The organism is Streptomyces sp. WM6386 (assembly GCF_000972385.1).
In the GTDB taxonomy this organism is placed as follows: domain Bacteria; phylum Actinomycetota; class Actinomycetes; order Streptomycetales; family Streptomycetaceae; genus Streptomyces.
The window spans coordinates 126,460-170,499 of the sequence record NZ_JXTE01000023.1; the positions used below are offsets into that span (position 1 = coordinate 126,460).

The window sequence follows — 44,040 nt, forward strand, 5'->3', positions numbered from 1 at the left end:
GCCGGGCGCGAGCCGGGGCCGAGCCGTGACATGGCCCGGAGGATGTGTTTGGGCGGGAGTTGCCAGCGAAGACGTGCGGGAACACAGCGCAAAAGGGTGCCTGTGGCACGCAACTGGCGGGTGACGGTGGCGGGTTTCGGGGCCGGTCTGCCGTACAGCTCGTGGGCGTACGGCGGCAGAGCGGCGTACGCCAGTTGTGCCACGCGCCGCCACAGCACTTCACGCGCCGGGACGAGGAGGGTGTGCGTCGGCGGGCGGAGCAGGAAGTCGTCCACGGCGCGTGCCTCGGGTCCGACGGCGAGTTCGGGGCGCACCTTCTCGAAGTAGACGGCCATCTCGGCCTGGTCGGCGGGTACGGCGTCCGGGTCGAGGCCCACCAGGCGGGCGCCGATCCGCTGTTCGGCTATGTAGCGGTCGGCCTGTTCGTCGGTGAGCCGGAATCCGGAGCGGCGCGCGACCTGCAGATAGGAGTCGACCTCGGCGCAGTGCACCCACAGCAGCAGCTCGGGTTCGTCGACGCCGTACCGCTCCCCCGTGTCCGGGTCGACGGCCGACAGCATGGTGTGGATCTTCCGGACGCGAGCACCCGCCTTCTCCGCCGCCTCGGTGGTGCCGTAGCTGATGGTGCCGACGAAGTTCGCGGTACGCATCAGCCGGCCCCAGGCGTCCCTGCGGAAGTCGGAGTTCTGCATGACCCCGCGCACCGCACGCGGGTGCAGGGCCTGGAAGTAGAGCGCGCGGACACCGGCGACCCACATCATCGGGTCGCCGTGCATCTGCCAGGTCACCGACTTCGGTGTGAACAGTCCGGGATCACCCATGTCTCGAAGGCTAACGCCGTACCCTCGGCATCCCCAGACCGATCCACGAGATGATCTCCCGCTGGATCTCGTTGTTGCCGCCGCCGAAGGTGAAGATCACGGCCGAGCGGTAGCCGCGTTCCAGCTCCCCGTGGAGCACCGTGCCCGCCGAACCCTCCTTCAGGGCGCCCGCCGCGCCGACGATCTCCATCAGCCAGGCGTAGGCGTCACGGCGGGCCTCGGAGCCGTACACCTTGACCGCGGAGGCGTCCTGCGGGGTGAGCGTGCCGTCCTGGACCGCGCTGACCATCTGCCAGTTGAGGAGCTTGAGGGCTTCCAGCCTGGTGTGGGTCCGGGCGAGAAGGCGGCGCACCCAGGGCAGGTCGACGACGCGGCGGCCGTCGGCGAGCTTGGTCTCGGTGGCCCAGCGCTGGACGTCGTGCAGGGCGCGGATCGCCATGGTGCCGTGGGCGGCGAGGGTGACGCGTTCGTGGTTGAGCTGGTTGGTGATCAGCCGCCAGCCCTGGTTCTCGGCGCCGACGCGGCGGGTGACGGGGACGCGGATGTCCTCGTAGTAGCTGGCCGTGGTGTCGTGGCCGGCGAGGGTGTTGATGACGGTGCAGGAGTAGCCGGGGTCGGTGGTCGGCACCAGCAGCATGGTGATGCCCTTGTGGGGCGGGGCGGCCGGGTCGGTGCGGGTCGCGAGCCAGACCCAGTCGGCGGTGTCGCCGTTGGTCGTCCAGATCTTCTGGCCGTTGACGACGTAGTGGTCCCCGTCGCGTACCGCCCGCGTCTTCAGCGCCGCCAGGTCGGTGCCCGCGTCGGGCTCGCTGTAGCCGATCGCGAAGTCGATCTCGCCGGAGAGGATCTTGGGCAGGAAGTACGCCTTCTGCTCGTCCGTGCCGAACTGCATGATCGTCGGTCCGACGGTGTTCAGTGCCATGAGCGGCAGCGGCACGCCGGCCTGGGCGGCCTCGTCGAAGAAGATGAACTGCTCGATCGCGCTCAGCCCGCGTCCGCCGTACTCCTTGGGCCAGCCCACGCCGAGCCAGCGGTCGGCGCCGAGCCGCCGGATGATGGCGCGGTAGAAGCGCTTCTGCTCCCGTTTCTCGCCATGGCGGGCGTGCGCGTCCTCCGGCACCAAGTCGGCGAAGTAGGCACGCAGTTCGGTGCGCAGCCGCTGTTGCTCCGGCGTGTATTCGAGGTGCACGGCGCCTCCAGGCTCCCGGGAGAGGTCCCTGACGGCGCACACGGTAGAACGTGTTTCAGAAATAGGGAATGGCGAGAGCACGCGAAAGGACCCCGGTGTACCGGGGCCCTGTTCATGGCGCGTCGATCAGTGCGCGACCGGGGTCGGCTGCCCGGTGGCGGCCGACTGCTGGGCCGCCTTGGGCGCCAGCAGCCGCTCCGCCAGCAACCCAAAGACCAGCCCGAAGGAGGTCCACAGGGTCACCTGGACGGCGAGGGCGGCAAGCCGGTACTGCCACAGGAGGCCGGCCGGGAAGTGCTCCGGGACCTCGTTGAACGACGGCAGGAAGGCGTACGCCAGACCGACAGCGAGGACGAAGAACGCTCCCGCCGCGAGGGTGGCGTTCCAGTTGCCCAGGCGCGGCGCGAGGCGCTTGCCCAGGATGACGGTGCCGATCGCCAGCAGCACGCTGAGCACGATCATCAGGAAGAACAGCGCGGTGCGCTGGTTGAGGGTGTCGGGGTCGCCCACGGCCGGCGGGTTGGCCGGGTACTTCAGGAACGGGACGACGTAGACGCTGACCAGTCCGGCGGCAGCCAGGAGCAGCGCGCTCGCGCGCGGCCCGAAGCGACCGATGCGGCCCAGCGCGAAGCAGTACGCGAGTGCCGCGATGCCGCCGAAGGCGACCCCGTAGACGAGGACGCCGGTGGACAGGCCCGCGGTGGACTGCAGGGTGCGGCTGACGAGTTCCTCGCCGCCGTGCTCGTGGGCGTGGGCCTCCTCGAAGGCGATGGCCTGGTCGACGCGCGGTTCACCCAGGAAGTACGCGACGACGAGGGCGGCCAGGCCCGCGGCGAGGCCCGCGAGCATGCCGCGGACCAGCAGGTTTCTGACAGTTGCGGAGTTCATGCGCAGGGGGCTTCCTCGTCGCTGTCAGTGGCAGGGGAAGCCGAGCAGGTGGCGGGCGTCGTGCACCCACTCATGGACACCCTCACCGGAGATGAGGGAGGTGGCGCCCTGTTCGGCGCCGACGAAGTAGAGCAGGACCAGCATCACAACGCCGAAGAAGACCGCCCAGGGGGCGATGGCGCCGATCGGCAGTTTTGCGGGTACCGCGGTGGAACCGGTGGTCGGCGGGGCGACAGACTGCGCCATGGCAGGTACCTCCTGGGGGAACTCGCGTCCCGTGTCAGTGGTGCACAGGACGACGGGGCGGGTCTGACTCACCCGGCCCGCACCCGAAGGGCGTTCCCGGCATACAGTGGCGCGACCGTGCCGGAATCCCACCGGCTTCCACCGAACCGTCGTCGATATCGACGAGAAGGTACCGCGTGGAAGAGGTGCGGCCAAGAGCGCACGGGAGCACCCCGAGCGCCCGCGCAGGGCCGTTCGGCCCGTCAAGTACCGATCTTGGAGGGGCTGTTGAGCGGGGGAACGGGCGTATGACGAGCCGAGTGACGTTGATCTCACCAGCGATCACCGAGGCGCTGCGCGAGGCCAGGTTCGACGACGGCTGCTCTCTCGACGCGTCCGGCCGCCGCCTCGCCCGGGCCGCCGCGGGCTCGCTCCCGGTGGTGGAACGGGTCGTCTGCTCCCCCACCGTGCGCTGCCGCGAGACGGCTGCCGCGCTCGGACTCGACCCCGCGGACGCCGTGTCGCTGGCGGCTCTGGACGCCGGACGGTGGCGCGGCTCGACGTTGGCCGATGTGAGCGCCGAGGAGCCGGAAGCGCTGGCGCGCTGGCTGTCCGACCCCGACGCCGCGCCGCACGGCGGCGAATCCGTGCGCGCGGTGTGCGACCGGGTCGGCTCGTGGCTGGCCACGATGGCCCAGGCGGAGGGGCGCACCGTCGTCGTGGCCGAGCCCGAGATCGTGCGCGCGGCGGTCGTCCGGGCGCTCGGCGCACCGGAGTCGGCGTTCTGGCGTACGGACGTCCCGCCGCTGACGGCGGTCGAGCTCAGCGGCAGGGCGGGGCGCTGGAACGTACGCCTGGGGCACGCCCTCGGCTGAGGCTGACCTGGTCGGTCAGTGCAGTGTGGCCATGAAGTCCGAGCAGGCCTGTGCGCACGTCCGGCAGGCCTTCGCGCCGTCTTCGCCGCCCGGCAGCGCGTCGAATGCGTGCGCGGTCTCCAGGCACACGGTCCGGCACCACTCCAGCTGGACGCGGATGCCGTTCTCGTCCAGGCGGTTCTGCTCGGACAGCAGCCGGCAGGTCGCGTCGCAGACCTCCGCGCACATGATGCCCTTGCGTCGTACGAGTTCCTGTTGCTCGGTCCCGTCCGGATCCACGAGGCTCGCCCGCAGCGCGCACGCCCGGGCGCACTCGGTGCACGCCTGCGCACACGCGAAGCGGTCCTCCAGGAATCGGAAGAGCTCCTGCTGTGTCGTCGTCGTTGTCACACCGCGCGGGTAGCCGCGGTGCATCGTGTCAAACCCGGTGTTCCCTGGGGTGCGGCCGGTTTTTCCGTTGTGGTTCATGCGGGACGCCAGGGGTACTCGCGTGCCATGACTACTGCATGGATGGACGTGGCCGCGGGCCGCGGCGCCCTCGGCGTCGGGCTGATCGTCGCAGGTGTCGTGGTCGTGACGTTGCTGATCGGTGCCTTCTGGATGGGTGCCCGCCTACGGCGGCGCGAGCTCCCTCCGCCGACCCCCGAGGAGCAGCCCCGGCTGCCGGAGGGCGGCCCTGTCCGTGAGGTCGTGGAGAACCGGGAGCCCGACGAGGTGCCCCGAAGCGATCGCCGGATGACCCCGCACGAGTCGCCCGCGTTCGGCAATTCCCCCACCCGGACCGGCCCGGAGAAGGAACGGCCCCAGTGGAGCGAGGGCAGCGGCGGTTCCTTCGGCAGCGGCGGACCCGGCGGCCGCTGACCGCCGCACCGCACGCCGTACGACGCACCCAGGACCATCCGCCCCCGTGACCCGCGCCTTCTGAACACCGATACTGCCAGGAGCAGCCTTTCGGTCACCAGGAGGTCCTCATGAAGATGTTGATCAACGTCCCGGAGAGCGTCGTCGCGGACGCCCTGCGAGGCCTGGCGGCCGCCCATCCCGAACTCATCGTCGATGTCGAGAACCGCGTGATCGTACGGCGGGACGCCCCCGTGGCCGGCAAGGTCGGGCTGATCTCCGGCGGCGGCTCCGGGCACGAGCCGCTGCACGGTGGCTTCGTGGGCCCCGGCATGCTGTCGGGGGCGTGCCCCGGTGAGGTGTTCACCTCCCCGGTCCCGGACCAGATGGTGCGGGCGGCGGCCGCCGTGGACAGCGGGGCCGGCGTGCTGTTCATCGTGAAGAACTACACGGGTGACGTCCTCAACTTCGACATGGCCGCCGAACTCGCCGAGGACGAGGGCATCCAGGTCGCCAAGGTGCTGGTCAACGATGACGTGGCGGTCACCGACAGCCTGTACACGGCCGGCCGGCGCGGCACGGGCGCCACGCTGTTCGTGGAGAAGATCGCGGGCGCCGCGGCGGAGGAGGGCCAACCGCTGGAGCGGGTGGAGTCGATCGCCCGTCAGGTCAACGAGAACTCCCGCAGCTTCGGCGTCGCGCTGAGCGCGTGCACCACGTACGCCAAGGGCAGCCCCACCTTCGACCTGCCCGACGGGGAGCTGGAGCTGGGCATCGGCATCCACGGCGAACCGGGCCGGGAGCGACGGTCGATGATGACCTCGGGCGAGATCGCCGACTTCGCGGTGAACGCGATCCTGGAGGACATGAACCCGCGCAACCCGGTCCTGCTGCTGGTCAACGGTATGGGAGCGACCCCGCTGCTGGAGCTGTACGGGTTCAACGCCGAGGTGATGCGCGTGCTCGCCGCCCGGGGCGTGGCCGTGGCCCGCACGCTGGTCGGCAACTACGTCACCTCCCTCGACATGGCGGGCGCCTCGGTCAGCCTGTGCCAGATCGACGAGGAGCTGCTGCGGCTGTGGGACGAGCCGGTGAGGACCGCGGGACTGCGCTGGGGCATGTGAGCCGACGGCAGGGGGCAGTCAACGTACCTACCACGCAAGGAGATCCAGTGCTCGACGCCGACTTCTTCCGCCGTTGGATGACAGCGACCGCCTCGTCCGTCGAACGTGAGGCGGAACGGCTGACGGACCTCGACTCGCCCATCGGGGACGCCGATCACGGCAGCAATCTGCTGCGGGGATTCCGCGCCGTGACGGCGGTGCTGGAGAAGGAGACGCCGGAAACGCCGGGTGCGGTGCTGACACTCGCCGGACGCCGGCTCATCTCCACGGTCGGCGGGGCGTCCGGGCCGCTGTACGGCACGCTGCTGCGGCGGACCGGCAAGGCGCTCGGGGAGGACGCGGAGGTGAGTGAGGACCGGTTCGCCGAGGCGCTGCGGGCCGGGGTGGACGCGGTGATGGCGCTGGGTGGTGCCGCGCCCGGCGACAAGACCATGATCGACGCGCTGGTGCCGGCTGTGGACGCGCTCGGCGACGGCTTCGCCGCGGCACGGGCCGCCGCCGAGGAGGGCGCGCTGGCGACGACGCCGTTGCAGGCCCGCAAGGGGCGCGCGAGCTATCTCGGTGAGCGCAGCATCGGGCACCAGGATCCCGGGGCCACCTCGGCCTCTCTGCTGATCGCCGGACTCTGCGAAAGCGCGGAGGCCGACGGTGAGTGACGGCAAGCTCGTCGGGATCGTGCTGGTCTCGCACAGCGCGGACGTGGCCGCGTCGGTGGCGGAGCTCGCCAAGGGGCTGGCGGGCCGTGATGTCGCGGTACCCGTCGCCCCGGCGGGCGGCACCGAGGGCGGCGAGCTGGGCACGAGCTCGGAGCTCATCGCCGCGGCCGCCGCCTCGGTGGACCGCGGTGCCGGGGTCGCGGTCCTGACCGATCTCGGCAGCGCGGTGCTCACCGTGAAGGCGCTGCTCGCCGAGGGCGACGAGCTCCCGGACAACACCCGCCTGGTGGACGCTCCGTTCGTGGAGGGCGCGGTGGCGGCGGTGGTCACCGCGGCGACCGGCGCCGACCTGGCGGCGGTGGAGGCGGCGGCCGCGGAGGCGTACACCTACCGCAAGACCTGAACCCGGACGTACGCGGGTGAGGCGGACCAGGAAGCCCACCGTGGCCCGTCCCGGCCCCGGCGCTCGGTCCGCACTTCGTCGACGTCGGCGGCTCGCCCGGCCCGAGGAGCAGGCCGCCGCGCTCGCCCTCCTCGCTCGGACGCGGCGAGCCGCGTCGACGACGGCTGGTCGGCGGTCCGACGCCGCCGGAGGTCAGCTGCCGCGCACGAAGAGGCGCGCCAGCCGCTCCCCCGTCGCGATGGCGGCGGCATGGTCCTCGATGGGTTTCACCTGCGAGTCCTTGAAGACGATGTAGGTGACCCCGGAGGCCGTGCCGCCGCCGCGCGGGTCGGGATCGATGCCGAGCGCCTCGGCGCTGGCGTAGGAGGCCTCGCCGATGATGTCGCGCGGACCCACGTCGCCGACCACCGCGTACTGCACCCGGTCCCGGTGGATGACGGCGGCGACCGAGCCGCCACGGACGCCGCTCGCGCGGTAGTCCCAGATGGCGCTCGGGGTGGGCACGACGATGTACGGGAGGCGCTCGGCGTTCAGCTGGCGGCCATTGGACTGCTGGTAGGCGGTGGCGTCGGTGTAGGCCGGGTCGGTACCGCGGTTGCAGCGGAGACCCGGCTGTCCGTCGCAGTCGATGTCCATGTCCGCCTTCCAGAAGACAGCCTCGCGGGTGCCGCAGACGGGGATGGTCGCGGGCCGGCCGTCGTCGCTGCGGTAGCGGCCCCGGGAGACCTGGGTGCAGTCACGCACCTTGGCCAGCAGGTCGGCGGCACGGACGTCGCCCTCGTGCCGAGCGGCCACCGGCTCCTGCCGGGCCGTCGGCTCGACAGGGGGCGACATCGTCGGAGCGGCGAGCAGGGCGGCGCCTGCCGCGACCAGCGTCAGTGACTGGACACGCACGATGGGGGACCCTCTCCTGGGGGACATTGACGGACACTCAGCCAAATCTGCTGCCGTTCCGATCAAGCGGCCACCGATAGGGGGCCGGACGGTGCACACCCGATGGCCGGTGGCACAGGTCCCCGAACTGGCGACAGGGGCCGGGCGCCTGAGCCCGCGTCGGCTCCGGCCGCCCGGCCGCCCGTGTCCGGCGCGGGAACAGCGACGACAGCGGCCCGCGCCAACGGCATGAACTCCCGATCTTTCCAGGGGAGTTCGGCCGTGAGGAGCTTCAGCATACGTAACCGTTCCGTCCGGTCACCCACGACGGCCCTCTTGATGTTCTCCCGCCGACGGCGCCATATTGGTCCGGACCAATACCGTCCCGGGGAGGCCGTCTCGTGCGCCGTGCCCTCGCCCTCCGCGGAATGCTCTGCGGAATGCTCTGCGGAATGCTCACGCTCCTCGCCGCCTGCGCCTGGAGCGGTGACGGCGAGACCCGCCGGCTCCCCGCGGCACCCGTGGGCATCACCGCCGCGGCCGGCAGCGCGACCAGCGTGCACGTGATGTGGAACGCGGCCGACGGAGACGTCAAGGCCTACGAGGTGTATCGCGGCACCACGAAGGTGAAGGAGGTACCGGGTTCCGAGCACATGGTGGACGTCACCAGGCTCAGGCCGTCCACCACATACGTCTTCACCGTGCGGGCTCGGGACACCTTCGGGCAGGTGGGCCCGAGCAGCCGAGAGGTCCGCACCACCACCCCGGCGGCCGTGACGGCGGACGGTTCGGCGCCGACGGCACCCGGGAGTCCACGGGGCCGGGTGATCGGCAGCCGGGCCGTACAGCTGTCCTGGTCCACGTCCTCGGACGACCGGGGTGTGCTGTCGTACGACATCCATCAGGGCGCCACGAAGATCCACAGCGTGGGCGGGAACCAGACGGCGACGGTGGTGACGGGGCTGCGGCCGGGCACCCGCTACGCGTTCACCGTGCGCGCCCGGGACGCGGCCGACAACGTCTCCCCGGCGAGCGGCACCGTCCGCCTCACCACCGCGCCGGGCACCGACGACGGTCGCGGCACCGCACCCACCGACTTCGGCGCGACGACGCGTCTCGCCGACGACGGGGCGTACTACCTCGGTCTCTCCTGGGTCCCGCCACGCGCGGACGGCGTGGTCACGGAGTACCAGGTCCACCTGGACGGCCGTCCGGCCACCTCGCTGGTGTTCGGCGGGAAGCCGCCGAGCGGCCGGACGACGTACGACTTCTATCTGGGCCGGGATGCCGGGGTCACCCATCGGGTGCGGATCCGGGCCAGGCTGCCCGACGGGACCTGGGGCGGATTCTCGGCCGAGCGGACGGTGACGACCGGCGCCGGGGAGCCGTGACGGCACCTCACGTCTGGGCCGAACGAAGGAATCCGTCACCTGCCCGGAGGCGGTCCGGGTGCGCGCCGGGCCGCGGGCACATTGGCTGCCCCTGAGGCGCACGGGCGATTCCCGACCTCGGCGGCGCTACGGATGTACCGCCAACCGTGCCGCCGGAGGGCAGTCCATGCGTACTACTCAGCTTCTCCTCCGCTCCGGCCCGACCGCTGCCGCCGCCATCGCGCTGGCCGCCGTACCGGCGGTCGCGGCTTCGGGGATTTCCGTCAGCACCACCGGATCCACGGTGTCCGTCACTACCAGTGCCTGCACCCAGGTCAACGGCAGCTGGGGCACCGCCTCGCTCCTGAACAGCGGCCAGGCGAACTTCGCCCAGGGCCGTCAGGTGACGCTGTCGGGGACGCCTTCCCTGCAGTCGGCCGCCTGGTCGAACGTGAGCCCCGGTACCTACACCGTCATCGTCATGTGCTCGAACAACAGCACGGCCGGCACCCAGTCGGTCATCGTCTCGACGACGACCACCCCCACGATCTCCGCCACGGCCTCCGCCACGGCCTCCCCCTCGCGCGGCGTCATGGGCGGCCTCGGCGGTGCCGCGAAGGACTACGGCCCGCTCACCCTGGGCGCCGGCGCCGCCCTCGTCGGGATCGGCGGTATCGCGGCGGCCTGGTTCCTGCGCCGTCGCGCCAAGCCCTACCGGCTCTGATCGGGCAGCCCGGCGAACTCCTCCAGCGCGTGGGTGAGCCACTGCGTCCAGAAGGTCTCCAGATCGATCCCCGCCCGCAGGATCAGGTGCTGCAACCGGTCCTGCGGGCTGTCCTTGCCCGGCGGGAAGTCCCGCTTCTCGATCTCCTCGTACTCGGCCAGCTGCTTGCCGTGCACCTCCAGATGGCGGCGCAGATCGGCCTCGATGCCCTCGGTGCCGACCACGGCCGCCGCCCGCAGCCGCAGAAAGAGGCTGTCGCGGTACGGCTTGGGGTCCTGGGACGCGGCCGCCCAGCGGGCCAGTTCGTCCCGGCCCGCCGGCAGCACCTCGTACCGCTTCTTCTGCCCACGCGCCGGCTGCTCCGACGCCAGGGCCCGAATGTGGCCCTCCGCCTCGAGTTTTCCCAGCTCGCGATAGATCTGCTGATGCGTCGCCGACCAGAAGTAGCCGATCGACCTGTCGAAACGGCGGGTCAGCTCCAGCCCCGAGGACGGCCTTTCCAGCAGGGCGGTGAGGATCGCGTGCGGGAGTGACATGGAGTCATCCTAGGGACGGCGGGGCGGCCCCTAGAGGGCGGCCGCCACCTCGGTGCCCTGCTTGATGGCCCGCTTGGCGTCCAGTTCGGCGGCCACGTCGGCGCCGCCGATGAGGTGGGCGCTGACACCGGCGGCGACCAGTGCCTCGTACAGGTCGCGGCGCGGCTCCTGTCCGGTGCACAGGACGATGGTGTCGACCTCCAGGACCGTGCTCTCCTCGCCGACGGTGACATGGAGTCCGGCGTCGTCGATCCGGTCGTAGCGCACGCCCGGGACCATCGTGACGCCGCGGTGCTTCAGTTCGGTGCGGTGGATCCAGCCGGTGGTCTTTCCGAGCCCCGCGCCGACCTTGGTGGTCTTGCGCTGGAGCAGATGCACGGTGCGCGGCGGGGCGGGCCGTTCGGGGGCGGCCAGTCCGCCGGGGCCGGTGTGGTCCATGTCGACGCCCCAGAGGCGGAAGTACGTCGCCGGGTCCTCGTGCGCCTTGTCGCCGCCGTCGGTGAGGAACTCGGCGACGTCGAAGCCGATGCCGCCCGCGCCGAGGACGGCGACCCGCCGGCCGACGGGAACGCGGTCGCGCAGGACGTCGAGGTAGCCGACGACGCTCGGGTGGTCGACACCGGGGATGTCGGGGGTGCGCGGGGTGACGCCGGTGGCGACGACGACCTCGTCGAAGGCGGAGAGGTCCGCGACGGCGACCCAGGTGTTCAGCCGTACCTCGACGTCGTGCCAGTCGAGCTGGTGGCGGAAGTAGCGGATGGTCTCGTCGAACTCCTGCTTGCCGGGGACCTGGCGGGCGACGTTGAGCTGGCCGCCGATCTCGCTCGCGGCGTCGAAGAGCGTCACGTCATGACCGCGCTCGGCCGCCGAGACGGCACAGGCCAGTCCCGCGGGGCCCGCGCCGACGACCGCGACCCGCTTGCGCAGCCGGGTCGGGGAGAGCACCAGCTCGGTCTCGTGGCAGGCGCGCGGGTTGACCAGGCAGGAGGTGATCTGACCGCTGAAGGTGTGGTCGAGGCAGGCCTGGTTGCAGCCGATGCAGGTGTTGATGGCCTCGGGCCTGCCCGCCGCGGCCTTGGTGACGAAGTCGGGGTCGGCGAGCATCGGGCGGGCCATGGACACCATGTCCGCGTACCCGTCGGCGAGCAACTCCTCGGCGACTTCGGGGGTGTTGATGCGGTTGGTGGTGACGAGGGGGATGCCGACCTCGCCCATGAGCTTCTTGGTCACCCAGGTGTAGGCACCGCGCGGCACCGAGGTGGCGATGGTGGGGATACGGGCCTCGTGCCAGCCGATGCCGGTGTTGATGATGGTCGCGCCGGCCGCCTCGACGGCCTTGGCCAGCGTGACGACCTCGTCGTGGGTGGAACCACCGGGGACGAGATCCAGCATGGACAGGCGATAGATGATGATGAAGTCCTCGCCGACGGCCTCGCGCACCCGCCGCACGATCTCGACGGGGAACCGCATGCGGTTCTCGTACGACCCGCCCCAGCGGTCGGTGCGGTGGTTGGTCTGGGTGGCGATGAACTCGTTGATGAGGTAGCCCTCGGAGCCCATGATCTCGACACCGTCGTAACCGGCCTGCTTGGCCAGAGTGGCGGCGCGGGCGTAGTCGTCGATGGTCTGCCCGACCTCGGTGTCGGTGAGCTCACGGGGCGGGAACCAGCTGATCGGCGCCTGGATCGGGCTCGGCGCGACGAGGCCCTCGTGGTAGGCGTACCGGCCGAAGTGCAGGATCTGCATCGCGATGCGGCCGCCTTCGCGGTGCACGGCCTCGGTGATCTCCCGGTGCTGCTCGGCCTCCGCCTCGGTGGTGAGCTTCGCGCCGCCGTCGTACGGCCGTCCCGCCTCGTTGGGCGCGATACCGCCGGTGACGATCAGGCCCACTCCCCCACGCGCGCGTGCCGCGTAGAACGCCGCCATCCGCTCGAAGCCGCGCTCGGCCTCCTCCAGGCCGACGTGCATGGAGCCCATGAGGACCCGGTTGGGCAGCGTGGTGAAGCCCAGGTCCAGCGGGCTCAGCAGGTGCGGGTAACGGCTCATGGGGCCCTCCGTGCGCGAGTGTCGTGGCTTCTGTTGTAGAGGACGCCGGGCGCTTTTTGCAACTAGTTGCATAATCGAGGATGCGTGACACGGGACACCCTCGGGCACAGTGGCCCCATGACCGCGGAGATCGTCGAACTCGCCCAGCAGCTGATCCGCCGCCCGAGCCGCGGCGGAATCGACGACTACGCCCCCGTCCTGGGCGTTCTGGAGGACTGGCTGAGCGCGCGGGAGCTGCCGCACCGGCGCCTGTACGACGAGGGCGGCAGCCTCACCGGCCTGCTGGTGGAGGTCTCGGGCGGCCTGCCCGGACCGTGGTGGGCGCTGGACGCCTGCGTGGACACCGCCCCCTACGGCGACGAGGGCGCCTGGTCGTTCCCGCCGGACTGCGGGGACGTCGTGGACGGCTGGCTCCGGGGGCGGGGAGCGGCCGACTCCAAACTCGCGGCGGCGATGTTCTGCGACATCGCGGCGGCGCTGCACGGCCGTACGTTTCACGGCGGGCTCGCGGTCCTGCTGGACGTCGACGAGCACACCGGCGGCTTCGGCGGCGCCCGCGCCTATCTGGCCGATCCGGCGGCGGTGCGCCCGGCGGGGGTGATGATCGGCTATCCCGGGCCGGCCGAGGTGGTGGTCGGCGGGCGGGGGTTCTGGCGGGCGACGATCGCGGTGCACGCGGAGTCGGGGCACTCCGGATCGAGGCGTAGGACGCCGGGTGCGGTGTCCCGTGCGGCGCGGCTCGTACGGCTCCTGGAGGAGAGCGAACTACCGGGCGCCCACGGGGAGTTCCCGTTGCCGCCGAAGCTGACGGTGACCTCGATCCGGGGCGGCGAGGGCTTCTCGGTGGTGCCGGACCGCTGTGAGGTGGGCGTGGACATCCGCACGACGCCCACCTTCGACGCCCGGGCGGCGGAGGCCCTGGTCCGCGCGGCAACGGCAGAGCTGGGCACACCGGCCACGGTCACTGCGGTGGCCTCCTGGCCACCCTTCCGTCTCGCCGAGGACGAGCAGCCCGCCGCCGCACTCCTGGACGCGGCCACCCGTGCGGGGCTGACGGTCCGGGCGAAGACGGCAGGGCCGTCCAACATCGGCAACCTGCTGGCGGCGCAGGGAATCCCGGCCACGGCGGGGTTCGGCGTGGGCTACGAGGGCCTGCACGGCACGGACGAGCGGGCATGCCTGGCGGACCTGCCCGTGGTGCACTCGACCTATCTGCAAGCCGTGCTGAACTTGCTCACCCACGGCCCGTCAACGCCCTAGGGGCGAGGGGCTGTGTCTGATGTGCGGCTACCGCCGCGCGGGCGCGACCAGCCCCCACCTACCCTCGGACGACCGACAACCCCTCCACATCCCTCGACCTCACCGGCTCTCCAGACGTACGTGCAGCTCCCGCTCCTGATCCCCGGACGCCGACGACAGATCACGCACCGTGAACATGGAGTCCAGCGTGGTGCGCAACCGCTCGATCGCCCAATAGCCACCCTGCGCGTCGGCCTCCACGGAGGACGACAGCCTCGCGGGCGGCGGACACTCGCGCGCGTCGGTGACCTCGAACGTCCCGAGCCACACCATGGGCCGTGTCTCGTGAAGCTGCTGCGGCACCTCGTCGGCACCCCGGTCGGACTCGAAGCACGTGGACAGCGTGTCGAACACGATCCGGGCGTCCTCCTTGCTGCATCCGCTGATCTCGATGGAGACGGGCTCCTCATGCGATCGGTCCATCACGATGGCTCCTCTCGTGGCAGTGGCGCGGTACCCACGGGTTCCCCGCGAACCGCGCCACATCCCCAGAAAAGCACCACTGTGCCGACGGGACCAGTGAAGACCTCAGCTCTTCGTGAACCGGTACGTCTTGCTGTCGGTCAGCACACAGAACCCGGGCGACACGACGATCACCCGCAGCGTCCCGCTCCGGCGGTCGTAGTCGATGCCCTCCGCCTCGAACGTCCCCGAGCAGCCGCTGCGCAACGGGAGCTGCCGCAAGGCCGTCACATGCCCGGTGACGTTCGACGTGCCGTTCGGCGCGGCGGAGAGGTCGATCCGGAGCAGCGGCTTGGTGATCCCGAAGAGGGTGCCCGCCGGGTCGTCGGAGGAGCACAGCAACTGGGTCGCGGTGACGAAGTCGCAGCCCTGTACGTCCCGTACAGCGTGGTCGAGATCGACGGTGGCCGCCTGCGGGAGATTCGCGGAGGGCGAGGTGCTCGTGTTGACACCGGGGGTCGGGAAGACCAGCAGCCGGCTCATGGTGCCGTACTCACCCGCGAGCATCCACTGGCCGGCGGGGGCGACGGCGACCCAGGAGTTGTTCAGCGCCTCCCCGCTGCCGAGCGTGTGGACGTACTCCGACCACGTGCCGCCCGGCGCCTGCACCCGGAACATCTTCGCGGTGCCCGAGTCGGCCTGGTAGGGCTCGATGTAGTAACCGTCGTACGAGGCGTCCGGGTCGCCGACGTGGTTCCAGCCGCGGCTGGACACGGAGACGGGGATGGTGCCGATCCCGGTGTAGCGGTTGCCGCTGCCGGCCGGGACCTCGACCGAGGTCAGGCCCTGGCTCTCGGTGAGGGGGTCGGCGCGGTCCGAGCCGACCTCGGTCCAGGTGTCGGCGGCCGACGCGGGCGGGGCGACGGAGAGGACGGCGGCGAGGGCGACGAGTCCGGTGAGGACGGTGTGACAACGTTGCCGGGCGCGTAGGGCCATGGCAGGCGACTCCTCTGTGGGGGTGGGCGTGCTCGGCGGACAGTCTGGCGGGGCTTCTTAGTCATGTACAGACCAAGGTGCGGAGGCCGTACTGCTAACGTCGCCGGACGCTCTCCGCCGTGTTGAGGGATGGTGGAAGAGGGCGCCAGAGGCGCTCCGGCGACGGTTGGGCGCGGTACAACAGGGGAGTCGGCACGGGGGACGACGTGCCGTGTGGACGGTCGAAGGCGGTGCGTGCGATGAGTGCAACCGGGTCTCCGGTCGCCGAGGGCGACGGGCCGGTGCGTGGGGCGGTACGGCCCACCGGGCTGCTCGACGTACTCGGTGTGGCCTCGGTGGTCCTGGACGCCGAGGGGCGGATCGCGCTGTGGAGCCCGCAGGCCGAGGAGCTGTTCGGCTACTCGGCAAGCGAGGCGCTGGGGCAGTATGCCGCCCGGATCATGGTTCATGAGCAGTACCTCGACCTGGTCGTCAAGCTGTTCGCCGACGTCATGGTCACGGGCGAGGGCTGGGCCGGTGCCTTTCCGATCCGGCGCAAGGACGGCAGCACGCGGCTGGTGGAGTTCCGCAACATGCGGCTCCTCGACGACCGCGGGGACGTGTACGCGCTGGGGCTCGCCGCCGACCAGAACACCGTCCGCAGCCTGGAACGGGACGTGGCACTGTCGACGCGGATGATCTCCCAGTCCCCCATCGGACTCGCCGTCCTGGACACCGATCTGCGGTACGTCTCGGTCAACCCGGCACTCGAACGGCTCAACGGCGTCCCGGCCGAGGAGCACATCGGCCGGACCATGGGCGAGGTCCTGCCGCAGATCGACGTCGACAGCGTCGAGGGCGCGGCACGCGGGGTACTGGAGACCGGTCGCCCGCTCGTCGACCAGCACACCCTGGGCCGCACCCCGGCCGACCCGGACGAGGACCATGCCTGGTCGATCTCGCTCTACCGGCTGGAGGACGCGGTCGGCACCGTGCTGGGTGTCGCCGTCTCGGTCGTGGACATCACCGAGCAGCATCGGGCGGCCGAAGCGGCGGAGGCGGCCCGGCGGCGGCTCGCCGTCATCGCGGACGCCTCCGCCCGTATCGGCACCACTCTGGAGCTGGACCGCACGGCCCGTGAGCTGGCCGACGTCGCCGTGCCCGAACTCGCCGACATCGCCGCCGTGGATCTGCTGGACGCGGTGGTGGAGGGCAGACGCAGCATCCTCGGCCCCACCGAGCCGGCCGTGATCCGTGCCCTCGCCGTCCAGGCGGACCACCCCTCGGAGGCCCTCAGCGCCGCCGACCCGCCCGGACAGGTCGCCCGGTACGGCGCCGACCGGCTCGTCACCGAGTGCGTGCGCACGGGCCGGCCGGTCATGGTGGCCGAGGTCGAGGAGGCCGACCTGCCCCGCATCGCCCGCTCCCCCGAGGCGGCCGGACAGCTGGCCCGCGCGGGCGTCCACTCGTATCTGGCCGTACCGCTGATCGCCCGCGGCGAGGTGCTCGGCGCCCTCGACCTCAAACGCACCGGCAATCCGCTGCCGTTCAGCGAGGACGATCTGCTGCTGGCCCGGGAGCTGGCGGCCCGCGCGGCCGTGCAGATCGACAACGCCCGCTGGTACCAGAACGCCCGCGACACCGCCCTGACCCTGCAGCGCAGTCTGCTGCCCAGTCATCCGCCGGTGACGGGCGGGCTGGAGGTCGCCTCCCGCTACCAGCCCGCGGGGGCGACCGCCGAGGTCGGGGGCGACTGGTTCGACGTGATCCCCCTCGACGGCTGCAAGACCGCGCTGGTCGTGGGCGACGTGATGGGCAGCGGCATCAATGCCGCCGCGACCATGGGCCGGTTGCGCACCGCGACGAACACCCTGGCCTCCCTGGACCTGGAACCGGCCCGGCTCCTGGAGCACCTCGACCGGATCACCCAGGACCTCAAGGACTCCATCGCCACCTGCGTCTACGCCATCCACGACCCGCATCTGCGCCAGTGCCGGATCGCCAACGCCGGGCACCTGCCGCCCGTCCGCCTCCGCGCGGGACGCAAGCCGGAGCTCCTCGACCTGCCCACCGGGGCGCCGCTGGGCGTGGGCGGGGTCGCCTTCTCCACCACGACCGTCGACCTGGAACCCGGCGACCGGCTGGTCTTCTACACGGACGGTCTCGTCGAGACCCGCCAACACCCCCTCGACGAACGCCTGGACGCGCTCCTGGACCTCCTCGACGGCCCCGACCGCCCGCTGGAGGAGGTGTGCGACCTCCTGCTGCGCACGCTGCACCAGCCGGACAACTCCGACGACGTGGCGCTGCTCATCGCCCGCGCCCAGACGCCGGGTTGACCTTCCCGATTCACAGGAACTCGTTACCCGCCTCTTATCGGCCGCCCCTCACAATCTCAGCAAGGCGTGGCATCGGGATGCCGGGTGGGAGTGAGCCATGACGCACGATCCGGATCAGGAAGCGACACCGCCCGAGGTACTCGTCGGGCCGGGCGAACACACTCCGCTACGGGATCACTGGCGGCGTCGGTCCGTGCGTGCACGGGCGGTGACCGCGGCGGTCGCGGTCGCGGCCCTCACCCTCGGCGGCACCGTGGTCGCCTACGCCGCCACCTCGTCGGGCTCGGACGGCGGGGCGACGCCCGCCGCCTCCGGCTCGCCCTCCTCCGCCCCGCACGCACCGGGCGAGCGGCACGGGCCCGGCTGGCGGTTCGGCGCCGGCGGCGAGGCCGTGCACGGCGAGACGACGGTGAAGGACCGGGACACCGGCGAGTGGGTCGTCCGGGTGTGGCAGCGCGGCACCGTCGAGAAGGTGGACGGCGACCAGGTCACCGTCGAGAGCGAGGACGGGGCCCGGTGGACGTGGACCGTGAACGCGGACACGACCGTCCTGCGTGAGGGCGCCAAGGGCTCCGGGGCCGACGACCTGAAGCAGGACGAGACGGTCCACATGGCCGGCACCCGGTCCGACGGCGGCACCCGGACGGCCTCCCATGCCGTCGCCGGCACCTGGGAGCGCAAGGGTCCCGAGAACCGGCGCGACGGGCTCCCGGGCCACGGCCACCGCGAGCGGCCCGAGCCGAGCCCCTCCGGCAGCGAGGCTACGACCTGACGCCGATCACGACATTGGCGTACCACTCCTCCGAGACGACCACCCGCGGTGCCAGTCCACCGCGGGCGAAGGCGTCGACGGCCGTGGGCGCCTGTCGTTCGCTCGTCTCGACGAGCAGACAGCCGCCGGGCGCAAGCCACTTGGCCGCCTCGGCGGCGACCCTGCGCAGCACGTCCAGCCCGTCGCTGCCCCCGTCCAGGGCGACCAGCGGCTCGTGCTCGCGTGCCTCCGCGGGCAGGAACGCGACCTCGCCGGAGGGCACGTACGGCACGTTCGCCGCGAGGATGTCGATGCGGCCGCGCAGTCGCTCGGGCAGCGCCTCGTAGAGGTCGCCCGCGTGGACGTGGCCGCCGAAGGGGGCGACGTTGCGGCCCGCGCAGCGCACCGCGGCCGGGTCGATGTCGGCGGCGTGCAGTTCTGCGCCGCCGAGCGCGTCGGCGAGGGCCGCTCCCACGGCGCCCGAGCCACAGCACAGGTCCACGACGACGCAGGCGTCCGGGGCGTGCGCGAGGGCCTGTTCGACCAGGAACTCGGTGCGGCGGCGGGGCACGAAGACCCCGGGTTCCACGGCGATGCGCAGCCTGCGGAACTCGGCCCAGCCGACGACGAGTTCGAGGGGTGCGCCGCAGGCGCGGCGGTCCACCATCGCCGTGAGTTCGTCCGGGGTGCGGGCGGCGGCGAGGAGCAACCGGGCCTCGTCCTCGGCGAAGACACAGCCCGCGGCGCGCAGTGTTGCCACGACGGAGTCGCGCGAGGAGGCAGGAGTGGAAGTCATGGAAGCAGCAACCCTACCCGCTCACGATCTCCCATGGTCGGCATGCACAACTCCACCAAGTTGTACTATGCAACCAGAACTGTGGAGGAGGTCCCGTGGACGCTACCGAGGCCGTCGAGAGCATCCAGCGCGAGATGACGATCTTCGCCCGGCGGGCCCGGGCCTCGGCGGGCCGGATGCACCCCGAGCTGTCGCTGGTCTCGTACACGCTGCTCGGGCACCTGGAGGAGCGCGACGGCTGCCGCGCCACCGACCTCGCCGCCCACTACGCCCTGGACAAGTCCACCGTCAGCCGCCAGGTGTCGGCGCTGGAACGCGCCGCGCTCGTCGAGCGGCGCCTGGACCCGGAGGACCACCGTGTCCAGGTGCTGCATCTGACGGAGACCGGCCGGCAGATCCTCGCCCAGGTCACCGTGAGCCGCCGGGCCGCCTTCCAGGAGCGGCTCGCGAACTGGCCGGAGGAGGATCTCGCGCGGTTCGCCGACTACCTCGTGCGGTACAACGCCTGGTCGGGCCCGCAGCAGGACTAACGCCTAGGACACGGCCACCAGCCGCTGCGGCGCCCGTGCCGCGGCGAACGCGGTCTGACGACGGAGCCGGAAGCCCAGGGACTCGTACAGCCGGATCGCGCCGGTGTTCCCCGCACCCGTGTGCAGGAACGGCGTCTCACCGCGCTCCCTGATGCCGTACGCGACAGCGTGGATCAGCCGGGTCGCCAGGCCCTCGCCGCGGAAGGCGGGGTCGGTGCAGACCGCGCTGATCTCGGTCCACCCGGGCGGGTGGAGCCGCTCCCCGGCCATGGCGACGAGGGCACCGTCCCGGCGTATGCCCAGGTAGGTACCCATCTCGATGGTGCGCGGCAGGAAGGGGCCGGGCCGCGTGCGTGCGACCAGGTCGAGGATCTCGGGCACGTCGGCGGGGCCCAGGCGCACGGCTTCCGGTTCCGGTGCGGCGGCCACCCCGTCGTCGACGAGCTGTACGCCGTCGATGCGGGCCGTGATCTCCCAGCCGTCCGGCACCTCGCCCCGGTAGCCGGGCAGCGGGACCTCGGCGCCGGGACCCGCGAGCGCCGCGAGGTCGGCCCAGTCGTCCGCGTCCGGCTCGTTGGGCAGGGCCAGCCAGGGCGAGACGTCCGGCGGGTAGCGCACGACCCGTCCGCGGCGCTCGGCGAAGTGTGCGTGCGGCCCGGTCAGGGAGGCGAGCGCGGGGTTGTCGAGGATGTGGGGTATGCCGGGGTGGGGCGTGCCCGCCGGCGTCGTGGCGTGGCTCATGCGGCGACCTCGATCACGACCTTGCCGCGCGCATGACCGGGCAGGGTCGCGGCGTCGGCGAAGGCCAGCCCGGCGGGCTTGTGCGCGGCCAGCGCGACGGGCAGCAGGGCGTACTCGGCGTAGCCGCCGGTCAGGGTGTTGCCGAAGACCTCGTCCCCGGCGGCGAACCCGTCGACGCCGTCGCCGACCGCCTCGACGACACCGGAGAGCTCGCTGCCGAGGACGGCGGGGAACACGCGCTCCCCGGTGTCGGTGGGCCGGCGATATCCGGTCCGCAGCTTCCAGTCGACCGGATTCACGCCTGCGACACGCACGGCGACCAGCAGCTGTCCGGGTCCGGGCACGGGCCGCTCGACCTCGACGAGGGCCTCGGTCTCCGGACCGCCGTACCGCGTGAACACATACGCCTTGGGCATCGCTCCCACTCTCCTTCGCTCGCGCCGGGCACCAGTCGGAAGGAAGATCGGCGGACGGCTGTTCCCAGGGCGGCGGAGTGTTCATACGGCCGCAATGATCGCCGTCCTGACCAGGGACGAGGCACCGCTGACGACACAGTACGGTTGAACCATGAACGTCACCCGCGGCTTCACCGGACGCCTCCGCGTCAAGAACGCCGGGCTGCCTCCCGGCCAGTACGACGCGGGCGACGACTGGCCCGTGCTGTCCGCGGAGGTCACGCCGGAGCTGTCGCCGGCCGAGTGGACCTTCCGCGTCGACGGGCTGGTCGAGGAACCGCGCACCTGGGACTGGGACGAGGCGCACGCGCTGCCGGGTTCGGTGTACGAGGGTGACATCCACTGTGTGACGAGCTGGTCGAAGTTCGGGGTGCGGTTCGGAGGCGTGTCCCTGGACGCGTTCCTGGACGCGGTGCGGCCCCAGGGGTCCGCCACCCATGTCGTCGCCTACTCCCACACCGGCTACACCACCAACCTGCCGCTGGCCGACGTGAGGGGCGGCAGGGCGTGGATCGCGTGGGAGTTCGGCGGCAAGCCGCTGTCCCCCGAGCACGGGGGGCCGGCGCGGCTGCTCGTACCGCACCTGTACTTCTGGAAGAGCGCCAAGTGGATCGCGGGCCTGCGGCTCCTCGACCGGGACGAGCCGGGGTTCTGGGAGCAGAACGGCTATCACGCGCGGGGCAACCCGTGGGAGGAGCAGAGGTACGCCGGTGACTGAGCAAGTCGTGGAAGCGCCTTCCTTCACTCCCCCGACGCGGTTCGCCGTGCCCGGGCGCATCGCCGTGAGCAACCGGGCCGCCGCGCTGTGGCAGACCGCCACGCTCACCGAGATCCGCCGGGAGACTCCGCACGCCGCCACCTTCCGGTTCGCGGTGCCCGCCTGGGCGGGGCATCTGCCCGGTCAGCATCTGATGCTGCGGCTGACCGCCGAGGACGGCTATGTGGCCCAGCGCCACTACTCGATCGCTTCCGCGCCCGACGATGCGGGGCACATCGAACTGACCCTGGACCATGTCGAGGGCGGCGAGGTGTCGGGCTGGTTCCACACGGTCGCCAAGCCCGGTGACGAGGTCGAGGTGCGCGGCCCCCTCAGCGGGTTCTTCGCCTGGCCGGGCGACCGGCCCGCGCTGCTGGTCGGCGCCGGCTCCGGGGTCGTACCGCTGATGTCGATGGTGCGGCACCACCGGGCACAGGACCTGTCCGTACCGCTGCGGCTCCTCGTGTCGGCGCGCAGCCCCGAGGAGCTCATCTACGCGGGCGAGTTCGACGCCGAGACGACACCCGTCTTCACCCGCAGGGCGCCGGAGGGCGTACCGGTGGGACGTATGGCGGCCGCACATGTGGCGCCGCTCCTGGCCGAGCAGCCTCCCGGTGGGTGGGAGGCCTATGTGTGCGGCTCCAATGCCTTCGCGGAGCATGCCTCGCGGTTGCTGGTCGCGGCGGGACAGCCGGTGGAGCGGATCCGGATCGAACGGTTCGGCTGATCCTCCCCGCCGTCCCTCCTCCCGTCGTCCCCTCCGTTTCACGGCAACACTGCCGGGCACTCCTGTGCAGCGAGGCCGTGAGCGGGTACTGGATGTGTGTGGGCACTCGCAGGCGTACGCGGTGCGGAGGTCGACATGCGAACCCGGGTGCGCGGCTGGCGGTGGCGGCGGAATCCGCTGCGGCGCCGGTCGGATGTCGTCGAGGCGTGGACGGCGCTGGCCGTCGCCGTGCTGCTGCTCGTGGCTGCGCCGCTCGCCGGGCTGGTGGCGGCCGAGTGGGCCCGTTCCGAGGCGCAGGCGACCGCGGCGTCCCAGCGTGCCGAGCGGCACAGCGTGCGAGCCGAGGTGGTCGGCGAGGATCCCGGCTCGCCGCCGACGATCCAGGGCGCCCGACAGCACACGTATCTCACGACGGTCCGCTGGACGGAGCCGGACGGGCACGAGCGGACCGCCACGGCGCGAGTCCAGGGCGCCGCGCGCGACGGTGACGTGGTCGAGGTGTGGTTCGACTCCCGGGGCCGTAACGTCAAGGCTCCCCCGGACGGCTTCTCCGTCTGGCAGTACACCCTCACCATGGGCGCCTGCGCCACGGGCGGCGCGGCCGCTCTGATCCTCCTGGGCCGTGCCGTCGTACGGCATGTGGCCACGCGGCACCGGCTGGCGGAGTGGGAGGAGGAGTGGGCGCGCACCGAGCCGGAGTGGTCGCGGTGGCGGTGGGCGTGAGCCGTCCCCGTGAGCGGCCGCCGTCCTGGGTCAGCCCACCCCCTGCATCCGCCGGGCGATCCGCCCGTGGTCCCGCAACGCCCCCGCCAGCCCGGGCAGCACAGGTTCCCCGCGGTCGACGAGGACCCGCCCGCCCACCACCGTCGTCCACGCCCGGGCCGGCCCGCAGCGCAGCCAGGCCTCCACCGGATCGCTCAGCGCGCCCGCGAGTGCGACCTCGTGGAGGTCCCAGACGACGAGGTCGGCGCAGGCGCCGGGGCGCAGATGGCCGATCTCCTCGTCGCGGCCCAGGCAGCGGGCCGAGCCGCGGGTGGCCATGTCGAGGGCGTCCCGCGCGGTCATCGCACCGGGGCCACCGCGGTAGCGGCCGAGCAGCAGGGCGTTCCGCGTCTCCATCCAGAGGGAGGCGTGGTCCGTCGATGCCGAGCCGTCGCAGCCGATGCCGACGGGCAGGCCGAGTTCACGCATCTCCCGTACCCGGGCCGTGCCGCCGCCGATCAGCATGTTGGAGCTGGGGCAGTGCGCCACGCCGACGCCCGCGGCCGCGAGGCGGCGCATCTCGTCGTCGTTCGGGTAGATGCAGTGGGCGACCCAGGTCCGGTCGCTCATCCAGCCGCAGTCCTCGAAGTACTCCACGGGCCGGCAGCCGTAGGTCTCCAGGCAGTACGTGTCCTCGTCGTGGTCCTCGGCCAGGTGGGTGTGGAGGCGTACGTCGTGGCGCTCGGCGAGTTCGGCGGTGGCCGTCATGACCTCCTTGGTGACCGAGAACGGCGAGCAGGGGGCGAGCGCGACGCGGATCAGGGCGCCCGGTGTCGGGTCGTGGTGGGCCTTGATCAGACGCTCGCTGTCGGCGAGCACCTCGTCCGTGCTCTGAGTGACGCTCCTCGGCGGCAGTCCCCCGTCCTCGACGGACCGGGTCATCGAGCCGCGCGTCGCGTGGAAGCGGAAGCCGATGTCGCGGGCGGCGCTGATCTCGGCGTCGACCAGGCGTGGACGCGGGTGGACGTAGAGATGGTCCGAGGAGGTCGTGCAGCCGCCCATGAGCAGCTCGGCCATGCCCACGTACGCGGAGACGTACGCGGCCTCCTCGTCGAGGGCGGCCCACAGCGGGTAGAGCGTGGTCAGCCAGTCGAAGAGCGTGCCGTTCACGGCGGGAGCGTAGGAGCGGGTGAGGTTCTGGTAGATGTGATGGTGCGTGTTGACCAGGCCCGGGGTGACGAGCCGTCCCGCCGCGGAGAGGGTCGTCGCGGCCTCGGGTTCGCTTCCCGGGGTGCCCACGGCGGTGACCCGACCATTGACGACGGCGACCCAGCCGCCGGGGATCTCCCGATCCCCGTCCACGACCAGCAGTCCGGCGTCCTTGACCAGCAGATCCACGGCTGACGTCATGGCGTCATCGTAGCCAGGTACCTGGCCAAAGGCCTGGCGAGTCGTCGGACGTCACACGTACGGTGTGATCATCACTGGTCCTCTTCAAAGGCGGTCCTGCATGGCCCTGTTCGACCTCCCCCTGGACGAGCTCCACGAGTACCGCAGCGCGTCCGTCGAGCCCGAGGACTTCGACGCGTTCTGGTCCAAGACCCTCCAGGAGGCACGTGGTCACGACCTGGACGCCCGTTTCGAACTCGTCGACACCGGTCTGACGACGGTCGAGGTGTACGACGTGACGTTCGCGGGGTTCGGCGGGCACCCGGTGAAGGGCTGGCTGACGCTGCCCGCCGGGGCCGCCGAACCGGTGCCGCTGGTCGTGGAGTTCATCGGATACGGAGGCGGGCGCGGGCTGCCGCACGAGCATCTGCTGTGGGCGTCCACGGGTCGGGCGCACTTCGTGATGGACACCCGCGGCCAGGGCAGCGCGTGGGGCGGGGGCGGCGGCACGGCGGATCCGGTGGGCGGGGCGCCCGCCTACCCCGGCTTCATGACGCGTGGCATCGACGCACCCGAGAACTACTACTACCGCCGGGTGTTCACGGACGGGGTGCGCGCCGTCGAAGCGGCCCGTTCGCATCCCTCGACCGACGCCTCCCGCACGGTCGTGCTCGGCACCAGCCAGGGCGGCGGCATCACGATCGCCGTGGGTGGTCTGATGCCGGACCTGGTCGCCGTCGCACCGGACGTGCCGTTCCTGTGCGACTACCCCCGCGCGGCGAAGTTGACGGACCGTCACCCGTACCGCGAGATCGGCCTGTTCCTCAAGACCCACCGCGGCCGTACCGAGGACGCCCTGCGTACCCTGTCCTACTTCGACGGCGTCCACTTCGCCACCCGCGGCCGCGCCCCGGCCCTCTTCTCCACGGCGCTGGAGGACCAGACCTGCCCGCCCTCGACGGTCTTCGCCGCGTTCAACGCCTGGGCGCACGAGGACAAGGAGATCGAGGTCTACGACTTCAACGACCACGAGGGCGGCGGCCCCTACCAGCAGGCCGTCAAGCTGCGCTGGCTGCGCTCGTACGTCTGAGGAACCGGGTCTTCCCTCCGGTCCGACCAGTCGGTACGTTCATCGGGCCCGGACCGCAGTGTCGCGGTCCGGGCTTTCGGCGGACGACGGAGGCCAGCCATGTCCGAGCACGAAGCCCGCGTTCAGGGCCACTGCGACGAGCGTTTCGCGGCGGTGCGTGGCGCGTTCGAGGAGAACTTCCGGGAGCGGGGCGAGCTGGGGGCGGCGGTTGCCGTCACCGTCGACGGACGGACCGTGGTGGATCTGTGGGGCGGGTGGGCGGACGCCGCGCGCACGCGGGCATGGGAGCGGGACACGCTGGTCAATGTGTGGTCGACCTCGAAGGGGCCCGTGGCCCTGTGCGCGCACATCCTCGCCGACCGGGGGCTGCTGGACTTCGACGCGCCGGTGGCCGTGTACTGGCCCGAGTTCGCCGCGGCGGGCAAGGAGAAGGTGCTCGTACGGCATCTGCTGTCGCATCGGGCGGGGCTGTCCGGGCCGCGGGAGCCGCACTCGCTGGAGCAGCTCTACGACTGGGAGTTGACGACGCGGCGGCTCGCGGAGACGGAGCCCTGGTGGGAGCCGGGCTCACGGTCCGGGTACCACGCGCTGACCTACGGCTTCCTCGTCGGCGAGGTGGTGCGACGGGTGTCGGGGCTGCTTCCGGGAGCCTTCCTGGAGCGGGAGGTGACCGGGCCGCTCGGCATCGACTTCACCGTGGGGCTGCCGGAGAAGGAGTACGGGCGCGCGGCCGAGCTGGTCCATCCGCCGGCCGCGTCGAGCAGTGAACAGGCCGCGATCTTCAGCCAGTTGGCGCCCCTCGCGCTGGCCGCGCTGGCCAACCCGTTGGCTGGTGCGACCGAGGCGAACACACCCGAGTGGCGGGCCGCCGAGATTCCCGCCGCCAACGGCCACGGGACCGCCCGGGCCGTGTCCCAGCTGTACGGCGTCTTCGCGGGACGAGGGACGTACGACGGCCGCCGCATCCTGTCGCCCGAGGCGGCCGAGCGGGTGCGCGAGGGGCAGGGCAGCTGCCGGGACCTGGTGCTGGGCGCCGGTTTCAAGAGCGAGACCGAGATCGGACTGGGGTTGTGGCTGAGCGGGGCGAACGCGTCGTACGGGCCCAATCCCCGGGCCTTCGGGCACGACGGGTTCGGCGGTTCCTGCGGGCTGGCCGACCCCGAGGCGCAGGTGTCGCTCGGTTACGTCATGAACCGGATGGGACCTCATATCGCCGACGACCCGCGGAAGATGGCGCTGATCGACGCCCTCTACGAGGCCCTGTGACGGGTGGGCCGGTTTCGGTCGATCCCTCGGGCCGCCCTTCCCTTGTGGTTTAGACCAATGCTAGATCTGGTGGCGCAATGAGCCCGCACGGCTACGGCACGTCACCGACAGGAGGCGCGGCATGGCCCGCACCACCACCCCGCACGAGGACCAACCCCTGTACTGGAGGATCGCCACGGAGTTGCTCGGCGAGCTGCGCGACGGCACCGTCCCACCCGGTGAACGGCTACCGGGTGAGCGGAGGTTGGCCGAGCACTTCGGGGTGAGCAGGGAGACCGTCCGGCAGGCCCTCCAGGTGCTGCGCCGCGACGGCCTGGTCGCCACCGACCGGCGGGGCAGCCATGCCGCCCTTCCCGCGACGCCGGTCGAGGCTCCGTCCACGCTCGCCTTTCCGGTCGGCGCCGACACCGCGGGCCCGGGTGCCGCCGACCGGGCGACCGTCACCTGGGAGACTCCCCCGCCGGAACACGCCGAGGCGCTGGGGCTCGCCCCGCACCGGCCGACCCTGGTGCACCGCTACGAGTCGGCCCGGCGTACGGCCGTTACCTCCTTCTCCGCCGTGGCACTCGCCGAGGTCGAGGAGCTGGCCCGGTACCGAGGACGGGCCGACGGCAACGCGTCGGCGCAGCTGCGGCGGGCCTACGACTGGATGCGCAAGGCGGGCCTGACCCTGCACCACCGCGACTCCATCACCCCGCTCGCGGACACCCCCTCGGTCCGGGTCACCCGCCGGGTGCACGACCAGTACGCCCGCCCCCTGGAGATCACCGACCTCGTACTGGACGCCCGACAGGAGGCGCTGGTCTACGAGTTCACGCTGCCGGCCGACGGAAGTACAGCTGCACGGCGGAGCCCGTCGGGTCCAGGTCCTCGGTGACCAGGTCCGTCAACTGCCGTACGAGCCACATCCCGTGGCCGCCCGGGGCGCGCGGCTCGGGCGGCAGATGGCCGGGGAAGGGCGGTCGGGGCGCGGCGGTGTGCGTTCCCTCGTCCCGGATCTCGCAGATGACGTACTCGGGGTCGCTGCGCAGCCGTACGACACCCCGTCCGCCGCCGTAGCGCAGGGCGTTGACGACGCTCTCGTGCACCGCTGCCACCAGGTCGTACGTCCGCTGTTCCGGCAGGCCGACGCGGCGGGCGTACGCGGCGAGCCCCTGGCGTACGGCGGCCGAGGCCCCCCGGGCGAAGGGGAGGTCGTCCGGGCCCGCGGGCAGGCGGGCAGGCCTCAGCGCGTCGCACTCCGCACAGAAGTCCGGGGGGTCGCAGAAGTCGGCTGCTCCGTCGGTGAGTTCGGGGTGGGTGCGGGCCGCGGTGCGGACGATGTCGGCGGGCAGTGCGCGGGTGTCGTACGGGCAGACGATCCAGTGGCCCGTACCGGCGAAGGCGACGTTCAGGAGGGATTCGTAGCGCATCCACTCCCGGGTCTCGAAGGCGCCGCGGCCCGCCCAGACGGGTTCGCCGACGACGCGCACGCGTCGGTCGGTGCCGTGCCGGTCGCAGTAGGCGTGATAACGGCCCAGGGTGCGGGACGGGTAGTCGTACCAGTCGTGGGCGTCGACGAACTCGACCTCGCGGGAGCGATCGCCGAGCGCCTCGGCGAGCAGGGTGATGTTGTGCGGGCTCACCACCGCGAGGACGGCGTCGCCGGCGTCGAGGCCCTCGGTGACGAAGTCCGCTGTACCGGCGAGGAATTCGGTGTCCGAGCCGTAGCGGAGAGCCTGATGGACGAAGCGTGTGCGGGTCATGGCGTGTCTCCGTCCGGTTCGAAGCGCAGGCCGGGAACGCGGTCCCAGCCGGTCACCCGCATCACCCGCTGGATGTGCGGGGCGACTCCCGCCAGGACGAGCGTGCCGTCCACGGCGGAGAGGGCGAGAGCGGAGAAGACCAGCAGGCGCAGTGCACCGACGTCGATGAAGTGCAGTTCGTGCAGGTCGAGTCGGACGCGGGCGCCGCTCGCGGGGCGGGCCCGTTCGGCGTGCAGGGCACGGGCGACGGCGGTGACGTTGGTGTCGTCCACCTCCCCGGCGAGGGCGAGTCCGGGGGGTGCGAAGGTGCGGGTGATGGACAGCAGGTCGTCGCGCCACACATGGTCGGCGCCCACCAGGCCGTGGTGGAGCCCGGCGAGCGGGGCCAGTTCGGTCTCGTCGAAGACCCGGCTGTCGTACTGGCAGATGCCGAGCACCGGCAGGGCCGCGAACACGGGGTCGAGCAGGAGTTCGCTGTCGTGGAGGGTCTTGAGCCCCTTGCCCGCCTGCGCGCGCAGGATCTCCGTGCACACCCGCAGCCCCAGGAAACCGTCGCCGACCGCACGGCGCGTCTCGCGGCGGATCATCTCGTCCAGGTCCCACAGGCCCTCGGAGGTGGCGAGATGGGCGTCGACGCACAGCCGACCGGCCGCGACCTCCTCGTCGACCCGGCAGCCGTGCGCCTCCAAAAAGGACAGGGCGACGCCCGCGGGCATGTCGGCCGGCGGCAGGAGCAGTCCGCGGTGGCCGCTGGCAAGGCCATCGAGAAGGAACGCGGCGAGGACGGTCTCGCGCTCCTCGTCCGTGTCGTAGTCGAGGAGCAGATGGTCACCGTGGCGCATCTGGCCCACGGTCGTCACAGCGGATGCGAGGACCATCGCACGCCTCCCTCGACGGGGCGTCACCGCTTCCACGCTACGCCGGATTCCGGTTCCCCGTCAGGGGTTAGGGTGACCTACCGTCGGGTTGCGGGAAGGGGGGACGATGGCGGCCTCTGCGCAGGGCGGCAGAACCGGCAACCTTCCCGCCGAGGCGAACGAGTTCATCGGCCGCAGGCTCGAACTCGCCGAAATCGCGGGGCTGTTGGGGGCAGCGCGCCTGGTGACGCTGACCGGGCCGGGAGGTGTCGGCAAGTCCCGGCTCGCGCTGCGCGCCGCGCATGTCGCGAAGCCGGCCTTCCGTGGCGGGACCTGGCTGGTGGAGCTATCGGAGCTCAGGAATCCGGACCTTCTCACCAACACGGTGGCGCAGGCGACCCGGCTGACCGAGCAGACCCTGCGGCCGCTCCTCGGGGCCGTGTGCGAGCACCTCGCCGGGCCGCCGCTGCTGCTCGTCCTCGACACCTGCGAGCACGTCCTGGAGGAGTGCGCGCGCGTCGTACAGGAACTCCTGGCCGAGGTACCGGAGTTGCGGGTGCTGGCGACCAGCCGACAGGCGCTGGGAGTACCGGGCGAGCAGCTGCTGGCGGTGGCGCCGCTGCCGCTGGGCGAACGCGACGACGCGGTGGCGCTGTTCGCGGCCCGGGCCGCGGCCGCGGTGCCGTCGTTCGCGCTCACCGAGGCCAACCGGGCCGGTGTGGCGGCGGTCTGCACCCGCCTCGACGGGATCCCGCTGGCCCTGGAACTCGCCGCAGTACGGCTGCGGGGCCTGCCTCTCGACCGGCTGCTGGAAGGGCTGGGCTCACGTTTCGACCTGCTCGTCTCCTCCGCCCGGCCACGGCCGGCCCGGCACCAGACGCTGCGCACGGCCATCGGCTGGAGCCACGAGCTGTGCACACCCCTGGAGCGGCTGCTGTGGGCCCGGCTGTCGGTGTTCGTCGGCGGCTGGGACGTGGAGGCGGCCGAGTTCGTGTGCCACGGCGGCCCCTTGAGCGCCGAGGACGTCCTCGCGCTGCTCGCCTCACTCAGCGAGAAGTCGATCGTGACACGGGACGGCGAGGGCGTGGCGGGACGCTACCGGATGCTCGACACCGTCCGCTCGTTCGGCGCCGAGTGGCTGACCGGGCTCGGCGAGGAGGAGCCGGTCCGGCGCCGCCACCGGGACTACTTTCGGTGGATCGCCCGGCAGGGCGAGGCGGAGTGGCTGGGGCCGGGCCAGCGGATGTGGGCGGAGCGGCTGACCGCGGAGCACGCCAATCTGCGGCTGGCGGTCGAGGAGTGCCTGGCGGCGCCCGAGCCGGAGACCGCGCTCGAACTCACGGGCAGCCTCTGGTACTTCTGGTTCGCCTGCGGGTTCGCGGAGGAGGGAAGGGGCTGTCTGGAGCAGGCGCTGCGCCGCGCCTCCGAGGACGGCGGACCCGAACACACCCTCGCCGTGTGGGCGCACCGGCTGGTCACCCTCGTACCGGACGACCTGGAGGCCGCCGAGTCGGTGAGCACCGCCTATGTGTGGCTCGCCGAGGAACGTCATCTCCCGGTTCCCGCGCTGCCGTTGACCGGGGCGAGCCTGGCCGTGCGGGGCGAGTCGGCGCGCTCGGCGGTGCTGTACGGGAGCAACCGGCAGGCCCCGGCTGGCGACGGTGGCGCCGAGTTCTTCCAGCTGATGACGCTCGCCCTGCAGGCGTATCTCCTGGCCGGGCAGGCCGCGTTCGAGCGCTGTGCCTCGGTCGCCGAGCGACTGCGCCAGGAATGCGAGAAGCGGGGCGAGTTGTGGATGCGGGCCTGGGGCGACTTCTTCGTCTCGCTCGCCGGGATCGGCCTTGGCCGTCCTGACGAGGCGCTGCGCCCGGCCCGCGAGGCGCTGACCGCGAAGTGGCGCGTGCACGACCGGCTCGGTGCCGCCGCGGTCGCCGACCTGCTGGTCGCCGCGCAGGCCGCCCGGGGCGAGGACGAGCTGGCGGCACGCCTGCTGGGCGTCAGCAGAAGCCTGTGGCGCACGGCGGGGCTGCCGCAGTTGGGCCGACCCGACACCACCGTCTTCCACCGCGAGTACGAACGCCGGCTGCGCGCCTCCCTGGGCGACGCCCGGTTCGCCGACGCGGTGCGCGAGGGCGGGGAACTGGGGCCGGAGGCGGCGATCGGACTGGCGCTGGGCGGAGTCGATGGAGTCGGTACGGGGGAGGACTTCTAGCCCGAGGAGGCCGTCGACGCCGGCCTCCTCGCCTGCGGACGAGGGCCGCGGCGACGAACAGCGGGGCTCCGCTCAGCAGCTCCGCCCCTCAGTACGGCAGCCGCGCCACGACCATGCGGACGCGCGGGCTTCCGTCGCCCCGGCGGCCGAACTCGGGCAGCGCCACCAGCTCTACGCGGAATCCGGCACGCTCCAGTTCCCCGCGTACGTCCCCCAGCCGGAAGGCCCGGTAGTACATGACGAACGGCGGTCGCCACACCGCGTTGCGGACCCGCATCACCATGTCGAAGCCCAGCAGCATCCAGTAGCCGAGCGATCCGGTCCGGGGCGGCGCGACGACCGGGAAGGCGAAGCAGCCGCCCGGCCGCAGTACGGAGCGGACCTGGCCGAACAGTCCCGGCAGCTCGCCCGGCAGGAAGTGCCCGAAGGCCCCGAAGCTGACGACGAGATCGAAGGCGGACCGGAAGGGCAGCGCGCGGGCGTCCGCACGGACCCAGTCGACCCGGGGTCCGGCGGGCCGCACTCGCTGGCGGGCGACGTCGAGCATGCCGGCACTGAAGTCCACGCCGGTGACGCTCTCCCGGCAGATCCGCGCGAGCACACCTACCCCCGCCCCGGTGCCGCAGCACAGGTCGAGCCCGGCGTCGAAGGGCCCGGTCCGCTTCAGCGCCAGCGCGACCGAGTCGAGCACCGAGTCCGGGGTCCGGAAGGGCGTGTGGTCGAACTTGGGGGCGAGGAGGTCGTAACCACGCTCCACGGAGGACAGGGCCTGGACGGCGAGTTCGCGGAGGCTCGGGCCTTCTGGGCTGAACATCGCGTCAGCTTAGGGGAGCACCCCCATGGACACGCCGCAGGCCGAGGCATACCGTAGGACACGAATACTCAACTAATTTACTAGGGGGTGAGGTCGTATGCGCGCTTTCCGTGAGGCCGTCGAGGCGTGGGACTTCGACGGGGTCGAGGCGCTGCTGGCGGAGGACGTCGTCTTCACGAGCCCGGTCGTCTTCAAGCCGTACCCCGGCAAGGCGATCACGGCGGCGATCCTGCGGGGCGTCTCCCGGGTCTTCGAGGACTTCCGCTACGAGCGCGAGCTCACCGGGGCCGACGGCCGCGACCATGCCCTGGTGTTCGCTGCCCGGGTGGGCGACCGCGCGCTGACGGGCTGCGACTTCATCCATCTCAACGAAGACGGTCTGATCGACGAACTCACGGTGATGGTACGGCCGTTGTCGGGTGCCCAGGCCCTCGCGGAGGCCATGGGCGCCCAGTTCGAGCGGATCGCCAAGGAGGCGGAGGCGGGTTCGGCCTCCTGACGTCACCCCACTGCAGGAAGGGTTCGTATAGCTGGTACATCGCTCACTGTGCGGCCTCTTGCGTTTGGATGGGCTCATGACCATCGACGAGCACGCGCGGTTCATGCGGGCCAACCAGGCGAACTGGGATGCCCGTACCCCCGTCCACCTCGCCAGCCGCTTCTACGGTCTCGACCAGGATCTCGATCCCGCCCGCTGGTTCGCCGACTTCGAGTGGGAGGACCTCGGCGAGCTGCGCAGCCGCGACGTGCTCCACCTCCAGTGCCACCTCGGCAGCGAGACGATCGCCTTCGCCCGGCATGGGGCCCGGGCGACCGGCCTGGACTTCTCCGCGGCGTCGGTGGTGGCCGCGCGGGACATCGCCGCGAGGGCGGGGCTGGACGTCGCGTACGTACAGGCCAATGTGTACGACGCCGTCGAGGCCCTCGACGGGCGGCAGTTCGACGTCGTGTACACCGGGAAGGGCGCCCTGTGCTATCTGCCCGACCTGGACCGGTGGGCGGGTGTCATCGCTCAACTGCTGCGGCCGGAAGGGCGGTTGTACGTCGTCGAGTTCCATCCGCTGCTCAACTCGCTGGGACCGAAGCCCGCCCCGGGCGAGGGTCCCGAGCTGCTGCTGCGGCATGACTATCTGGGCGGGGGCGAGGCCGTGCACCGTGACGCGACACACACGTACACCGACGGGCCGGCCGTGGCGGACGCCACCCACAGCTATGAGTGGATGCACGGAATAGACGAGGTCATCAATGCGTTGACCGGGGCAGGACTGGCCATTCGGCGGCTCCGGGAGAGCGACGAGCTCCCCTGGCCGCGCTGGCCGCAGATGGTCCGCACCCCGTCCGGCTGGTGGCGTCTGCCCGCGCCGAGGATCCCGCTTCTCTACGGACTCCTCGCCACACGCTGAACCACCGTGGTACCGTTCCGTTAGCACCTGTGTACGCCCGGTCCTGGGCGCCGGTGCCGAGTCACCTTCAGTTCGCCGGTCGTCGTACCGGCTCTCTCACCACCTCGTAGTCGACGGTCCTCGTCGTATCCGAGGTGCTGTTTCCCGCCGCCTGAAGGCCTTCTGTCCGCCTTCCCGAAGTTCGCGGCACTCCCCTCCCTTGCGCATGTCCCATGCCCTGTGTCCTCGAAAGGACCGACCACCATGACCACCACACTCGAACACCCCCCTGTCCAGCAGCTCCCGGTCCGCGCCGCCACCGGCGTCCTCGACATCGACGCGCACGGGAAGGGCCAACTGCGCGCCGAGAGCATGCTGCCCCTGCCGTCCGACCTCCAGGTCTCCCCCGCGCTGATCCGCAAGTACGGTCTGCGCAAGGGCGACGTCGTCGACGGCGTACGCGGCACCCAGCGCGCCCTCACCGAGGTCGCCCGGGTCAACGGCCACACCCCCGACGACCTGCGCGGCCGCCGCCACTTCCGCGACCTGACGCCGCTGCACCCGAGCGAGCGCATCCGCCTCGAACACCCGGCCTCCGGTCTCACCGGCCGGGTCGCCGACCTCATCGCCCCCGTGGGCAAGGGTCAGCGCGGTCTGATCGTCGCCCCGCCCAAGACCGGCAAGACGGTCCTCCTCCAGCAGATCGCGGCGGCCGTGGCCGGCAACCACCCCGAGTGCCGGCTGATGGTCGTGCTGCTCGACGAGCGCCCCGAGGAGGTCACCGACATGCGGCGCTCCGTGCGCGGAGAGGTGTACGCCTCCACGTTCGACCGCACGCCCAAGCAGCACATCGCACTCGCGGACCTCGTGATCGAGCGGGCCAAGCGGCTCGTCGAGGACGGCGAGGACGTCGTGATCCTGCTCGATTCCCTGACCCGGCTGTGCCGGGCCCACAACAACGCGGCCGCCGCCGGTGGCCGCACCCTCAGCGGCGGCGTGGACGCGACCGCGCTCATCGGCCCCAAGCGGTTCTTCGGCGCCGCCCGGGCCGCCGAGGAGGGCGGCTCGCTCACCATCCTCGCCACCGCCCTGGTGGAGACCGGATCCCGTGCCGACGACTTCTTCTTCGAGGAGCTCAAGGGCACCGGCAACATGGAGCTCCGCCTGGACCGCGAACTCGCCTCCCGCCGCGTCTTCCCGGCCGTCGCCATCAACCCCTCCGGTACCCGCCGCGAGGAACTCCTGCTGCCCCCGGTCGAGTTGACCGCCGTACGCGGCCTGCGCCGGGCCCTGCAGACCCGCGACGGACAGCCCAGCCTGGAAACCCTCCTGGAGCGTATGCGGGAGACCCCGGACAACGCGACATTCCTGCGCCGCGTCCTGCCGACGCTGCCCACGGGCTGACGTGCCGTGCCCGAATCGCCTGAAGGGCGTGCGGAGTTGAGAGGCGGGCGCTAGCTTGTTGGCCCGGCGACGCACCGCAGGTCAGCAGGGGGAAACATGGTCGCGATCGGTAACGCCGTCCTCGTCGGGGCATCATGACCGAGGCACGGGCGAGGGGCGAGCGGTCGGTGGCCGTCGAAGGGGACGCCGACACGGTCGTCACCGGGGACGGGAACACGGTCCAGGTGTTCCGGACCCCGCCGACTCCCGCCCCGCCGTCGCCGGAAGAGGTCGACACCGCCGTGGCGCGGTACGCGCGTCGGATCACTCAGGTCTACGGACGCCTGGATCTGGAGGTCCTCACACCGCTTTCGGAGGCGGAGCACCCGGTGGTGGAGCTGCGCGAGGTGTTCGTCACGCCGACCGTACGGGCCGATCTGCCGCCCGTCGAACTCCCGCGGGAACTGCTCAGGCGGCTCGCGGAGTCGGGCGAACTGTCGGACGAGGACAGCGTTCCGCCCGGCGTCGACAGCACCTCCCTGGTGTCGCTGCGCGATTCCTATCTACGGCGACCCGCCCAGCCGGTCCTGGAGGTGCTGGCCGCACCGGCGAACCGTCTCCTCGTACTCCTCGGCGATCCGGGAGCCGGCAAGTCCACCCTGGTCCGCTACGCCGCGCTGGCGCTGGCCGGGGGCCAGGCGGTCCGGCCGCTCGCCGCCCTGGCGGGCCGGGTGCCGCTGGTGGTGGAACTGCGCCAGTACGCCGAGGAACAGTGGCGGCACAGCGGCTTCGAGGACTTCCTCGCCCACCTCCATGACGACTACGCCCTGTCCGTGCCCCGGCCGGTCCAGGAGGAACTGCTCACCCACGGCCGTGCCCTGGTCGTCTTCGACGGACTGGACGAGCTGTTCGACCCCATAGTGCGCGCCCGGACCGCCCAGCGCATCGGCGCTTTCGCCGCCCGGTATCCGTCGGCGCGGATCGTGGTCACCTCCCGGGTCATCGGCTACCAGCGTGGGGTCCTGGAGGCGGCCGGCTTCACCCACTTCATGCTCCAGGACCTCGACGAGGACCGGATCCGCGCGTTCATCCGCGGCTGGTACGACGTCGCCTGCCCGAACGCCCCGGTACAGGCCGGGCAACTGGTCGAGCGGCTCACATCGGCCGTCACGGGCTCGCGGCCGCTCCAGGAGATGGCCGGCAACCCCCTGTTGCTGACTGTCCTCGCGATCATCGGCCGCCGCCAGACGCTGCCGCACAACAGACGCAGTGTGTTCGAGCACGCCGTCACCGTCCTCGTCTCCCACTGGGACCGGGCCGCCAAACTCCTCAAGGCCCCCCTCAGCCCACCCGTCGCCGAAGCCCTCGACGTGCTCGGCCCCGACGAACGCCTGGAACTGCTGCGGCTTCTGGCCCGCACCATGCAGGAAGGCCACAGCGGCATCGCCGGCAACCACATCCACGCCTCCGACCTCGAACAAGTCTTCCGCGAGTACCTCCAGAAGTACGAGCTGCCGCCGGTCCACGCCACCGCGGCGGCCCGCGCGATGGTCGCGCAGCTGCACGAACGGAACTTCATCCTGTCCCGCTACGGCGGCGAGGTGTACGGGTTCGTGCACCGGGCGTTCCTGGAGTACCTGGCGGCAGCGGACATCGCCCAGCGGTACAACGACCGTGAGTGGGCGACACCCGAGGACCTGGTCGAGCAGGTCGTGGTCGGGCGCGCCTCCGATCCGGCGTGGCACGAGGTGCTCCTGCTGCTGGTCGGCCAGATCGGGACGGGGACGACGGGAACCGCCGTGGACCGCCTGCTCGAACTGAATGCCGCGGCACCCGACGCGGACGCGTCCCATGTCGCCCTCGCGCTGCGGATGCTGGCCGAGACGAACAAGCTCGGCGAGCTCTCCGCGCGCAGCACGGCGGTTGTCGACGCCGCGACGCGGGCGCTGGACCTGCGCGGCCGGAAGGGGCCCTGGCTGTTGACCGAGGCCATGCCGGCACTGGCCACGTTCAGCCCTCACTGGGCCGGACAACGAAGCTTCCTGCGCTGGTTCCGGATCAGCGGGCAGTTCGCCTCCAGTCACGAACCCATCACTGTCGCCTGTGCGCTCCGCCTCGGCGTCGACGAACTCTCCCGCCTGGCCCGCCTCAGCTACTTCGGCGGCGATCGACTGCGCTTCCTCCACGCCTGGGCCCGACGGCAACCGCAGGACGCCACCGTGTACGCCGCGCTGCGTCAGGCGGCGGAACACGACATCGATGGCCGACTGCGCTCCCTGGCCCTGGAGATCATGGCCGACGTGTGGTCCGGGCGTGAGGATGTCCGCGCCCTGATGAGGGCCCGCGCCGAGGAGGACCCTGACGAACGTGGGCGCCGCACTGCCCTCGCCATTCTGGCGCGGCTCTATGCCCACGACCGTGAATCCCTCGAACTGCTTGAGCGAACAGCAGTCGGGAATCCGGTCAGTTGGTCCCGGAGGTACGTGGTCCGTGCTCTGGGCGGCCCGGCAGCCGAGAACCCCGGCATCCGCCGCTTCCTGATGGAGCGTGCCGTGGCCGACCCCGACACCGATGTCCGTCAGTACGCCGTGGAGTCCTTGGGACGTCACTGCTCTCAGCACGAGGAGGTCTTCGAGCTGATCAGCCGGCTCATGGCCGAAGCGGATCTCACGGAAGAACGCGAGTCCGCGATGTGGGTCATCGGCAAGTACTGGTCCGCCGACAGCCGTGCGCGTGCACTGCTTCTTGAACAGGCGAACAACGTGACGCGTCCGTATGACCTCGTGACCGTCCTGTTCGTGCTGGGGAACCTGGGCCCGGCCGACGCCGAGGTGGGGCAGGCGGTCATCAAGGCCGCGGCGGATCCCGATCCGGCCGTCCGCAGGGCTTCCCTCGACACGCTGCAGGGGCACCCGGTCGTCCAGGAAGAACTGCAGGACCTCGTACTGCGCCTCGCCGCTTCCGACCCTGACGCGGGTGTCCGGTACACAGCCGTGGAGTTGATCGACCGCGACCGGTTCGGCCACGATGCCGCACGCGGTGTGCTGACCGCCGCGGCGGACGACCTCGACGGCTTCGTCCGGGATCGCGTCCACCTCCGACTGGCTCAGCATTGGCTGGACGACCCCGCGATCCAACAACTGCTTGTCGACGCGGTCTCCACCCCCGGCACTCTGACCGCCCGTGCCCGGTCCTCGGTGCTCAGGGAGTTGATACGGCACTGCCCCGACCGCGAGGACATCCGTCCCCTGGTCCTCGACGCGGTCGACCTGCCGCTCCGGACCGAGCATGGCCTGATCCCTGACCTGCCTAAGGACGACCGGCCCGGCCAGGATCGTCAGTGGGCGGCGCTCATCCGCCTGGCGACGGGTCCCCTGGACGGCTACGACAGACGCGAGTACGCGATCAGAACTCTCGGCAGGCAGTCCGTTGCCCGCACGGATCCCCGAGACGCCCTGTGGCGTGCCGCGGCGGAGTCGACCGCTACCGGCCCAGCGATTGTCGCCCTCCGTACACGCTGGGCGCAGCGCGGTGACATGCGCGACCTTCTCATCCGTGCCGCACGGCATCGCGACGACAAGGATGCGCGACACGACGCTGTGAAGGCTCTCGCCCTTCACCAGCCCCACCACCCGGACGTCCAGGCTCTCTTCCTCCAGCTGGCCACGGACGACCCGGCCGCCGACGTCCGATTCACCGCTCTGTGCCGCTGGGCCCTCACCGCCGCCGACGAGGAGGCTCTGCCGGTGGCGGCGGCCCGTGCCACCTCTGACTCCGACCCCGGTGTCCGCCGCCGCCTCCTGCACATGGTCGCCCTGGCCTGGCCGACCGCCCCGGAAACCGCCTCCGCCCTGCTGGAGTGTTCCGGGCACGACCCCGACGAGGAGACCCGCGCGGCCGCCGCCCACCTCCTCGGCCGGCTCTTCGACTGACCAGCACAAGCCAGCCATGCGGCATCCGGGTGCTCGGGCGCCCCGCACGGCCCGGGCAGCGAGGCGTGGGGCAGGTCCATTCCTAGGTTTGCGGTATGACTATCGGATCTACCTCCCGGGTTGCCGTGTCGGCCTGTGCCCTGTGCACGGCGGGCCTGCTGGCGTTCGCCCCCTTCTCGGCGGCCGCTCGCACGAGCTCCGACCCCGATGCGCCCGGCGGCCCGCGGGCCGCGGAAGCGCGGCCCGCACTGCTGTATCGCACCGGCACACAGGTCCGCCCGCACCGGGACTCGCCCCGGGTCCCGGACGTCTCCGCGCTGTCCTGGGTCGTCGCCGACGCGGAGAGCGGTGAGGTGCTCGCCGCGCACGACGCGCATCGCAAGCTGCCGCCCGCCAGCACGCTCAAGACGCTGTTCGCGCTGGCCGTGCTGCCCACCCTGCCCGGTGGCATCCGGCACAGGGTCGGGGACGACGAGCTGGCGGACGTCGGGGCCGGCAGCAGCCTCGTCGGAGTGCGGGAAGGGCAGACGTATCAGGTCGCTGATCTGTGGCGCGGAGTGTTCCTCAACTCGGGGAACGACGCCGTGCACGTGCTGGCCCGGCTCAGCGGCGGCTGGCGCTTCACGGCCACCCGGATGCAGGCCAAGGCCCGAGCGCTCGGCGCCCTCGACACCCACGTCCGCTCGCCCGACGGCTACGACACACCCGGCCAGGTCTCGTCCGCGTACGACCTCGCCGTGTTCGGGCGAGCGGGGCTGCGCAACCCGGACTTCGCCCGGTACTGCGGCACGGTCGAGGCGAAGTTCCCCGGTGGCGGCGGCTGGTCGTACGGCATCCAGAACACCAACCGGCTGCTCACGGGGGCCGACGGGGTGGAGCCCTACGACGGGCTGATCGGGGTCAAGAACGGCTACACCAGCAACGCGGGCAACACGCTCGTCGCCGCCGCCGAGCGAGGTGGTCGCAGGCTCGTCGTCACCGTGATGAACCCTCAGGCGGGCGGTGGCTTCGCCGTGTACGAGGAGGCGCGCGAGCTGCTCGACTGGGGTTTCGACGCGGCGGGGCGGGTGGATCCGGTGGGTTCGCTGGACGCGCTGCGGGTCAGGCCGCGGCCGGGGCCCGACGTGGCACCCGCTGCCGCCGTGCCCGTCCCGGACGGCGGGCCCGGCTGGCGGCAGACGGGGGCGATCGCGGGCGCCGCCGGGCTCGGCGCGGGCGCCGTCGCCTTCGTCCTGCGGGCCAAGGCCTGGCGGCCGCCCCGGGGTTGACCGGCCGGTAGCCACAGCAGCAGACCGAGGGTGATCCAGGTGTACGTGTTGCCGCCGAGGAATCCGTCGACGCCGGACGCGTGGTCGAACCACAGCCACACCACACTGGTGCACAGCACCCCGTACAGGGCGCCCGCCACGCGCGGGTGCCCTGCGCGCACCAGCACGGCGAACGCCGGCAGCAGCCACACCAGGTGGTGCACCCAGGTGATCGGGCTGACGAGGCAGGCGGTCAGCCCGGTGAGGGCGATCGCGGCCGGCCAGTTCCCCGCGGCCGTCGCCCGGCGGGCCCGCACGGCCCAGACGGCCAGCACCAGCAGCACCGCGGCCGCCCACACCGCGCGGTCCGGTTCGCCCAGCCGGGCCAGAATCCCTTGCAGCGACTGGTTCGAGACATAGTCCAGCCGGCCCACCCTCGTCGTGTCCCACATCGCGTCCGTCCAGTAGAAGCGCGAGGCGTCGGGGGCCACCACGGCGGCCAGCGCGGTCACACCCACGGCCACCGACGTCGCCACGGCCGCGGCCCGGCGCCGCCCGGCGAGCAGCAACAGCGCGATGAAGAGCGCGGGCGTGAGTTTGACCGCCGCCGCCAGCCCGATGCCCACGCCGGCCCTGCGCCCCCGCCCCGTGGCGAGCAGCCATCCGTCCGTCAGCACCAGGACCATCAGCAGAAGGTTGACCTGGCCGAAGCTGAACGTGTCCCGCAGTGGCTCGAACAGGGCGAGCAGACAGGCCCCCAGAGCGCAGCCGAACCAGCCGTGGCCTCGCCAGGACCGTCCGGCCAGGAGACGCACGATCACCGTGAGGGCCGCCAGGTTGAGCAGCAGTGCGACGACGATCACGACACGCAGGGGGAACAGGGCCATCGGGCGCATGACGACGGCCGCGAAGGGCGGGTAGGTGAAGCCGTACGTCGTGCCGGGCACCCGGTAGTCGTAGATCCGTCCGCCATGGTGGGCCCAGCTGTCGACGGTGCCGTAGTAGACGCGCAGGTCGAACCAGTCGCGCAGCAGCGGTACGGTCGCCGTGAAAGCGGTGACTGCGGTGGCGAGGGCAAGGACCAGCAGGAGTCGGCCGCGGTCGGTGCGGGGCGCCTTCATGCGGTGCGGCCCGACGCCGGTACCTGGACCGTCTGGTGGGCCTGCCACAGGACGACCACGGCCAGCGCGCCGCCGCACACGGCCAGGACCAGCTGCCCGGTGTCCGCCGGCCCGCCGCTGGGCAGGGTGGCCAGCGCGAGCACACCGGTCACGGCGGCCGTCCGGTGCCGTACCGAGGTGCTGGGGGCCGCCGCGGCGATGAGGAACAGGCCCCACAGGGCGTACCAGGGGCGGATCGCCGGGCCGAGGGCGGCGACCGTGACCAGGCTCAGACCGAGCGCGTACACCGGACGCGGGCGCAGCCGCAGCCATATGACCAGGATGGTCAGCCCCGCGGCCGCGATGCCGAGGGCGTGCCAGGCCGGTATCGCCAGGGGCGCGAGGTCGCTGCCGAGGTGTTCCAGAAGGGAACGGGTGGCGCGGCCGAGGAGGCTGGTGAGGGCCCAGTTCTGCGGGGACACGGGCGTGTTGAGGGCTCCGATCCAGCCGTATCCGGTGCCTGCGACGGCGGTCGCCGCGACGGTCGTGGTGGCGGCAGCGGCCGCTGTCGTGGCGACCGCCGTCACCGGGCCGCGGCCCGCGCGGACCTGGAGGACGACGACCGCGGCGAGGCCGAGCGCGGCGGGCGCCTTGACCAGGGCCGCGAGGGTGACGAGGACGGCACCGAGCACCGGCCACCGGCCGAGCGCCGCGACCAGGCCGGCGCCGAGCAGCCCGAGCATGACGGCGTCGTTGTGGGCGCCCGCCACCAGGTGCAGCAGCACGAGCGGGTTGAGGGCGCCGAGCCAGAGCGCGGCGGCCGGATCGGCGCCGCTGTGCCGGGCCAGGCGGGGCAGCGCGGCCGCCATCAGGGCCACCCCGCACAGCGCCACGAGCCGCATCCCGAACAGACCGGCGGGGAGTTCACCCCGGGTCAGTCCGGCCAGCGCGGAGGCGACGGCGAGGAACACCGGGCCGTACGGTGCCGCGGTGTGCTGCCAGATCGGGGCGACCTCACCGGCGAGCGGGCCGCCGAGCTGGGCGGGACCGTGGGTGTACACGTCCATGTGGGCGTCGACCATGGCGCCTTGGGCGAGGTAGCTGTAGACGTCGCGGCTGAAGAGGGGCGGGGCCGGCAGCAGCGGTGCCGCCCAGATCGCGAGGACCAGCAGCAGGGCGCGCGGGCCGGGTGGTGCGGCGCCGCGGACGAGGCGTCCCAGCAGCAGCCAGGCGGCTATCAGCAGGACGACGCCGAAGTAGACGCCGACCAGGCCGAGGGCGACCCGTACGTTGGCGGGGGCCAGGAGCTCCCGTACGGGCAGGGCGCCGGCCGTGTCACCGCCCAGGGCGAGGAACGCGGTTCCGGCCAGGCCCAGAACCTGACAGCGGCGGAGATCGACGGGGAAAGCCTTGGCCAACACTCGCGAAGCGTGTCAACGCCGGGTGGCCGGAAATTGACGTGTCGCCCTCGGCACGACGGCGGCCGTGTGACCGCCGTGTGTTCAGAACACCGACAGCCCCGTGAGCGTCGTGAACCTGTCCAGGGCGGCCACTCCCGCCACCGAGTTGCCCCGCTCGTCCAGCCCCGGACTCCACACGCACAGCGTGCAGCGGCCCGGTACCACCGCGATGATCCCGCCGCCGACCCCGCTCTTGCCCGGCAGACCGACCCGGTAGGCGAATTCCCCCGCCGCGTCGTACGTCCCACAGGTCAGCATCACCGCGTTGACCTGCTTGGCCTGGCTGCGGGTGAGCAGGCGGGTGCCGTCGGCGCGGATGCCGTGGCGGGCCAGGAAGGAGGTGGCGAGGGCCAGGTCGGCGCAGGACGCCAGGAGGGAGCACTGGCGGAAGTACTGGTCGAGCAAGGCCGGGACGGGGTTGTCGATGTTGCCGTACGCCGCCATGAAGTGGGCGAGGGCGGCGTTGCGATCGCCGTGGGCGGACTCGGAGGCGGCGACCTCCTCGTCGAAGTCCAGCTCCGGGTTGGCGCTCTCGGCGCGGAGGAACGACAGGAGTTCTCCGGCGGCGTCTCCGGTACGGGTCTGGAGGCGGTCGGTGACGACGAGCGCGCCCGCGTTGATGAAGGGGTTGCGCGGGATGCCGTTCTCGTACTCCAGCTGGACCAGGGAGTTGAAGGGGTTGCCGGAGGGTTCGCGGCCCACGTGCTCCCAGAGTGCGTCGCCCTCGCGGGCCAGGTCGAGGGCGAGGGTGAAGACCTTGGTGATGGACTGGGTGGAGAACGGCTGCCGCCAGTCCCCCACGCCGTACACCGTGCCGTCCAGTTCCGCGACGGCCATACCGAAGCGGCGCGGGTCGCAGGCGGCGAGCGCCGGGATGTAGTCGGCGGGCCGGCCGCGCCCCGGGGTGCGTTCGATCTCCTCGGCGATGCGTGCCAGGACCGGCTCGAAGGTCATGGACGAAGTCATGATCACCATTGTGCCTCCGGGCCGGTCAGGGCGCGCATCAGCGGGCCGGGAAGGGTCAGGCCAGGGCCCGGCCGGTGCCCGCGACGACCTCGGGACGCAGCAGGTCGGCGAGGGTCTCGGCGGGCAACAGGCCCTTCTCCAGGACGAGTTCGG

Annotated in this window: 41 protein-coding genes, 2 pseudogenes and 1 riboswitch (1 of these 44 only partly in view); of the genes and pseudogenes, 23 read left to right on the forward strand and 20 right to left on the reverse strand. The window is 72.0% G+C overall.

Translation table 11 applies throughout. The features are described 5' to 3' along the window. The 4 genes from TN53_RS16915 to TN53_RS16930 all read right to left on the reverse strand — a co-directional run. On the reverse strand, positions 1 to 821 hold the 5' portion of the coding sequence (locus TN53_RS16915; RefSeq protein WP_199924589.1) for an oxygenase MpaB family protein. The gene continues 22 nt to the left of window position 1, outside the view; only the first 821 of its 843 coding nucleotides appear in the window; the start codon lies at positions 819 to 821; its stop codon lies off the left edge, out of view. 10 nt (positions 822 to 831) lie between these two features. After that, the gene (locus TN53_RS16920; RefSeq protein WP_046259332.1) at positions 832 to 2,010 is read right to left on the reverse strand and encodes an acyl-CoA dehydrogenase family protein; all 1,179 of its coding nucleotides are present in this window, start codon (positions 2,008 to 2,010) and stop codon (positions 832 to 834) included. 126 nt (positions 2,011 to 2,136) lie between these two features. Beyond that, the gene (locus TN53_RS16925) at positions 2,137 to 2,898 is read right to left on the reverse strand and encodes a CbtA family protein (protein WP_046259333.1); all 762 of its coding nucleotides are present in this window, start codon (positions 2,896 to 2,898) and stop codon (positions 2,137 to 2,139) included. A 24-nt stretch (positions 2,899 to 2,922) separates the two neighbouring features. After that, positions 2,923 to 3,144 (reverse strand): CbtB domain-containing protein, encoded by a 222-nt coding sequence (locus TN53_RS16930; protein ID WP_046259334.1) that lies wholly within the window; start codon positions 3,142 to 3,144, stop codon positions 2,923 to 2,925. A 38-nt stretch (positions 3,145 to 3,182) separates the two neighbouring features. Continuing rightward, positions 3,183 to 3,336, reverse strand: a riboswitch (cobalamin riboswitch). Between the two features lie 95 nt (positions 3,337 to 3,431). Here TN53_RS16930 and TN53_RS16935 point away from each other — a divergent pair. After that, the gene (locus tag TN53_RS16935; RefSeq protein WP_046259335.1) at positions 3,432 to 3,998 is read left to right on the forward strand and encodes a histidine phosphatase family protein; all 567 of its coding nucleotides are present in this window, start codon (positions 3,432 to 3,434) and stop codon (positions 3,996 to 3,998) included. Positions 3,999 to 4,013: 15 nt separating this feature from the next. On the opposite strand, the gene TN53_RS16940 is transcribed toward TN53_RS16935, so the two are convergent. Next, positions 4,014 to 4,388 (reverse strand): ferredoxin, encoded by a 375-nt coding sequence (locus TN53_RS16940; RefSeq protein ID WP_046259374.1) that lies wholly within the window; start codon positions 4,386 to 4,388, stop codon positions 4,014 to 4,016. Positions 4,389 to 4,493: 105 nt separating this feature from the next. Here TN53_RS16940 and TN53_RS16945 point away from each other — a divergent pair, with 105 nt between their 5' ends. The 4 genes from TN53_RS16945 (at position 4,494) to TN53_RS16960 (ending at position 7,021) form a co-directional block, all read left to right on the forward strand. Beyond that, on the forward strand, positions 4,494 to 4,859 hold the full coding sequence (locus TN53_RS16945) for a DUF6479 family protein (protein WP_046259336.1): 366 nt from the start codon (positions 4,494 to 4,496) through the stop codon (positions 4,857 to 4,859). Between the two features lie 110 nt (positions 4,860 to 4,969). After that, entirely contained in the window at positions 4,970 to 5,962 is a 993-nt protein-coding gene (gene dhaK, locus TN53_RS16950) for a dihydroxyacetone kinase subunit DhaK (protein WP_046259337.1), read from the forward strand. A gap of 47 nt (positions 5,963 to 6,009) precedes the next feature. After that, on the forward strand, positions 6,010 to 6,618 hold the full coding sequence (gene dhaL, locus TN53_RS16955) for a dihydroxyacetone kinase subunit DhaL (protein WP_046259338.1): 609 nt from the start codon (positions 6,010 to 6,012) through the stop codon (positions 6,616 to 6,618). Continuing rightward, on the forward strand, positions 6,611 to 7,021 hold the full coding sequence (locus TN53_RS16960) for a PTS-dependent dihydroxyacetone kinase phosphotransferase subunit DhaM (protein WP_046259339.1): 411 nt from the start codon (positions 6,611 to 6,613) through the stop codon (positions 7,019 to 7,021). Before dhaL ends, TN53_RS16960 begins: the two co-directional genes overlap by 8 nt. Before the next feature lie 192 nt (positions 7,022 to 7,213). Here TN53_RS16960 and TN53_RS16965 read toward each other — a convergent pair whose 3' ends face one another. Next, the gene (locus TN53_RS16965) at positions 7,214 to 7,915 is read right to left on the reverse strand and encodes a glycoside hydrolase family 75 protein (RefSeq protein WP_046259340.1); all 702 of its coding nucleotides are present in this window, start codon (positions 7,913 to 7,915) and stop codon (positions 7,214 to 7,216) included. Between the two features lie 407 nt (positions 7,916 to 8,322). Here TN53_RS16965 and TN53_RS16970 point away from each other — a divergent pair, with 407 nt between their 5' ends. Both TN53_RS16970 and TN53_RS16975 read left to right on the forward strand, forming a co-directional pair. Then, positions 8,323 to 9,285, forward strand: a complete 963-nt coding sequence (locus TN53_RS16970; protein WP_046259375.1) for a fibronectin type III domain-containing protein — start codon at positions 8,323 to 8,325, stop codon at positions 9,283 to 9,285. A gap of 166 nt (positions 9,286 to 9,451) precedes the next feature. Next, positions 9,452 to 9,988 (forward strand): hypothetical protein, encoded by a 537-nt coding sequence (locus TN53_RS16975; protein ID WP_046259341.1) that lies wholly within the window; start codon positions 9,452 to 9,454, stop codon positions 9,986 to 9,988. On the opposite strand, the gene TN53_RS16980 is transcribed toward TN53_RS16975, so the two are convergent. Beyond that, a complete protein-coding gene (locus TN53_RS16980) occupies positions 9,976 to 10,524 on the reverse strand; it encodes a PadR family transcriptional regulator (protein WP_046259342.1) in 549 nt (182 codons plus the stop codon). The two genes, TN53_RS16975 and TN53_RS16980, sit on opposite strands and share 13 nt — an antisense overlap. 30 nt (positions 10,525 to 10,554) lie before the next feature. Further along, positions 10,555 to 12,570: an NADPH-dependent 2,4-dienoyl-CoA reductase gene (locus tag TN53_RS16985; protein WP_046259343.1), complete on the reverse strand. Its 2,016-nt coding sequence runs from the start codon at positions 12,568 to 12,570 to the stop codon at positions 10,555 to 10,557. Positions 12,571 to 12,687: 117 nt separating this feature from the next. On the opposite strand from TN53_RS16985, the gene TN53_RS16990 reads away from it, so the two are divergent. Beyond that, entirely contained in the window at positions 12,688 to 13,830 is a 1,143-nt protein-coding gene (locus TN53_RS16990; RefSeq protein WP_046259344.1) for a M20 family metallopeptidase, read from the forward strand. 99 nt (positions 13,831 to 13,929) lie between these two features. On the opposite strand, the gene TN53_RS16995 is transcribed toward TN53_RS16990, so the two are convergent. Both TN53_RS16995 and TN53_RS17000 read right to left on the reverse strand, forming a co-directional pair. Further along, entirely contained in the window at positions 13,930 to 14,292 is a 363-nt protein-coding gene (locus TN53_RS16995) for a hypothetical protein (protein WP_046259345.1), read from the reverse strand. Between the two features lie 105 nt (positions 14,293 to 14,397). Beyond that, positions 14,398 to 15,267 (reverse strand): hypothetical protein, encoded by an 870-nt coding sequence (locus tag TN53_RS17000; protein WP_046259346.1) that lies wholly within the window; start codon positions 15,265 to 15,267, stop codon positions 14,398 to 14,400. Between the two features lie 239 nt (positions 15,268 to 15,506). Between TN53_RS17000 and TN53_RS17005 the strand changes: the two genes are divergently transcribed. Further along, the gene (locus tag TN53_RS17005) at positions 15,507 to 17,585 is read left to right on the forward strand and encodes a SpoIIE family protein phosphatase (protein WP_046259347.1); all 2,079 of its coding nucleotides are present in this window, start codon (positions 15,507 to 15,509) and stop codon (positions 17,583 to 17,585) included. Between the two features lie 97 nt (positions 17,586 to 17,682). Continuing rightward, the gene (locus TN53_RS17010; RefSeq protein ID WP_046259348.1) at positions 17,683 to 18,357 is read left to right on the forward strand and encodes a hypothetical protein; all 675 of its coding nucleotides are present in this window, start codon (positions 17,683 to 17,685) and stop codon (positions 18,355 to 18,357) included. Here TN53_RS17010 and TN53_RS17015 read toward each other — a convergent pair. Further along, positions 18,347 to 19,132: a putative protein N(5)-glutamine methyltransferase gene (locus TN53_RS17015; RefSeq protein WP_046259349.1), complete on the reverse strand. Its 786-nt coding sequence runs from the start codon at positions 19,130 to 19,132 to the stop codon at positions 18,347 to 18,349. The two genes, TN53_RS17010 and TN53_RS17015, sit on opposite strands and share 11 nt — an antisense overlap. A gap of 95 nt (positions 19,133 to 19,227) precedes the next feature. Here TN53_RS17015 and TN53_RS17020 point away from each other — a divergent pair, with 95 nt between their 5' ends. After that, the gene (locus TN53_RS17020) at positions 19,228 to 19,662 is read left to right on the forward strand and encodes a MarR family winged helix-turn-helix transcriptional regulator (RefSeq protein WP_046259350.1); all 435 of its coding nucleotides are present in this window, start codon (positions 19,228 to 19,230) and stop codon (positions 19,660 to 19,662) included. Positions 19,663 to 19,665: 3 nt separating this feature from the next. Here the strand turns inward: TN53_RS17020 and TN53_RS17025 are convergent, their stop codons facing one another. Together TN53_RS17025 and TN53_RS17030 are read right to left on the reverse strand one after the other, a co-directional pair. Next, the gene (locus TN53_RS17025; protein ID WP_046259351.1) at positions 19,666 to 20,403 is read right to left on the reverse strand and encodes a GNAT family N-acetyltransferase; all 738 of its coding nucleotides are present in this window, start codon (positions 20,401 to 20,403) and stop codon (positions 19,666 to 19,668) included. Positions 20,404 to 20,441: 38 nt separating this feature from the next. Next, positions 20,442 to 20,819 (reverse strand): annotated as a pseudogene (locus TN53_RS17030) (quinone oxidoreductase family protein); the annotation flags it as partial. Between the two features lie 151 nt (positions 20,820 to 20,970). On the opposite strand from TN53_RS17030, the gene TN53_RS17035 reads away from it, so the two are divergent. The 3 genes from TN53_RS17035 (at position 20,971) to TN53_RS17045 (ending at position 23,065) form a co-directional block, all read left to right on the forward strand. Beyond that, entirely contained in the window at positions 20,971 to 21,576 is a 606-nt protein-coding gene (locus tag TN53_RS17035) for a sulfite oxidase-like oxidoreductase (RefSeq protein ID WP_046259352.1), read from the forward strand. Next, positions 21,569 to 22,342, forward strand: a complete 774-nt coding sequence (locus TN53_RS17040) for a ferredoxin reductase (protein ID WP_234441608.1) — start codon at positions 21,569 to 21,571, stop codon at positions 22,340 to 22,342. Before TN53_RS17035 ends, TN53_RS17040 begins: the two co-directional genes overlap by 8 nt. Before the next feature lie 135 nt (positions 22,343 to 22,477). Further along, entirely contained in the window at positions 22,478 to 23,065 is a 588-nt protein-coding gene (locus TN53_RS17045) for a hypothetical protein (RefSeq protein ID WP_046259354.1), read from the forward strand. Positions 23,066 to 23,095: 30 nt separating this feature from the next. Here the strand turns inward: TN53_RS17045 and TN53_RS17050 are convergent, their stop codons facing one another. Next, positions 23,096 to 24,454 (reverse strand): 8-oxoguanine deaminase, encoded by a 1,359-nt coding sequence (locus TN53_RS17050; RefSeq protein ID WP_046259355.1) that lies wholly within the window; start codon positions 24,452 to 24,454, stop codon positions 23,096 to 23,098. A gap of 100 nt (positions 24,455 to 24,554) precedes the next feature. On the opposite strand from TN53_RS17050, the gene TN53_RS17055 reads away from it, so the two are divergent. The 3 genes from TN53_RS17055 to TN53_RS17065 all read left to right on the forward strand — a co-directional run bounded on the left by TN53_RS17055 (position 24,555) and on the right by TN53_RS17065 (position 27,666). Then, positions 24,555 to 25,523, forward strand: coding sequence for an acetylxylan esterase (locus tag TN53_RS17055; RefSeq protein ID WP_046259356.1), 969 nt, complete (start codon positions 24,555 to 24,557; stop codon positions 25,521 to 25,523). Between the two features lie 99 nt (positions 25,524 to 25,622). Beyond that, on the forward strand, positions 25,623 to 26,789 hold the full coding sequence (locus TN53_RS17060; protein WP_046259357.1) for an EstA family serine hydrolase: 1,167 nt from the start codon (positions 25,623 to 25,625) through the stop codon (positions 26,787 to 26,789). Between the two features lie 121 nt (positions 26,790 to 26,910). Beyond that, a complete protein-coding gene (locus TN53_RS17065; protein ID WP_046259358.1) occupies positions 26,911 to 27,666 on the forward strand; it encodes a GntR family transcriptional regulator in 756 nt (251 codons plus the stop codon). Here TN53_RS17065 and TN53_RS17070 read toward each other — a convergent pair. Continuing rightward, positions 27,602 to 28,534 (reverse strand): sensor histidine kinase, encoded by a 933-nt coding sequence (locus tag TN53_RS17070; protein ID WP_052745208.1) that lies wholly within the window; start codon positions 28,532 to 28,534, stop codon positions 27,602 to 27,604. The genes TN53_RS17065 and TN53_RS17070 overlap by 65 nt on opposite strands. Further along, the gene (locus TN53_RS44085; RefSeq protein ID WP_052745209.1) at positions 28,531 to 29,412 is read right to left on the reverse strand and encodes an MEDS domain-containing protein; all 882 of its coding nucleotides are present in this window, start codon (positions 29,410 to 29,412) and stop codon (positions 28,531 to 28,533) included. The genes TN53_RS17070 and TN53_RS44085 overlap by 4 nt, the downstream gene beginning before the upstream one ends. Positions 29,413 to 29,518: 106 nt before the next feature. Between TN53_RS44085 and TN53_RS17080 the strand changes: the two genes are divergently transcribed. After that, positions 29,519 to 31,603, forward strand: coding sequence for an ATP-binding protein (locus tag TN53_RS17080; RefSeq protein ID WP_046259359.1), 2,085 nt, complete (start codon positions 29,519 to 29,521; stop codon positions 31,601 to 31,603). Positions 31,604 to 31,691: 88 nt separating this feature from the next. Here TN53_RS17080 and TN53_RS17085 read toward each other — a convergent pair whose 3' ends face one another. Continuing rightward, the gene (locus tag TN53_RS17085) at positions 31,692 to 32,417 is read right to left on the reverse strand and encodes a class I SAM-dependent methyltransferase (protein WP_046259360.1); all 726 of its coding nucleotides are present in this window, start codon (positions 32,415 to 32,417) and stop codon (positions 31,692 to 31,694) included. Positions 32,418 to 32,514: 97 nt separating this feature from the next. Here TN53_RS17085 and TN53_RS17090 point away from each other — a divergent pair, with 97 nt between their 5' ends. The 5 genes and pseudogenes from TN53_RS17090 to TN53_RS48350 all read left to right on the forward strand — a co-directional run. Beyond that, positions 32,515 to 32,916: a nuclear transport factor 2 family protein gene (locus TN53_RS17090; RefSeq protein ID WP_046259361.1), complete on the forward strand. Its 402-nt coding sequence runs from the start codon at positions 32,515 to 32,517 to the stop codon at positions 32,914 to 32,916. A gap of 76 nt (positions 32,917 to 32,992) precedes the next feature. After that, the gene (locus TN53_RS17095) at positions 32,993 to 33,820 is read left to right on the forward strand and encodes a class I SAM-dependent methyltransferase (protein WP_046259362.1); all 828 of its coding nucleotides are present in this window, start codon (positions 32,993 to 32,995) and stop codon (positions 33,818 to 33,820) included. Positions 33,821 to 34,063: 243 nt separating this feature from the next. Beyond that, on the forward strand, positions 34,064 to 35,203 hold the full coding sequence (rho, locus tag TN53_RS17100; protein ID WP_046259363.1) for a transcription termination factor Rho: 1,140 nt from the start codon (positions 34,064 to 34,066) through the stop codon (positions 35,201 to 35,203). 134 nt (positions 35,204 to 35,337) lie between these two features. After that, positions 35,338 to 39,114 carry an NACHT domain-containing protein gene (locus TN53_RS17105; RefSeq protein WP_095046529.1) on the forward strand — a complete coding sequence of 1,259 codons (3,777 nt, stop codon included), beginning with the start codon at positions 35,338 to 35,340 and terminating at the stop codon, positions 39,112 to 39,114. A 95-nt stretch (positions 39,115 to 39,209) separates the two neighbouring features. Continuing rightward, a pseudogene (locus TN53_RS48350) lies at positions 39,210 to 40,046 on the forward strand (D-alanyl-D-alanine carboxypeptidase family protein); the annotation flags it as partial. Positions 40,047 to 40,105: 59 nt separating this feature from the next. Here TN53_RS48350 and TN53_RS17110 read toward each other — a convergent pair. The 3 genes from TN53_RS17110 to TN53_RS17120 form a co-directional block, all read right to left on the reverse strand. Further along, complete coding sequence (locus tag TN53_RS17110) at positions 40,106 to 41,482, reverse strand: glycosyltransferase 87 family protein (RefSeq protein ID WP_046259365.1); 1,377 nt, start codon at positions 41,480 to 41,482, stop codon at positions 40,106 to 40,108. After that, positions 41,479 to 42,882 (reverse strand): polyprenol phosphomannose-dependent alpha 1,6 mannosyltransferase MptB, encoded by a 1,404-nt coding sequence (mptB, locus tag TN53_RS17115; RefSeq protein WP_046259366.1) that lies wholly within the window; start codon positions 42,880 to 42,882, stop codon positions 41,479 to 41,481. The genes TN53_RS17110 and mptB overlap by 4 nt, the downstream gene beginning before the upstream one ends. Positions 42,883 to 42,963: 81 nt before the next feature. Further along, positions 42,964 to 43,896 (reverse strand): glutaminase, encoded by a 933-nt coding sequence (locus TN53_RS17120; RefSeq protein ID WP_046259367.1) that lies wholly within the window; start codon positions 43,894 to 43,896, stop codon positions 42,964 to 42,966. Between the last annotated feature and the right edge of the window lie 144 nt (positions 43,897 to 44,040).

Excerpts from the sequence above, each read along its gene's own strand:
- TN53_RS16925 (WP_046259333.1), bottom strand. The coding sequence starts at position 2,898 with ATGAACTCCGCAACTGTCAGAAACCTGCTGGTCCGCGGCATGCTCGCG.
- TN53_RS16930 (WP_046259334.1), bottom strand. The coding sequence starts at position 3,144 with ATGGCGCAGTCTGTCGCCCCGCCGACCACCGGTTCCACCGCGGTACCC.
- TN53_RS16935 (WP_046259335.1), top strand. The coding sequence starts at position 3,432 with ATGACGAGCCGAGTGACGTTGATCTCACCAGCGATCACCGAGGCGCTG.
- TN53_RS16945 (WP_046259336.1), top strand. The coding sequence starts at position 4,494 with ATGACTACTGCATGGATGGACGTGGCCGCGGGCCGCGGCGCCCTCGGC.
- dhaK (WP_046259337.1), top strand. The coding sequence starts at position 4,970 with ATGAAGATGTTGATCAACGTCCCGGAGAGCGTCGTCGCGGACGCCCTG.
- TN53_RS16970 (WP_046259375.1), top strand. The coding sequence starts at position 8,323 with ATGCTCTGCGGAATGCTCTGCGGAATGCTCACGCTCCTCGCCGCCTGC.
- TN53_RS16975 (WP_046259341.1), top strand. The coding sequence starts at position 9,452 with ATGCGTACTACTCAGCTTCTCCTCCGCTCCGGCCCGACCGCTGCCGCC.
- TN53_RS16980 (WP_046259342.1), bottom strand. The coding sequence starts at position 10,524 with ATGTCACTCCCGCACGCGATCCTCACCGCCCTGCTGGAAAGGCCGTCC.
- TN53_RS16985 (WP_046259343.1), bottom strand. The coding sequence starts at position 12,570 with ATGAGCCGTTACCCGCACCTGCTGAGCCCGCTGGACCTGGGCTTCACC.
- TN53_RS16990 (WP_046259344.1), top strand. The coding sequence starts at position 12,688 with ATGACCGCGGAGATCGTCGAACTCGCCCAGCAGCTGATCCGCCGCCCG.
- TN53_RS16995 (WP_046259345.1), bottom strand. The coding sequence starts at position 14,292 with ATGGACCGATCGCATGAGGAGCCCGTCTCCATCGAGATCAGCGGATGC.
- TN53_RS17000 (WP_046259346.1), bottom strand. The coding sequence starts at position 15,267 with ATGGCCCTACGCGCCCGGCAACGTTGTCACACCGTCCTCACCGGACTC.
- TN53_RS17005 (WP_046259347.1), top strand. The coding sequence starts at position 15,507 with ATGAGTGCAACCGGGTCTCCGGTCGCCGAGGGCGACGGGCCGGTGCGT.
- TN53_RS17010 (WP_046259348.1), top strand. The coding sequence starts at position 17,683 with ATGACGCACGATCCGGATCAGGAAGCGACACCGCCCGAGGTACTCGTC.
- TN53_RS17015 (WP_046259349.1), bottom strand. The coding sequence starts at position 19,132 with ATGACTTCCACTCCTGCCTCCTCGCGCGACTCCGTCGTGGCAACACTG.
- TN53_RS17025 (WP_046259351.1), bottom strand. The coding sequence starts at position 20,403 with ATGAGCCACGCCACGACGCCGGCGGGCACGCCCCACCCCGGCATACCC.
- TN53_RS17035 (WP_046259352.1), top strand. The coding sequence starts at position 20,971 with ATGAACGTCACCCGCGGCTTCACCGGACGCCTCCGCGTCAAGAACGCC.
- TN53_RS17045 (WP_046259354.1), top strand. The coding sequence starts at position 22,478 with ATGCGAACCCGGGTGCGCGGCTGGCGGTGGCGGCGGAATCCGCTGCGG.
- TN53_RS17050 (WP_046259355.1), bottom strand. The coding sequence starts at position 24,454 with ATGACGTCAGCCGTGGATCTGCTGGTCAAGGACGCCGGACTGCTGGTC.
- TN53_RS17055 (WP_046259356.1), top strand. The coding sequence starts at position 24,555 with ATGGCCCTGTTCGACCTCCCCCTGGACGAGCTCCACGAGTACCGCAGC.
- TN53_RS17060 (WP_046259357.1), top strand. The coding sequence starts at position 25,623 with ATGTCCGAGCACGAAGCCCGCGTTCAGGGCCACTGCGACGAGCGTTTC.
- TN53_RS17065 (WP_046259358.1), top strand. The coding sequence starts at position 26,911 with ATGGCCCGCACCACCACCCCGCACGAGGACCAACCCCTGTACTGGAGG.
- TN53_RS17070 (WP_052745208.1), bottom strand. The coding sequence starts at position 28,534 with ATGACCCGCACACGCTTCGTCCATCAGGCTCTCCGCTACGGCTCGGAC.
- TN53_RS44085 (WP_052745209.1), bottom strand. The coding sequence starts at position 29,412 with ATGGTCCTCGCATCCGCTGTGACGACCGTGGGCCAGATGCGCCACGGT.
- TN53_RS17080 (WP_046259359.1), top strand. The coding sequence starts at position 29,519 with ATGGCGGCCTCTGCGCAGGGCGGCAGAACCGGCAACCTTCCCGCCGAG.
- TN53_RS17085 (WP_046259360.1), bottom strand. The coding sequence starts at position 32,417 with ATGTTCAGCCCAGAAGGCCCGAGCCTCCGCGAACTCGCCGTCCAGGCC.
- TN53_RS17090 (WP_046259361.1), top strand. The coding sequence starts at position 32,515 with ATGCGCGCTTTCCGTGAGGCCGTCGAGGCGTGGGACTTCGACGGGGTC.
- TN53_RS17095 (WP_046259362.1), top strand. The coding sequence starts at position 32,993 with ATGACCATCGACGAGCACGCGCGGTTCATGCGGGCCAACCAGGCGAAC.
- rho (WP_046259363.1), top strand. The coding sequence starts at position 34,064 with ATGACCACCACACTCGAACACCCCCCTGTCCAGCAGCTCCCGGTCCGC.
- TN53_RS17105 (WP_095046529.1), top strand. The coding sequence starts at position 35,338 with ATGACCGAGGCACGGGCGAGGGGCGAGCGGTCGGTGGCCGTCGAAGGG.
- TN53_RS17110 (WP_046259365.1), bottom strand. The coding sequence starts at position 41,482 with ATGAAGGCGCCCCGCACCGACCGCGGCCGACTCCTGCTGGTCCTTGCC.
- TN53_RS17120 (WP_046259367.1), bottom strand. The coding sequence starts at position 43,896 with ATGGTGATCATGACTTCGTCCATGACCTTCGAGCCGGTCCTGGCACGC.